This window comes from Pseudarthrobacter sp. NCCP-2145, assembly GCF_023708005.1.
GTDB classification, from domain to species: Bacteria; Actinomycetota; Actinomycetes; order Actinomycetales; family Micrococcaceae; genus Arthrobacter; species Arthrobacter oxydans.
This window is the reverse complement of sequence record NZ_BRCG01000004.1, coordinates 113,179-170,849: the sequence shown is the minus strand read 5'-3', so window position 1 is coordinate 170,849 and position 57,671 is coordinate 113,179. Positions and strand designations below refer to the sequence as shown.

The window sequence follows — 57,671 nt, the reverse complement described above, 5'->3', positions numbered from 1 at the left end:
GTGGTCCTGTTAAGGCCGGCGATGGCCCGCCCGATGGTGGTCTTCCCCGAGCCGGATTCCCCCACCAGGCCAAACACTTCGCCCCTGGACAGCGTGAAGCTGACCCTGTCCACCGCCTTGAAAGCCGGTGTTCCCAGCCTCCCCGGGTATTCGATGGACAGGTTGTTGGCCTCCACCAGGACTTCCTCCTCCTGGTGGGCCCGGCTGGCCAGTCCCGCGGAGGCGGAGTTCCGCCCGAGGTGCGGCACCGCGGCGAGGAGGCTGCGGGTGTAGTCCTGCCGCGGTTCCGCAAACAGGGTACGGGCCGGAGCCTCCTCCACCACGTCGCCCTGGTACATCACCACCACCCGGTCGGCAAGGTCCGCCACCACCCCCATGTTGTGCGTGATGAGCACGATGGACGTGCCGTACTTGTCCCGCAGGTCCCTGAGCAGTTCCAGGATTTCCGCCTGCACCGTGACATCGAGGGCCGTCGTGGGCTCATCGGCGACAATCAGCCCGGGGTTCAGGGCCAGCGCCGCGGCGATCACCACCCGCTGCTTTTGCCCGCCCGAGAACTGGTGGGGGTAATAGTTGACCCGGTGTTCCGGATCGGGGATGCCCACCTTGCGCAGCGCTTCAATGGCCCGGGATTTGGCCTCTTTGGCTGAAACCCGCTTCCCGTCGCTTCCGGTGTGCGCCCGGATGCCTTCGGCAATCTGCCAGCCCACGGTGAACACCGGGTTCAGCGCGGTGGACGGTTCCTGGAACACCATGGCAACGTCCCGGCCCCGGATCTGGCGCAGCCGGGCGGCGCTGACGCTGATCACGTCTGCCCCGTTGATCAGCACCGCCCCGGAGCTGCTGGCCGTTTCCGGGAGCAGGCCCAGGATGGTCTTGGCTGTGACAGTCTTGCCGGATCCGGACTCCCCCACGATCGCCAGTACCTCCCCCTTCCTGACCTCGAGGCTGACGTCCTTGACTGCCTGGACCGGACCGCCGTCCGTGGCGAACGTGACCTGGAGGTGGTCGATGTCGAGAACGGGACGGCCGTCGTCGGGTTCTCCGTTGGGGCTCCGCCCGGACAATGGATCGATATTGACGGTCATGATGCCCTCCCTTCGGTTGCGATGGCGGCGTTGTCCACCGGCGCCGGGGAACTGCCGCCCGTGCTCTTGCGGCCGCGGAGGCGTGGATCGTTCAGGTCGTTGATGCTCTCGCCCACCAGGGTCAGGCCCACCACGGTCAGCACGATGGCCAGGCCGGGGAACAGCCCGGTCCACCAGATGCCGGACGTGGTGTCGGCAAGCGCCTTGTTGAGGTCGAAGCCCCACTCCGCGGCCGAACTGGGCTCGATGCCGAAGCCCAGAAAGCCGAGGCCGGCCAGGGTGAGGATGGCTTCGGAGGCGTTCAGGGTGAAGATCAGCGGCAGGGTCCGGGTGGCGTTGCGGTAGATGTGGCGGGTCATGATGCGGATGTTGGACGCTCCCACCACTTTTGCGGACTCCACGAAGGGCTCAGCCTTCAGCCTGACGGTCTCGGCCCTGATGACCCGGAAATACTGCGGAATGAAGACCAGCGTGATGGCCGTGCCGGCAGCGAAGATGCCGCCGATGAGGCTGGACTGTCCGCCGCTGATGACGATGGCCATGACAATGGCCACCAGCAGTGACGGGAAGGCGTACACGGCGTCGGCAATGACCACCAGGATCCGGTCGAGCCACCCGCCAAGGTAGCCGCTGACCAGGCCAAGGACAACGCCGATGACGATGGACATGGACACGGCGACGACGATGACCAGGATCGCCGTCTGCGCGCCCCAGATGACCCGCGAGAGGACGTCATAGCCGCCCACGGTTGTCCCCAACAGGTGCTTGCCGCCCGGGGCCTGCTGCGTGGGGAAGTTGCCGTCGGCGTCGGAAAGCTGGGAGAAACCGTAGGGTGCCAGCAGTGGTGCGAAAAGTGCCGTCAGGACGAACAGGCAGGTGAGGACCAGCCCCGCGACCAGCATGCCGCGCTGGAGGCCGACGCTTTTGTTGAAGTGTGAGACCACCGGCAGGCGGCGGTACCAGGGAGCCCGTGGACTCTCCATCGGGACGGGAACGGCCGGGATGCTCATGCTCAGTACCTCACGCGGGGATCGATCAGCGCGGCGATGATGTCCACGATGAAGTTGGTCATGGCCACGATGATGGCGAGCAGCACCACGATGCCTTGCACGGCCACGAAGTCACGGGCCGTGAGGTAGTTGGCGAGCTGGAATCCGAGGCCTTTCCATTCGAATGTTTTCTCGGTCAGGACTGCCCCGCCGAGCATCACTGCTATTTGCAGGCCCATCACCGTGATGATGGGTATCAGCGCGGGCTTGTAGGCATGCTTGGTGACCAGGCGGTATTCGCTGACGCCCCTGGACCGGCCGGCCTCAATGTAGTCCCTGCCCAGGGTGCCAATGACGTTGGTCCTGACAAGGCGGAGGAAGATGCCGGCTGTCAGCAGCCCCAACGCCACCGCGGGCAGGACGGCGTGGGCCATGACGTCTCCCAGGGCGGCCATGTTGCCGCTTCGAAGTGCGTCCAGCCAGTAGATTCCGGTGGGCGCCTCCAGTGACGTCAAGGCCAGTTCGCTGGACGTCCTGGCCCGCCCTGCCACCGGCAGCCAGCCGAGCCAGACCGAGAAGGTCAGCTTCAGCAGCATGCCGGCGAAGAACACGGGGGTCGCGTAGCAAAGAATGGCGAAGACCCGCAGGACGGCGTCCGGTGCCTTGTCCCGGCGGTGCGCCGCCACCATGCCCAGCGGAATACCTGCCACGAGGGCGACGAGCAGTGCGTTGATGCTCAGCTCCAGGGTGGCCGAGCCGTAGGTTGTCAGCATTTCGGAGACGGCGCGGTTGTCCGTGAGCGTCCGGCCGAAGTTGCCGGTGGCCAGCTGGCCGAGGTACTCGAAGTACTGGACCAGGATGGGCCGGTCGTAGCCGGCCGCCTGGATCCGCTCCTGGAGCTGGTCCGCCGGCAGGCGCCCTCCCATGGCTGCGGTGATGGGGTCGCCGGTGATCCTCATCAGGAAGAAAACCATGGTTACCAGGATGAAGATGGTGGGAAAGATCAGCAGGAAACGGACCAGGATGTACTGTCCCAGTCCACCGCCGGATGATTTTTTGGCGGGCGGCAGGAGTCCGTCCGCGTCAGTTGGTGGCGCGTCGATCAATGTCGTCATGGGTACCTCAGGTTGTCTTTGCGGTGCCCGCTGCGGGCCGGCACCACATCCCGTCCAGCACGCGGGGCGGGACACGGGCGCCTGGCAACAGGTGCACCGTGTCCCGCCCCTTGTGCGGTCAGAGCCGGATGGTTCGGTGGACCTACTTGGACATCACGCCAAGACGGGTCTTGAACGAGGCATCGAGGGTCTTTTCGACTCCCTGGACATCCGTTCCGGCCACCATGACCTGGGCGCCCTGCAGCAGCGGCAGCGTGGACAGGTCTTTGGCGATGGCTTCCTGGGCCTGGCCCAGGAGTTCGCTCCGCTCAGCCTTGTCCGTGGTGACCAGCTGCTTCTTGACGATCTCCGTCACGGCCGGGTTCTCGTAGTGGTTGCCGAGGAAGTTGCCCGGGATGAAGAACGGTGTCAGGTAGTTGTCCGCATCCGAATAATCCGGGAACCAGCCCAGCTGGTACACGGGGTAGGCGTCCGCCCGGCGTTCCTTGGTGTAGGTGGTCCACTCGGTGGACTTGAGGTCGACGGTGAAGAGCCCTGACTTTTCGAGCTGTTCCTTTACCAGTGCGTATTCGTCGGCCGCGGACGTGCCGTAGCGGTCCGTGTACTGCAGCTTCACGTCAACCACCGAGGTGATGCCGGCATCGGCCAGGACCTGCTTTGCCTTGTCCAGGCTAGGCTTGCCGCTGCCGTCGCCGTAGAGGCTCTTCAGCGGCTCGGTTGCGCCTTCGAATTCCTTGGGCACGTAGGAGTAGACCGGGGTGTAGGTGTCCTTGAAGACCTGCGAAGCAATGACGTCACGGTCAACGAGGTGGGCGATGGCCTGGCGGACGGCAAGGGCCTTGGCAGGATCGGCTTCGGGGGTTTTCGCGCCGAACGGCATGGTGTCGAAGTTGAAGACCATGTAGCGCAGTTCCCCGCCCGGGCCCTTGTGGACCTTCACCTTGTCGTCGCCTTCAAGGTCTGCGACGTCGGTGGCGGTAAGGATGCGCCCGGCGACGTCGATGTTGCCCTGCTGGACATCGAGCTTCAGGTTGTTCGGGTCCGCGTAGTGCTTGAGCGTGGCTCCGTCGTTGGACGCAGCACCCAGCAGCCCCTGGTAGTCAGGGTTGGGTTTGAAGCTGACCAGTTCGTTCTTCTTGTAGCTTTCAATCGTGTACTGGCCGGCGAACGGCTTGGCCGCAATGATGGCGTCGTCGTCCATGATCTTGTCCGCCGGAAAGACTTCCTCGTCCACGATCGGACCGGGGTTGGAGGCAAGCACGCCCGGGAACACCTGGTCGTTTCCGGCTGCAAGGGTGAACACCACGGTGTTGGCGTCCGTCGCCTCGATCTTTTCCATGTTGGCGAGCAGTGACGCCGGCCCGTTGGGGTCGTCGATCGTCTTGACGCGGTTGAAGGAAAACACGACGTCCGAAGAGTCCAGCGTGTTGCCGTTGGCAAACTTCAGGCCGGGCTTGAGCTTCACCGTGTATTCGGTGGGGCTGGTGAAGGAGGCGGACTCCGCGATGTCCGGGGTGGCATCTGCAGTGCCGGGTTTGTAGTTGAGCAGGAACGGGTAGATCTGGTTCATGACCATGAAGGATCCGCCGTCATAGGATCCGGCCGGGTCCAGGGTGACCACTTTGTCCGTGGTGCCGTACGTGATGGCGCCACCCCCGGCATCGCCGGTCGAGGTTCCACCGCCGCCGCCTGAGGGGCCCGTGCAGGCAGTCAGGGCGAGGGCGGAAATGCCTGCCAGCGCGATTGCGCCGTGCAGTGCTTTGTTGCTCTTCGTCATCTAAGAACTTTCTGTTCGATGAGTGCGCGCCCGCCGACCGCTGATGGGTGCATTTGCTCAGGCGGGAAGCGCGCGGTGCTGATGCCTAGATTCAATCAGAGAGTCAACACTCATCCCGGACCATTTTGTGAGTTGAGACACAAAATTTACCTGATTGCCCCTGGCGGCCACGCACAACCAACAACACCGCCCCGGCGGAACCGGGGCGGTGTTGGGGACACGCTGTCCTAGAGCTCGGCGCGCTGAAGCGAACGGGCGGCGTCGATGGTCGCCTGGCCCAGCACCCGGCTGCCCTGGTAGAGGACAATCGTCTGGCCCGGAGCCACTCCCCGCAGCGGGGTGGTGAGCCGCACTACCAGCTGGCCGGCGGCACCCGCGTCGTCACCTGCCGCTTCCATGCGGGCCGTCGCGGGCACGGGGTCGCCGTGGGCACGGACCTGGGCGTGGCAGTCGAACTCCGCGCCCGTCCCCACCTCGGCGATGGGCAGTCCTGCCCAGGAGACCTTGATGCCGCGGATCTCGTCGATGGCCAGCAGGGCCTCCGGGCCCACTACCACCTTGTTTTCCTTAGGGCGGATCTCCAGGACGAACCGGGGCTTGCCGTCGGCGGCGGGAGTGCCCAGTTTCAGGCCGCGGCGCTGGCCCACGGTGAAGGCGTTGGCGCCCGGGTGCTCGCCGACCTTCGTTCCGGTTTCGTCCACGATGTCCCCGGTGGACATGTCGATCTTTTCGGCGAGCCATCCTGCGGTGTCACCGTCGGGGATGAAGCAGATGTCGTGGCTGTCCGGCTTGTTGGCTACGGAGAGTCCCCGGCGTTCAGCCTCCGCACGGACCTCGGCCTTGGACGGTGTGTCGGCCAGCGGGAACATGGAGTGCTTAAGCTGCTCGTGCGTCAGGACGCCCAGGACGTAGCTCTGGTCCTTGGCCCAGTCAGCGGCCCGGTGCAGTTCGCGGTTACCGTCCGCATCCTCGATGACCTTGGCGTAGTGTCCGGTGCACACGGCGTCGAACCCCAGGGCGATGGCTTTTTCCAGGAGCGCGGCGAACTTGATCCGCTCGTTGCACCGCATGCAGGGGTTGGGAGTGCGGCCGGCGGCGTACTCATCGATGAAGTCCTGGACAACGTCTTCCTTGAACCGTTCGGAGAAATCCCAGACGTAGTACGGGATGCCAAGGACGTCGCAGGCCCGCCACGCGTCGCGGGAGTCCTCGATGGTGCAGCAGCCGCGGCTTCCGGTGCGGAGTGTGCCGGGCATGCGCGAGAGCGCCAGGTGAACGCCGACGACGTCATGCCCCGCCTCGACGGCGCGGGCGGCGGCGACGGCGGAGTCGACTCCGCCGCTCATGGCTGCTAGAACTCGCATGGTGGCTTTCCCTCGGGTTTTCCCGGCTCCGGGCCGGTGCTGGCGAACGTGCGCGGCTGGCTGCGCTGGATGGGGACGCTGGGTCCCGGCGCTGATTCTTGGTCTGATTCTTAGGGCAGGCAGGCTCCCGGAAACGATCCTTGCCTATCTATTCTACGGCCTCAGCACAGAGCCCCGTCAGGCAGGGCTCCGTCAGCCGCCGTTGGCGGCCCGGCGCGCAAGCGTTCCTGCGGTCTGGATGCTGGACTCGTGCCCGGCCATCCCCGCCTGCCTGGCCCGGCCATAGGCGTCAGGCAGCGCGGCCAGGAGGGCGTCGACGTCGCCCTCCACCGAGGCATGGCCCAGGGTGAACCGCTGAGCGCCCCGCGCCGTCTCCTCGTCCAGGCCCATGGCCAGCAGGACGTGGGAGGGCCTGGGTACACCCGCCGTGCAGGCCGAACCGGTGGATGACTCTACGCCGGCCAGGTCCAGCAGGAACAGCAGGGAATCGCCCTCGCAGCCGGGAAAAGTGAAATGCGCGTTGCCGGGGAGCCGGCCGTTTCCGGCAGCACCGCGCAGAACGGCTTCCGGAACCCGTTCCAGGACACCGTCAATCAGCCGGTCGCGGAGGCCCGCAATGCGTGTGGACTCGGTGCCCAGGGTGGCGGCGGCCTTCTCAGCGGCAGCGGCGAAGGCCGCGATCGACGCCGTGTCCAGGGTGCCCGAGCGGACGTCCCGTTCCTGGCCTCCGCCGTGCTGGACGGGGGTGAGTTTCACGGCCCGCCCCAGCAGGAGCGCCCCCACCCCGACCGGGCCGCCGATCTTGTGGCCGGAAATGGACATGGCGTCAAGGCCTGAGGCCTTGAAATCAACGGGGAGGGAGCCGAACGCCTGGACCGCGTCCGAGTGGACGGGGACGCCGGCGGCGTGCGCCAGCTCCACGATCCTGCTGATGGGCTGGATGGTGCCCACCTCGTTGTTGGCCCACATCACGGTGACAAGGGCGATGGTGGCCGGGTCACGGGAAAGTTCGGCGTCAAGGACGGCAAGGTCCACCACCCCGTCGCTGTCCACCGGCAGCCAGGCCACCTCGGCGCCTTCGTGCCGTTCCAGCCACTCCACTGTGTCCAGGACCGCGTGGTGTTCGACGGCGGAGCAAAGGATGCGGCGCCGCGCTGGCGCGTCAGCCACGCGGGACCAGTACAGCCCCTTCACGGCCAGGTTGTCAGCCTCCGTACCGCCCGACGTGAAAATGACTTCCGACGGGTGCCCTCCCGCGGCGGCAGCAACAGCTTCACGGGCGTCCTCCACGGCACGGCGGGCCCGCCGGCCGGAACCGTGCAGCGAGGACGGGTTTCCGGTGCGGGCCAGTTCACGGGTCAGCGCTGCCAGCGCTTCCGGCGCAAGGGGGGTGGTTGCTGCATGATCGAGGTAGACGGGCACCGCACAATTCTACCGGCCCGCCCTGCCGGTGGTCCCGCCGTCCGGTGCTAGGCGGACGGCGGGACCACCGGCAGGAAACGGGCGACGTCGGCCCTCGCCCCTGCGAGCGCGGCAGCATCCGGGCACGAGAGGGAGATGTAGACGGAGGACCCGGCCGTGCCGAACAGCCTGGCCAGCACCGCAGTTGCCCTTCCAGCCGGCTGGGCTGCCTGCTCCAGGGCCAGGACCTCGACGGTCCTGGCCGGCCCTTCCGGGCCCGCGCCCCACTGCAGCGTCTCCGTCTTCAGGTAGCCGGGCAGGATGGACGGGTCCAGGTACTCAAAAAGCGCAACGGTGGATTCCCTGTCGTCACCCCGGACCAGGGCAGCCTGGTTGGTGCTCACCCTGGCTGCCACCAGGCAGCCGTTTTCCTTCGCGTACCGGGCTTCGGCGGCCACGCTGCCGGCGGGCTTCCATCCCGGCGCGTCCTTCAGTCCGTCCCCGATGCCTACGGGCATACCTGGGGCCAGGCTGCCGCCGGCGGCAAAGGGAAGGTCCTGCGCGGCCACAGCGGCGGCATCGTGCCCGGGTGTGATGGTAGGGGTGGCCAGCGCCGCCGGCGTGCTGGCGACAGGTTGTGGAGCCGCAGGGTCCCGCACGTCCACGCTGCAGCCGCCAACCAGCAAAGCTCCCATTGCGGCTGCCAGCACCGGCACCACCCGCCGCCTGGCCCTGCCGGCCATTCCCGCCGTCGTCGGCATTTCCACCCCTGCCCCAATACGTTCAGCCGCAGCCGGGACGGCCGCGCATGCACGAGTCTAAAGGCACTTGCCTGCGGCACCCGCACCCGGTCACGGCCACCGGGGAACCCTGGGGTGCCGGAGCGTCGTTGTTCAGGACAGGCCGTTAAACTGTGCGGACCGGGCTACCTGCGAAGACTGGCCATACCAAGAGAAGGATGAGGGCTTGACCGAGAGCAGCAGCTCCTATTACCAGGTACTTCGCGTGGCGGTAACGGCCACGGAGAAGGAGATCAAGGTGGCCTACCGCCGGGCCGCCCGGACGGCCCATCCAGATCACGGCGGTGATGCCGCCGCGTTCCGGCAGGTGACGCGCGCCTACGAAACCCTTATCGACCCCATCCGCCGGAAGGCATACGACCGCTCCTATGCCGCCGGGACGCTGCGCAACGAGGACTCGGACACGGAGGCCCATTTCGACGCGCCGCCGGCGGGCAGCCGCGCGTCGGCCACAGTGCACCGGCAAGGCAACATCCGCAACACCGCCGGCGATCCCCCTGTGTACGTCCCGCCGTATGAGGATGCCCCTGCCGGCGAGGTTCCGCTGGTTCCCCTGGCAGTCGCCAGCCGGCAGGTGCACGGCATGCCTCGCAAACGCGGCATTTTCGGGGCCGAGGCACGCATCCAGCGGGAGATGCGCACGGTCCAGCTCCTGACCCGCCAGGTCCTGCCGGCCATCCCGGCCGCACGCCTGATCAACGGCCTCCAGTCCCCTGCCGACAACAGCCACATCGACCACGCCGTCCTGTCCGGTTACCGGCTGGCGCTGATCGGCTCCATGCTCCTGCCCAAGGGCGCCTATGCCTGGGACGGGCGCACACTGAACCACGGGGGCCGCGCCATTGCTCCGCCGCAGCTCGCGCACGTTGTCAGGGCCATGCAGGACATCTTCCCGGAACTGAACGTCACGGGATGGACCGTGGTGCTCAACCCTGGCGGCAACCTCCACGAGCCGGTGATAGACAACCACCGCCGTACAGCAGGGGCCCTCGAGGCAGTGCAGGTTGTCAACGCGGCAGGGATGGTGCGCGGCCTGAAGGAATTCCTTGCTGCCGGGCCCGCGCCCAACACGGTGAACGTTCCGGTGCTGGCCAGGCTGCTGCGCGGCATGCACTGACAACGGTGGCTAGGATGGAACGGTGTTCCGCATCCTTTTCCATGCCCCCGAAATCCCCGGCAATACCGGCAACGCCATCCGGCTCGCAGCCATCACCGGCGCCGAACTGCACCTCGTGGAACCGCTGGGTTTCGACTTCTCGGATGCGAAGCTCCGCCGTGCCGGCCTGGATTACCACGACCTCGCCGTCGTCACCGTGCACCCCAGGATCGAGGATGCCTGGAAGCACCTGCAACCGGAGCGGGTCTATGCCTTCACGTCTGACGGAACCGCCAGCTACACCGATATCTCCTACCAGCCGGGCGACGTCCTGATGTTCGGCCGCGAATCTGTGGGGCTGCCGCCGGAACTGAAGGCCGATCCGCATGTGACGGCCACGGTGCGGCTGCCCATGCTGCCGGCCCTGCGTTCCCTGAACCTGGCCAACGCCGCGTCCATCGCCGTCTATGAAGCCTGGCGCCAGCAGGGATTTGCCGGCGCCAAAATCTGACGCTGCACAGGCCTGCAACTTCTTTGCGCATCCGGCCAATCCATCCGCGCGGCTGTTCCGAATCACTCCTGACAACATTCCCAGGCGTTCGAGGAGCTGCAGGTGACATTGCTGGAGTCAGGTTCCAGGACCTCCCGCAGCAGCCACGGCGCTACTGCTGAGGATTCGCGGTCCGGAGACTTATGCTTGGTAGTGATGGAAACCCCCAACGCGCCACATTCCGAGGCCCAGGCCGCGGTGACAGACCCTCCGGCCGACCTCAGCCAACGGCTTTCAGTCCTGTTGGACCGCATAGGCCGGGGTGACCAGGCGGCCTTTGCCGAGTTCTACCAGCTGACGTCACGCCGCGTTTTCGGGATGGCCCGCAGGGTCCTGATCGATCCCGAACTTAGCGAGGACACCACACAGGAGGTCTTCCTCCAGGTGTGGCAGAACGCATCGAAGTTCGACCCCAAGGCAGGGAGTCCGCTCTCCTGGCTGATGACCATTTCGCACCGGCGGGCCGTGGACAGGGTCCGTTCCTCGCAGTCCTCCACGGACCGCGAGGCCAAGTACGGCGCCAGCACCCAGGACATCGACCACGACTCCGTGGCCGACCAGGTGGGAAGCAGGCTGGAGGCAGAGGCCGTGGTGCGGTGCCTGGAAACACTGACCGAAACGCAACAGGAGTCTGTGCGCCTGGCGTACTACGGCGGGCTTACCTACCGTGAGGTTGCCGAACGCCTGAACGCCGCAGTGCCCACCATAAAATCCCGAATCCGCGATGGATTGATCCGACTGAAGACCTGTCTGGGGGTGAGTTGAGATGACTGAAACCAACAGCGGCCGCAACGGCCGTTCCGGTTCCTTTGGCGACACCGTTGCCATGGACCTCGCTTCCGGCCGGGCCGTGGACCTGGCCGAACTCTATGCACTGGATGCAGTAACTGAAGAGGAACGCCGGGCGATCGAACAGTACATGTCGGCCGCGCCTGCAGCGGAACGGACCGAGTTCTTCGACCGGGTGCGCCAGGCAAGGGAAACCCTCGTAAGGACCTTCCGTGTCGAGGAGCAGCCTCCGGCTGACCTTTTCGACCGTATCGTTGCCCAACTCCCTGCCCAGGGCAGCGGGCCGAACGCAAATACCCCGGCTCCACCTGCACCCGGACAAAGTGCAGCAGGACAGTTCGCACCGGGGCAGCCCGTAGCGTCGCAGCCGGCCAGTGTGCAGCCCGCCGGCGGAGACGAACTCGCCCGGGCCCGGCAGCGCCGCGAGGAACGGCGCAGGCCTGGCAGCACCCGCCGCTGGCTCGCCGGAGTCGCGGCTGCCGCCGCCATAGCTTTGGGCGGCGTCGGCGTCGGGTCCTACCTGGCAGACCAGAACGATCCCCTCAACCAGGTGGTCCGCGCCGGTGACCTGCGGGAAGCATCGGTGGATGTGGCCGGTGGCGGCACAGCGACCCTCCTGATTTCCTCATCGGAGGACGCCGCCGTCGTCAAGATGAACGGCGTTCCCGCCCCGCCGGCGGGGAAGGTGTACCAAATGTGGCTGATCCCCAAGGATGGCTCCGCGCCCGTGTCCCAAGGCCTGATGGATGAGGAAGCCCTCTCCAAGCCCGCCGTGGTGGAGGGGATCTCCTCTGCCGCAGCGCTCGGGATCACTGTTGAGCCGGCAGGCGGATCCCAGTCCCCCACCCTGCCCACCGTTGCCGCTGCCCCGCTGGGGGCATAAGGCACAAGCCCGGGAAGACGCACAAAGCGCCCCGTTCCATTCCGTCAAGGGAAGGAACGGGGCGCTTTCGCTGTTGTGTCCTCAGAAGCCGGCTATGGTCCCGGGTCCGTTGACAGCCACCACGTGGAAGGCCTCAGCGCTCCTTCCGTCCGCAAGGCCCGCCCGGCCGGCGTTGTCCCGCATGCCCCGCCGGACGGTTGCCTCCATGGCGTCCACGTCGGGGTGCTGGCTGACATGGACATGGATCGCCCCGAGCTTGGACTCCACGTGCTCCGTGACATCCACGAAGTGGTTTTCCCGCTCCTCGGGCCCGGCGTAGAGCCACAGCCAGGGAAGCTTGTAGGCCTCCAGTCCGGCCTCGGCAAGTTCCGGGTAGGCGAACGGGTTTTCCACGGCAGGGTACACGGCGCGGGTTACGGCCTCCCCCACCGCGAGGTGGTCCGGGTGGCTCTTCTGGATGCGCTTCCAGTTCCGTTCCGGGTGCATGGACAGCACGACGTCGGGACGGATTTCCCGGATCAGCCGCACCACGCCCTTCATCACCTCGTGCGACGGTTCAAGGTACCCGTCCCGCTGGTGGAGGTAGTGGATGTCGGTAACCCCCACCAGTTCGGCGGCCCGGCGCTGTTCCGCGTCGCGAAGGGCGATGATGTCGGCCCGGTGCGCGGGGTCAAAGCCACCTGCGTCACCGTCGGTCATGATGCAGTAGCTGACCTTAACGCCCGCGGCCGTCCAGGCAGCGATGGTGCCGGCAGCACCAAAATCGATGTCGTCAGGGTGCGCCGCAAAACAGAGCACCCGCCCAACCCGGTGTTCGTCCGGGTTGAACGGGCTCTGTGCCTGCTGGGGAAAAGCAGTCAAAGAATCAGCCTTTTCGTTTCTTGATCTCTGCAGTGGCCTGCGGGAGGACGTCGAACAGGTCCCCGACGATGCCGAAGTCCGCGATCTCGAACACCGGGGATTCGGCATCCTTGTTCACGGCAACGATGACCTTTGCGGTCTGCATGCCGGCCTTCTGCTGGATGGCGCCGGAGATGCCCGCCGAGATGTACAGCTGCGGGGACACGGTCTTTCCGGTCTGCCCCACCTGCGCGTCGTGGCTGATCCAGCCGGCGTCGGTGGCCGCACGGGAGGCGCCCACCGCCGCTCCAAGGGCATCGGCCAGTTCCTCCACCGGCCCGAAGTCCCCGTCCAGGCCGCGTCCGCCGGCTACGACGATCCGTGCGTCCGTGAGGTCCGGGCGGCCGCTGGCAACCTTCTGTTCCCGGGCGGTGATCCGGGCCGCGGCGCTGACGGCAGGAACCTCAACGGTGACCGTCTCCAGCGCGGCCGGAGCAGCAGCGGGTTCGGGGACTACGTTGTTCGCCTTCACGGTCAGGACGCTCACTGCAGTTCCGGCCTTGCAGGCGGTGTTGTAGGAGCCGGCCAGGACCGACTTGTGCGCGGTGCCGTCCGCGTCCACTGCCACGACGTCCGTGATGACGCCCGCATTGAGGCGGATTCCTGCCCGTGCAGCAATTTCCTTGCCCTCCGGCGAGTTGTCGAGCAGGACGATATCGGCCCCGGCCTGCCCGGCGGCAGCGGCCAGGTAGGCCGCTTTGGGTGCCACCAGGAAATCATCAAGGTCCTCGGCCGAGGGAAGCAGCACCGTGCCGACGCCGTACTCCGCAAAGGCGGCCGCAACGTCGTCGTGCAGCTTTCCATTGAGGGCAACCGCGGTTTCCCCGAGCGCGCGGCCCAGGGTGAGCAGCTCGAGGCTGCTCTTTTTGAGCGACGTGCCGGGGTTGTCAATGTATACAAGTACTTTTGCCATGTCTGTGGTCCCTCTTAGAGCAGCTTCTGGGCGGCCAGGAAGTCAACGAGCTTGATGCCGGCGTCGCCTTCGTCGGTGATGATGGTGCCGGCGGTGCGGGGCGGACGTTCCTCGGCGCTGAGCACGCTGGTCCAGGACCCTGCATGCCCAACCTGCGCCGGGTCCACCCCGATGTCAGCAAGGGAGAGGGTGGTGATGCTCTTGCGCTTGGCAGCGATGATGCCCTTGAAGTTGGGGTAGCGCGGCTCGTTGATCTGGTCCGTCACCGAAACCACTGCCGGCAGCGGGGCCTCCACTGTCTCGGAGGACGTGTCGGCGTCCCGGCGTGCGGTAAGCCGGCCGCCGTCGACCTCCAGCGACGAGGCGAAGGTGACCTGCGGCAGGTCCAGGCGCTCCGCAAGCTGCGCGGGGACCAGCGAGGTTTCCCCGTCGGTTGACGCCATGCCGGTCAGGACCAGGTCCACGGGGGCGTCGTTGCCCAGGTGCCGGATGGCGGCAGCGAGCGCCAGCGACGTGGCCGCGGCATCCGAACCTGCCAGGGCGTCATCGGTGAGGTGCACACCCTCGGTTGCACCGATCTGCAGCGCCTTCTTGATGGCGTTGACGGCACCCGAGGGGCCCATGCTCAGCGCGATGACCTGGTTTCCCGCCTTCGCTCCGCCACGGGCTTCGGCCAGCTGCAGCGCCGCCTCCAGGGCGTATTCGTCAAGCTCGGACAGGATGCTCTCGTCCCGGTCAGTCGTGTAGCCCTCACCGGTGAGGTGGCGGTCAAACTGGGCGTCCGGTACATGCTTGACCAGGACGATGATCTTCAATGTATCTTCCACTGTGTTTACAGCAGCCTTCCATGCTTGTGGACAGCCAGCCGGGTGAGGTCATGGCCGCGGAATGCCCCGGCATTCGGGTAGCTCCTAGCTAACCATATAGGCGTGCCCCGGCGCCCTCTTCCGTTAACGCCTGTGTCAGCGCTCCCCCGCCGCTGTGCGCGGCGGATGCATCGCGACGGCGGCGCCCGCCAAAGGGGGACGCCGCCGTCGTAGGTTCAGCCTGGATGTGTTGCCGGCACCGTGCTAGCTGGCGGCGGCGCCCAGCGTGACGTCGAACGTCTGCTCCTTGCCGTTTCGCAGGACCGTGATCTTGACGCTGGACCCGGCGGGCTGTTCCCGGACAGCCGCGGTCAGCTGCTCCGGTTCCCCGATGGCGAGGTCGTTGAACTTGGTGATCACGTCGCCCACCTTGATCCCTGCCTTGCCGGCCGCAGAGTCCGCCTCCACGGTGGCAACGTCCGCGCCCACCGAGAACCCGGAAGCGGCGCTTGAGGCCGTCTTCTTCTTGACGCTGACACCCAGCTGGCCGTGCGAGGCCTTGCCGGTGTCAATGATTTCCTGAGCCACCCGCTTGGCATGGTTGATGGGGATGCTGAAGCCAACGCCGATGTTGCCGCTGGTCGAGGATGCGCTCGATCCCGCGGACGCGATGGCCACGTTGACGCCAATCACTTCGCCGCTGCTGTTCACCAGTGCACCGCCGGAGTTTCCGGGGTTAATGGCGGCGTCGGTCTGGATGACGTTAATGGAGATCTCGCCCTGGTCGGCCGTCTGCTGGCTCTGTCCGCCGCCCGGAGGCGCGAACTGGAATCCGCCCTCGTCATCGCCCTCGTCATCGCCCTCGGCGTTGTCCCCCTCTTCGGGGGCGGCCGCGGAGGCAACACTGATGGTCCGGTTGAGCGTTGAAACGATGCCGTCGGTCACGGTGCCGGTCAGGCCCAGCGGCGAGCCGATAGCAATGGCGGTGTCCCCCACGTTCAGTTTCCCGGAATCGCCCAGGGTGGCCGGGGTCAGGCCGGAGGCGTTGTCCACCTTGATCACTGCGAGGTCAGACAACGGGTCTGTGCCAACGAGTTTGGCGGTGAGAACCTTCCCATCACTGGTCCGCACTTCCAGGGCAGCGTCGGCCGTCTGGCCGTCCAGGGTGACGACGTGGGTGTTGGTGAGGATATGTCCCTGGTCGTCCAGGACGATCCCGGAGCCCGTGCCGCCGGAGCCGCCGCTTGAGGCACTGATGGTCACCACGCTGGGCGAGGCCTTCAGGGCAGCTGCCGTTATGGCGTTGACGTTGTCCTTGTTGTTGACGATGACCGTCCCGGGCTGGCTGTTGCTGCTCACTGCAGCACCCGATCCGGTGTTGCCGAAAAGTTCCGCGGAACCGACCGTGGCCACTCCCCCTCCCACCAGTCCGGCCGCGAGGATGCTGGCGACGAGGGTGCCCACGCCGAATGTCGCTTTCCGCCGTGGCGCGTCCTTGGGGTTGGGGGTAAAGGCAGTCCCGCTGTGGGCGCTGTTGGCACCAGTCAGGTTGTTGGTGCCGTGGCCCTGGCCCGCGTACTGGTTTTCCTGGCCGGTATAGCCGTAGCCGGGGTGGGGCGCCTGGTGCCCGGGCGCCTGCGCGGCGGACGGGTCCTGCCCCGCCGCGTACTGCCCGCCGTAGGAGGGCTGCCGCTGGGGATAGACGGGACGCTGGGCTCCGGGGAGTTCCTGGGTGGGGTTGGTGCCCTGCTGCTCAATGCGGTCGGTGGGGTACTGGCGGGGGCCGGATACATTCGCTCCGGGAGCACCTGCCGGCTGATCCCCCGCGGCCGGCCCCTCTGCCTGCCCGTTGTTCTGCCCCCAGGGATCCTGCCGGTCCTGGCCGCTGTTCCGCGAAGCCGGACCCGGCGTCTGGTTCTCAGTCATGGGACTTCCTTTCATCCTCGTCTGCATTAACTATGGACTCCCTGGCTGGAACAAGCTCGGATGTTTGCTGAGAGCTTCCTGAGCGCCGGTTCCTGGCGCGGCTGACGTGCGGACCGGCGTTTCGCTGCTGGCATATTCGGGCCGATGGACGGGCTGTGGGGTGCACCATAGAATCAAGATGAATTGCCACAGCGACCTGCGGCTTCACACCAAGCGTGGGGGCGCTGCTGGATTCTGAGACGACTGATTCGTCCCGAATCGGTGTCAGGCGTGCTGAAGGGTTGCACATGCGGTCAAAGTTCAAACGTTTATTCGCCGTGATCGGCCTTACCGCCTTCCTGGCGTTGCCCGCTGGCGCGGCCTGGGCCGAGGATCCGGTTTCTATCCCCTCCGGCCAGAACATCGTGGATAACGCGGATGTGCTCGGAAGCCGCGAGGGGGAAGTCCAAGAGGCAATCCAGAAGTTGCTGAAGGACCACAAATACAACCTCTACGTCGTGACCGTAGACAGGTTCACCAACCCAACTGTGCCAGCAGACTGGGCCGCAGCCGTTGCCACGCAGAAGGGCATGGGGAGGTCCGACGCTATCCTCGCCATAGCAAAAGACGACGGCAAATTCAGCTTTGCCCTGAACTCTGCCAGCCCCATCAAGTCCAAGCAGGGAGCCATAAGCCAGAACGCGGTTACGGCCAACCTTGCCGGTGGAAATCCCGACTTCGCCCAGGCAGCAATTGACACGGCGGCGGCGATCGGGGATGCCGCCAGTGGCGGCGCCGGCAACGTCCCCTCCGGTGAAGGCGCCGGCGCTGCAGTCCTCGTAGGAACGGGCGTAGTGGCCGTTGGCGGTGCGGGCGCCTACCTCTACTTCCGCAACAAGCGCAAGAAGGCAGCCGGGCAGGCAGCGAATGCCAGCTACGGTCCGCAGGGCGCTGAACTCGATCCGCTCGCGTCGCTGAGCATCGAGGAACTTCGCCGCAAGGGCGGCTCCCTCCTGATCGAGGCGGACGACGCCATCAAGTCCAGCGAGCAGGAACTCATGTTCGCCCAGGCACAGTACGGTGACTCCGCCGTCGGCAATTTCACCAAGGCGCTGCATGAAGCCAAGGCCCACTTGAGCGAATCCTTCAAGCTGCAGCAGCAGCTGGACGATCACATCCCCGACACTGAAGAGCAGCAGCGGACGTGGCTCGGCGAGATCATCCGCCGGTCCGAAGCCGCGCTGGCATCCCTCCAGGAGCAGAAGGCCGACTTCGATTCCCTGCGTGAACTCGAGAAGAACGCACCGCAGGCACTGGCAGCAGTCAACGCCGGTGCGCGCGAAGCGGACTCGAAAATCTCCAGTGCCGAAGAGTCCCTCACCTCCCTCCGTGCCAAGTATGCGGAAAGTGCCCTGACCCAGGTTTCCGACAACATCCTGCAGGCCAAGGAACGCCTGGCATTCGTGCAGAACGCTACCGCCACCGCGCAGCAGAAGCTGGCTGAGGGCGAAGGTAGCCTTGCCGCAGTGGCAGTCCGCGCAGCCGAAGAGAGCCTGCACCAGACGAACGTCCTCCTCGACGCCATCGCCAGGGTTTCCTCCAACCTGGATGAAGCCCGGAGCAGCCTCGAGAACGCAGTAGTGGACACCTCCCAGGATCTCGCCCAGGCACGGGCCATGATCCAGTCGGGGGCGCACCCCGAGCTCGCCGGTCCGGTCGCCGGAGTTGAAAATGCCCTGGCGCAGGTCAAGGCGGAGATCCAGGGCGGCAAGATCGACCCCATTGCCACCCTGCAGCGCGTCGAGACTGCCCACCAGTCACTGGACCAGGCCCTCAGCGGCATCAGGGACCAGCAGGAACAGGCCCGCCGGGCACAGGCCTCGCTCCAGCAGACCATCATGTCTGCCCAGGCCCAGATCAGCGCAACTTCGGACTACATCACCGCCCGCCGCGGCGGTGTGGGGACAGAAGCACGCACACGCCTGGCCGAGTCCCAGCGGAACCTGGATTACGCACTGTCTATTGCACGCACCGATCCTGTTACTGCCCTGACCTACGCCCAGCAGGCGCACGCCCTGGCAGCGCAGGCAGCCCAGCTGGCACAGGCTGACGTTGACCACTTCGGTGGCTACGCCAACCAGGGCTACGGCCGCGGCGGCATGTTTGGCGGAGGCGGCGGCGGAGGCCTCGGCGGCGCCATCCTGGGCGGCATCCTGATCAACTCCATCCTCAACGGAGGCGGCGGCGCAGGCTGGGGTGGTGGCCACAGCGACGGCGGCGGCTGGGGCGGCGGAGACTTCGGCGGAGGCGATTTCGGCGGAGGCGACTCCGGAAGTTTCTGATCGCCGTTGGCTCCGACCCGCTTTCCGGGCCCCGCACAAGCCACACCACAACTGTTCACTGATTTCAGTGGTCACCACAGAGCAGGACGAAAGGTAGCAACATGGTTAAGCAGTCCATCTTTGGCCGTATCGCGCAGCTGGCTAAGGCAAACATCAACACCTTGCTGGACAACGCTGAGGATCCCCAGAAGATGCTGGACCAGATGGTCCGGGACTACACGAACAACATCGCGGAGGCCGAGTCCGCCGTGGCGCAGACCATCGGGAACCTGCGGATGCTCGAGGATGACTACCGCGAGGACGTTAAGAACGCACAGGACTGGGGCAACAAAGCCCTCGCGGCGTCGCGGAAGGCGGACGAATACCGGGCCAGCGGCGACACTGTTGATGCCGAGAAGTTCGACAACCTTGCCAAGGTGGCCCTGCAGCGCCAGATGTCCGCCGAGAATGAGGCCAAGGGGGCAGAACCCAGCATCGCCTCCCAGCGTGAAGTGGTGGACAAGCTCAAGACCGGCCTGGACCAGATGAAGGGCAAGCTGAACGAGCTGACCAGCAAGCGGAATGAGCTGGTGGCCAGGTCCAAGACCGCTGCAGCCCAGTCCCAGGTCCACGATGCCATCAAGAGCATCGACTTCATGGATCCCACCAGCGAAGTGGGCCGCTTCGAGGAGAAAATCCGCCGCGAGGAAGCCAAGGTCCGTGGCCAGCAGGAACTCGCAGCCTCAAGCCTGGACGCGCAGTTCAACCAGTTGGAGGACCTCGGTGAGCAGGTTGAGATCGAGGCACGCCTGGCCGCGCTGAAGTCCGGCAACTCGTCGAAGCCGGCCCTCGGCGCCGCAGGCCCGGCAGCAACGGGCTCAACGGTGGACGAAGCAGACTTCGACAAACTCTGACCGGCGGCGGGACGTTCCGCCTGCTCTAGAGACAACCGGTAGGGCCGGGGCCACTGATGGCCCCGGCCCTATCCGTTCCCGCCAGTGTGTAGCGTGGTTGCATGGCTTCCTCCACTGAGACCTCCATCGTCTGGCTCCGCGACGACCTTCGGCTTGATGACAACCCCGCGCTTTCCGAAGCAGCCGCGCTCGGGCTGCCCCTGACGGTCGTCTACGCCCTCGATGAGGAGTCAGAAGGCGTCCGGCCGCTTGGAGGAGCCACGAAGTGGTGGCTGCACCATTCCCTTGCCTCCCTCGCGGGTGCACTGGAAGCCAAAGGCTCCCGGCTGCTCCTCCGCCGCGGGCCGGCCGGACAGGTCGTCAGGGAGCTCGCAGCCGAAACCAACGCCCGCCACCTCTTCTGGAACCGCCGCTACGGCCGGCCGGAGCGCACGGTGGACGCCGCTGTCAAGGCGTGGGCCACTGAGAACGGTATCCACGCCTCGAGCTACCAGGCGAACCTCCTGTTTGAGCCCTGGACTGTCCGGACCGGCGCCGGCGGGCCCTACAAGGTGTTCACGCCGTTCTGGCGGGCCTGCCTTGCCGGCGCTGATATCCGCGATCCCCTCCAGGTTCCGGGAACGCTGCCGGCGCCCCCGAAGTCAACCAGGACCACGCAGGCGGGCGACACCCTTGATGGCTGGGAACTCCTGCCCTCCGCCCCCGACTGGAGCGGCGGACTCGCCGCTGTCTGGGAACCGGGCGAGGACGGCGCCGAGCGCCGGCTCAAAGATTTCCTGGACGGGCCGGCGGACGAATACGGAACCGGCCGGAATATCCCCGGGGTGGAAGGTACCAGCCGGCTTTCACCCCATCTGCGGTTCGGCGAAGTCAGTCCCTTCCGTGTGTGGCGGCAGATCCGCCGCCGGTACCCGGACAAGGTGCCTGCCGACGTCGGCATCTTCCGCTCGGAGCTCGGCTGGCGGGAATTCTGCTGGCATCTTCTATACACCAACCCGGATCTTGCCACCCGCAACTACCGTCCGGACTTCGACCGGTTCGAATGGGAGAAGCCCGGCAAGGATGAGCTGGAAGCCTGGCAGCAGGGCCGGACCGGGTATCCGTTCGTCGATGCAGGTATGCGCCAGCTGTGGCAGACCGGCTGGATGCATAACCGGGTGAGGATGGCCGCGGCGTCTTTCCTGGTCAAGAACCTCCTGACGGACTGGCGCGTCGGGGAAGCCTGGTTCTGGGACACCCTCGTGGACGCGGACGCGGCCAGCAATCCCGCCAACTGGCAGTGGGTTGCCGGCTCAGGAGCGGACGCCTCACCGTACTACCGGATCTTCAACCCCGTCACCCAGAGCAAGAAATTCGACGCCGCGGGCACCTACCTGCGCCACTACCTCCCCGAGCTGGCGGACCTGGACGGAAAGACGATCCACGAGCCCTGGAAGGCCGGCGTGGAACTGGACGGATATCCAGGGCCCCTGGTGGACCTGCCCGAGTCAAGGGAGCGGGCCCTTGAGGCCTACCAGAAGCTCAGGGACAGCTGACCCCGCTCCACGGGCGTGGGCTGCTGCCAGGCGCCCGTCAGCGGCTGACCTTGCCCATCAGGGACGCGATGGGCCGCAGGAACAGCGGGCGCGCCAGGAACCAGGCGGCCACCATGACCACCACCGAGGCGAGGAACACCCAGAAACCCAACCACCCGTCGTCGTCGCGCACGGCGTACATGTGGTTGAGGTTGCGCAGGGCTCCGGTGGCGAGCACCAGGAAGACATGCACGGCGATGAAGGCCACGAAGTAGATCATCACCGGGAAGTGGACGGCGCGCGCCCACTCGATGGGGAACGCCTTGTTGAGGCCGGCAGCCTTCTTGGGCCAGGCACCGGACATCCGCAGGCCCGTGATGAACGCCAGCGGAGCGGCAATGAAGACTGTGGCGAAGTAGGACAGCAACTGCAGCGCGTTGTAGTTGACCCAGCCGTTCTCGGTAGGCCAGTCCAGGGACGCGTACTGCAGTGCCGCGGAGAGCGCGTTGGGGAAGACGTCCCAGCTGGTGGGCACGATCCGCATCCACTGGCCGGTGGCGAAAAGCAGCACCGCAAACACCAGGCCGTTGAGGATCCACAGGACATCCAGCGTCAGGTGGAACCACAGCTCAAGGCTGATTTTGGTGGGCGGGTTCTTCGTCTTGATCAGGCCCTTGTTGTTCCGTGTCCAGTGCCCGCTGGGGCGGGTGGTGGTCCGCACCTGCCACCCGGTACGGATGATCAGCAGCAGGAAGAACGCATTCAGGAAGTGCTGCCAGGCAAGCCAGGCGGGAAAGCCCACGGGGGCATTGTCCGGAAGCTCCGAATGGCCCGGATAGTCAGCCACGAAGGAAGCGACGGCGGGCAGCCCCATCAGCCACCTGGCAACCAGCACCACCAGGACCAGCCCTCCGAGGACGGCAGGCACCCCCCAGTAGAGTCGCGACCGCTGACCCGCCGCGGTACGGGGCTTCTTCGTGGGTGTGGACATCGAACAACATTCCTCTCGAGAATGACTGGCCAAGTGCTCACGGCGTGTGAGGCTCTGCGAAAGAGAATACTAGGAACTGCACGTATCCACGGAAAAAAGAAGACCCCGGCCGGCTGGTAGCCGGTCAGGGTCTTCACATAGTTGCGGGGACAGGATTTGAACCTGTGACCTCTGGGTTATGAGCCCAGCGAGCTACCGAACTGCTCCACCCCGCGTCGCTGAAACAACACTACCCTAGTTTTCCGGCCGCGTTTTCCACTCGGGAATTCTCGCCTGGGTCGGCAGGAAGTCCCCGGCGCTTAAACAAAAACATCCGGACACTGTTTCCAGTGTCCGGATGCTTCCATCAGTTGCGGGGACAGGATTTGAACCTGTGACCTCTGGGTTATGAGCCCAGCGAGCTACCGAACTGCTCCACCCCGCGTCGCAAGAACTACTTTACCGGTACGTGAACACAAGGCCAAATCGTGGACGCGTGATCTCCGTCTCGCCAACGCAAACGGCACCTGCCCCGAAGGAGCAGGTGCCGTTGTCCGCCGTCGTGATCAGCTGGTGGCTGAGGGTGACGGGCTCGCTTCAGGCGCATCGGTGGCTGCCGGCGCGGGCGTGGCCTCGGGTGCGACAACCGGGATCTTCGCTTCCGCAGCCACTGCCTTCTGGAGGGCAGCCGCAATCTTCTTCTGCGCCTCGCCGTAGGCTGCGAAGTCCCCTGCAGCTAGAGCCGACTGGCCCTCCCGGATCGCCGCATTCGCTTCATCCAGTGCGGCCTTCAGCTCAGCCTTGGCGTCAGCTCCCGCAGGGGTTCCCGGCGCAGCCGGATCTACCGGGGTCTGTCCGTTGTTGTCCGAATCGCCCGCGGCAGCCCCGGAGTCTCCTCCGAAGAGCTGCTTCAGTGCCCCGTCCAGGGTGGGGGCGAAGCCCACCTTGTCGCCGAATGCCACCAGGACGCGCTGCAGTGTGGGGTACGACGTTTCGCCGGTCGACTTGAGGTAGACAGGCTGGACGTACAGGATGCCGCCGCCTACCGGAAGCGTCAGCAGGTTGCCGTTGAGCACTTCAGACGCTCCCTGGCGCAGCAGGTTGAGGGCCTGCGAAACCGTGGGATCGGAGTTGAACTTGTTTTGCGCCTGGCCGGGACCCGGCACCTGGATCTCCGGCGGGATCTGCAGCAGCCTCAGCTTGCCGTAGCTCTCCGCCTTCACACCCGCCTCGTTCCCGGCATCCGAGTCAGCGGCAAGGAAGCCATAGAGCACGTTGCGTGCGTTCCCGTTGACAATCTGCGGGATGAACGACGACGTCAGCTGGAAGGCGGGCTTGTCCTGGTCCGGCATCTGGAGGGACATGTAGAACGGCGGCTGCTTAACGCCGCTGTTGGATTCAACGGTGGGATCCGCCGGCACGCTCCAGACATCCTTGGTCTGGTAGAACGTGGACGGATCGGTCACGTGGTACTCCCCCAAGAGCTGGCGCTGGACCTTGAACAGGTCCTCCGGGTACCGGACGTGGCTCATGACATCGCCGGACATCTCCGAGAAAGGCTTGAGAGAGGCGGGGAACACCTTCTGCCAGGACTTCAGCAGCGGGTCCTGGTCGTCCCAGGCGTACAGGGTGACCGAACCGTCGTATGCATCAACGGTGGCCTTCACCGAGTTCCGGATGTAATTGACGGTGCTGTTGGGCAAGGCAACCGCGCGGCCGGACGTGGTCTGGGTGTCCGCCGTGGCATCGGAAAGCCGCTCCTGCTGGGAGTACGGGTAGAACTGGCTGGTGGTGTAGCCATCCACGATCCATTTGACGCGGCCGTCCACCACTGCCGGATAAGCGTTCCCATCGACGGTCAGGTATGGGGCAACCTTTTCCACGCGCTCACGGGGACTGCGGTCATACAGGATCTGCGACTCGGGGTTGACGCCGTCCGAAAGCAGCAGGTCTGAGGACTGGAACTTGATGGAGTAGAGCACGCGGTTGAAGAACGTGCCCACGTTGGGGCCGCCGTTGCCTTCAAAGGTGTACTGGTTGTCCCCCTCGCCTTCCCTGCCCGACGGCCGGTCCTGCTCGCGGGCTGGGGCGCCGTCCGGCGCGCCAACGATCGAGTAGTCGGGAGAGGATTCACCGAAGTAGATTCGGGGCTCATAGGTTGAATCGTCACCCAGGACACCTGTTGACGGAATACCCGACTGCAGGAATTCCGGCTTGCCGTCCACGGTGAACTTGTTGCCCTTTGCAGCCACAACACCGTAGCCATGGGTGTACACAACATGCTGGTTGAGCCAGCCCTGCTGGTTGGTTGCCACGTTGGCGGGGTTGAGTTCGCGGACCGCGATCACGGTGTCCTGGATCTTGCCGTCCACCTCATACCGGTCCACATTGAGGGCTTCCGGGAACTGGTAGTAGGGGCGGTACTGCTCAAGCTGGGAGAACGCATCCGAAATCAGGTTCGGGTCCAGCAACCGGATGTTTGCCGTGGTCTGGGCATCGGGCGCGAGGGCTCCGGTGCTGGCCGTGTTGGTGGCGTTGTAGCGGTCCACCTGGATCTTGTCCAGGCCGTAGGCCTCACGCGTGTTGTTGATATTGCGCTGGATGTATTCCTTTTCCAGCGTCTCCTCCGAGGGACGAACCTGGAACTGCTGGATCACCCACGGGTAGACACCGCCGGCCAGGATGGACGTGATGACCAGCATGGCGGTTCCGATAACCGGCAGCCGCCACTTGCCGATGATGGCAGCGACAACGAACAGGACGGCAACGAGCACCGCCGCCACGGCGAGGATGGCCTTCGTGGGAATGACGGCGTTGACATCCGTGTACAGGGCGCCGGCCCAGCGTCCGCTGTTGCTCTGGACCGCAGTGAAGCGGTCCAGCCAGAAGTTGAGTCCCAGAAGCACCAGGAAGGAAGCGCCGGCGACGGCGATATGGATCTGTGCGGCCCGGCTGGTGAAGACGCCGCGTTCCATCAGGCGGATGCTGCCGTAGAGGTAATGCGTCAGGATGCCCGCGATCCCGGCAATCACCACAACGCTGATCAGGAAGCCGGTCACGAAACCAAAAAACGGGAGCGACATCAGGTAGAAGCTGATGTCCATACCAAATTCGGGGTCTTCTTTGCCGAAGGGCTCCTGGTTGAAGAACAGGAGGACCTTCTGCCACTGGCTCGCGGCGGCGCTGCCGGCGAAGAGCCCGAAGAGGACGGGGAGCCCGATCATGACAACGCGCCGGACGGGTTCCAGCTGCGCCTGGTAGCGGTTCAGGTTGTCCCTGATTTCGGAGTCGGGCGCGTACACCGGGCGGGCGTTGTACGCGATGCGGATCGCGAAGAACACCGCCAGGAACATGATGGCGAAACCGGCGGCAAAGATACCGATCCGGACCAGGTTCTCGGTGACGAAGACCTCGATGAACCCCAACTGCCGGTACCAGAGGACGTCGGTCCAGACGTTGGCAAAGAAGATGAAGCCCACTACCACCAGGGCAACAACGATCAAGGTGGGCGTCAACGCCCCGCGTCGTGAAGGGGGCCTGCCTGTGGACATGGTGCTGGCGGGACGGGACAAACTGGGTACCTCATAGCTGGTCGTCAGATAAATCAGAGCGTGCGTGCGTGCGACGTCCGGCACCGGTCAAACGGCCGGTTTCGTCCGTCATATTTGCCACGAGTGGCGGTAGAGCTTAGTTCCTGTCGAGTCTAGTTGCGCCCAGTCTAGTTGCCCGGGCAGGCCGGAAGGCCGGACGTGTCCTGACCGTTACCTGCACGTTCGACGGCGTCGCGCGCCTCTGCCAGGGTCTCCACCCGGACTACCTGCAGCCCGTCGGGGATGTGCCCTGCTACTTCCTGGCAGTTCGCGGCGGGGGCAAGGAATAACGTTGCTCCCGCGGCCCGGGCCCCCTGCAGTTTCTGTTCGATGCCGCCGATGGGGCCCACGAGGCCGTCCGGGGAGATGGTTCCGGTCCCTGCGATGTGCTTGCCGCCCGTCAGGTCTCCCGGTGTGACGGTGTCGATGATCCCCAGGGAGAACATCAGCCCCGCGCTGGGACCGCCGACTTTCTCCAGCGAGATCTCGACGTCGAAGGGGAAGGTGAACAGGTATTTGAGCATTACTCCGAGGATGAAGCGGCCCTCGCCGTTGTCCTGGGGGGTGATGGTTTCGGTGACGGACTTCCCGTCACGCTCCACTGCCACAGAGACCGGCACGCCGTTTCCCGCGGCCAGTTCCTCCTGGACGACCGCCAGCGAGGTGATGTCCTTGCCGTTAATGGTCTTCAGGATGTCGCCGGGCTGGATCTTTCCGTCCGAGGCCGAATTCTCGGAGAGGCCGGCGGCCTGCAGCTGCTGCCCGAACGGGATATCAAGCTCTTTGAGGGCAGAAGCTACGGCGTTCTCCTGTGACGTGGTCATCGCCACGGAACTCTGTTCCTCTGCCTCTTCCCTGGTGGTGCCCGTGGGATAAAGCAGTTCCACGGGGTGCACGGCTTTGGAAGGGTCAACCCACGCCGAAAACGCATCCAGGATGCTGACCGGGCCGTTGGGGCCGCCGTCCACGTAGACCGTGGTCAGGTCCAGGTTTCCCTTGGCCGGGTAGGTTTCCCGGCCGCTGATGCTGATGACCGGGCTCCCCTGGCTTTCGCCCAGGGTGTTGTACGTCGGGCCGGGCGACTCCACGACGTAGGGAACGGGGAGGGTGCCCACGGCAATTCCCAGGCCCAGCGCCGACATTCCCGCGAGCAGCATCGCCGACACTTTCCTGTCCCGGGGAGCGCGTTCCGGAGCGGGCGCACCGCCCGCCGTGCCGTCGTCGGCCCTTTCCTCATGGGCGGACGTGCCCGGCACGCGTGTTTCGCCTGTTTGCGCAGGCAGGCCGCGGGTGAAGAGCTCAGGAGCGTGGTCGTCTGAGGGGTGGCCGCCACGGGTTGTAGTCACCCAACCAAGACTACGCGGTGCCGGTGGATGCCAGCTCTTTGCCTAGAGCGAACGACGACGCCGTCCGGCAGACAGCCGACCATGGCCGGGGTACCGTGAAGGTTGACAGCCACACCGACGATCGGCGGGATCATGACCTCCAATCCACTCAATCCGTCCAACGGCGACGACACCCCCAAGGATCCGTTGACCGAGATGCTGCAGAACCTGATGGGCGGCAAGGGGATGGAGAATTTCGACCCCGCTGAACTGGCCAAGGCTGCGGGGCTTCCGAACGACCCCAACCTGCTGGCGCAGATGTTCTCCCAGGTGCAGGCAATGATGAGCGCCCCTTCGGAGGGGCCCGTCAACTGGCAGCTTGCCCACGACAACGCCCGCCGTGTTGCCGCGAGCGGCAGCGACCCTTCGGTAACGTCCCAGCAGTCACGCGAGGTTGATGAGGCCCTCCGCCTGGCGGAGCTGTGGCTGGACCCCGTCACGGACCTTCCCGCCACGGGCCTGATCGGCCGGGCCTGGTCCCGGGCGGAATGGGTGGAGGCCACGCTGGGCACCTGGAAGCGGCTGACCGAGCCGGTGGCCAACAGCATCGCAAATGCGCTGTCCTCGGCCATGACGGAGCAGATGCCCGAGGAAATGAAGTCCATGATGGGCGGGGCGTCCTCGATGCTCCAGAACATGGGCGGCGCCATCTTCGGCATGCAGTTGGGCCAGGCCATCGGTGCCCTCTCCGCTGATGTGGTCAGTTCCACCGACATCGGGGTCCCCCTCGCGGACCTGGAGATGGCTCTGCTGCCGGCCAACGTCGCGGCGTTCGGGGAGGGCCTGTCCCTGGCCGAGAACGACATCCGGCTCTTCCTCGCAGTGCGGGAAGCCGCCCACGCACGGCTGTTCGTCCAGGTCCCCTGGCTCCGCGGACACCTGCTGGGTGCCATCGAGGCGTACGCCCGCGGCATCCACATCGACACCTCGCGCATCGAGGAACTTGCACGGGACCTTGACCCCAGCAACCCGGAAGGCATCCAGGAGGCCCTGTCGCAGGGTGTCTTCATGCCGCAGCGGACGCCGGCGCAGGACCAGGCCCTCGAAAAGCTGGAGACCGCCCTGGCGCTGGTGGAGGGCTGGGTGGACGAACTCACTGCCGCGGCCACCGAGAACCTGCTGCCGTCCGCGGGCGCGCTGCGGGAGACCGTGCGGCGCCGGCGGGCAACCGGCGGTCCGGCCGAGCACGCCTTTGCCTCCCTGGTGGGGCTGGAGCTGCGGCCCCGAAGGCTGCGCGACGCCGCCACGTTGTGGGCCACCCTCAAGGAAGAACGCGGCATCGAGGGCCGCGACGCCATCTGGCACCACCCGGACCTGCTGCCGACTGCCGAGGACCTGGACGATCCCAAGGGCTTCAGCGGGCGCCGCAAGCTGGCAGAAGCAAGTGACAGCGAAGTGGACGACGCTTTGCAGAAGCTCCTCAGCGGCGGCTTCGACTCCCCGCCGGAAGCGGAAGAAGGCAGTGGCGCCGGCGGACAGGACGGCACCGCAAAGAAGGACGACGGCGGGCGTCCCGACGACGAGGGCAGTGAGGGCCAGGAGGGCCAGCCGAAAGGCTAGGACCCCGCCCCGGCGGTGTCCGCCGGCAGGACGGATTCAGTCAGCGTCGGGGTCGGCCATGCCGCGTCCGGTGGCAAAGGAAACACCCTCAAGGAACGCCTTGGCCCGCTGCGTCTCCGGGTACGTCTCGAGCAGCTGCCAGAAGGCAGCGTTGTGCGCAGCCACCAGCAAGTGGGCGAGCTCATGGAGCAGGACGTAGTCGATCACCCACTGGGGCATGGGACGCAGTTTGTCCGAGAGCCTGATGGTTCCCTCTGCCGGAGTGGCAGAACCCCAACGCGAGTTCTGGTTGCTGACCCAGCGCACCGACGTCGGTACGGCGCGTCCCCCCAGGTACTTGGCAGACAATTGAGCCGCATGTTCCGCGAGGGCAGCGTCCGTGGCCGGCCGCCTCCTGCCCGCTGCCGCCCGCCGCTCCCCCTGGCGCTGCAGCTTTGCCACCATCTTGTGCACCCATTCGGCTTCCTGGGCAGCAGTGAACCGGGCGGGTATCGCGACCACCGCGGTTCCGTTCTCCCAGAACGCGGCTACGGTGCGGGTGCGCCGGGACGAACGCCGGACCACTACAGGCGCGCCGTCCTCCGTGGTGATGGAAGCAGCAGCCGCCACCTTATGCCCCGCGAAGTGGCCGGCCATTACAGCGACGTGCTTTCCGTCAGGACACGCAGGACGTCTTCCCCATACCGTTCAAGCTTTGCAGGTCCCACCCCTGCCAGCCGGGCGAGCTCTTCGAGCGACGCTGGGCGTGCTTCGGCAATGGCCGTCAGGGTTGCGTCGGTGAACACCACGAATGCGGGCACCTCGGCGGAGAGGGCAACCTCCCGGCGCCAGTTACGGAGGGCGTCGAAGGTTTGTTCCTCGTAGCCCGGCGGACAGGAGTTGCACCGGCCCACTTTGCGTTCCGCCCCGGTGCCGAGCATGCTTCCGCAGACCCTGCACATGGCGGGAGCGGCGGCTTTCCTGCGGGTCACCGTCACCTTCCCCCGGGTGCTTGAACTGGCCACGGAGTCGGGACGCAATCCATCAAGGAACCTTGAGGGTTTGCGGTTGGCGCGGCCGCCCGGGGTCCGGGCGGTGGACCATGACAGGGACAGGTGTTCACGTGCCCGGGTGATTCCCACGTACAGGAGCCGGCGTTCCTCGTCCACCGATTCCGGGGAGTCGGCAAACGAAATGGGCATCAGCCCTTCACTGAGCCCCACCAGGAAGACGGCGTCCCATTCCAGGCCCTTGGCTGCGTGGAGGGAGGCAAGAGTTACACCCTGGACGGTGGGGGCGTGCTGCGCCAGGGAACGTTCCTGGAGTTCGTTGACGAAGTCGGCCAGGCTGAACTGTGTGCCCCGTACCTGGACCAGTTCATCCGCAAGGGCAACCAGCGCGGCCAGAGACTCCCAGCGCTCCCGGAGGGCCCCGCCGCTGTGCGGGGCCGCATCCGTGTAGCCAAGCGAGGAGACGATGTCGCGGACCAGCTGCCCGAGCGGCTGGGGGGAGTCCGTCTCGGCGACGGCCCGGGTGGCCGCGCGCAGCTGCAGGATGGCGTCGCGCACCTCCTTGCGGGCAAAGAACCGTTCACCGCCGCGCAGCTGGTAGCCGATGCCGGCGGCGGCGAGGGCCTGTTCGTATGCCTCGGACTGGCCGTTGGTGCGGAACAGGACAGCAACCTCGCTGGCGGGTGTCCCGGCGTCGAGCAGTGCCTTGATCTTTTGGGCAACCGTGGCGGCCTCCGCCTCGTCATCCGCACATTCCGTAAACTGCGGCGCCGGGCCTGCCGGCCGCTGGGCCACAAGCTGCAGGGGCGAGGCCCAGGCGGCGTCGGCCACGGGACCTCCGCTGCGCCTGCCCGCCAAAAGGTCGTTCGCGAGCTTCACCACCTGAGGCGTGGAGCGGTAGTCCCGGATGAGCTTGACCACGTTGGCCTGCGGATAGCGGGCTTTGAACTCCAGCAGGTGCTTAGGGGAAGCTCCGGTGAACGAATAGATGGTCTGGCTTGCGTCTCCAACAACGCAGAGCTCGTCGCGGCCGCCCAGCCAGAGTTCCAGGAGCCGCTGCTGCAAGGGGGAAACGTCCTGGTACTCGTCCACCACGAAGTGGCGGTACTGCTCACGGACGGTGGCGGCGACCTTCTCGTCCTCCTGGAGGATTCCCACCGTGATCAGCAGGACGTCCTCGAAGTCAATGACGTTGCGGTCGGTCTTGACGTCCTCGTAGGACTGGAAGACGCGGGCTACGGCGGTGAGGTCGAAGCCGCCCGGGGCTCCCCTGTCCTGCGCGTTTTCCAGGTAGTTTGCCGGCGTGAGCATGGAGACCTTGGCCCATTCGATCTCCGAGGCGAGGTCGCGGATGGAAGCCCTGTCGGTGCTGAGCCGGAGCCGCCGGGCGGCCTCGGCCAGCATCTGGGCTTTGTGGTCCAGCAGGTTGGGCAGGGTACCGCCAACAGCCTGCGGCCAGAAAAACTGCAGCTGGCGCAGCGCCGCGGCATGGAAGGTGCGCGCCTGAACGTTTCCCGCTCCAAGGTCACGCAGCCGGCTGCGCATCTCGGCCGCAGCGCGGGCCGTGAAAGTCACGGCCAGCAGCCGCTGCGGCGAGTAGACGCCGGAATGGACGCCGTAGGCGATGCGGTGGGTGATGGCGCGGGTCTTTCCGGTCCCCGCCCCGGCCAGGACGCACAGCGGCCCGCTCAGGGTGCTGGCCACCTCCCGCTGCTCCGCGTCCAGGCCTCCCAGGATGCGGTCCTCAAGGGATGCTGCCCCGTCAAATTGTTCTGTAGTCACTTCTGCTGCTCTTTGTCTCGACTACCGCGTGCTGGAGTCTGGTGGATTCGTGGTGGGTCAGGCCTCGGCCAGGTCCCGGATGCGTCCGCCATACCAGTGCTCTATCAGCGAGCGGGCAATGGAAAGCCGGCTCGAAATGGTGATATCGCCGGCGAGTACAGCCTCCTGGAGTTCCTCCCGGCTGAACCAGCGCGCCCTGGTGACCTCAACGCCGTCGGGCCTTGCCTCGGCGTCTTCGGTGACGGCGGTAAATCCAAGCATAAGGGAGGCCGGGAACGGCCACGACTGCGATCCGAGGTACTGGCATGTGGTCACCCGGACTCCCACCTCCTCATAAATCTCGCGGACCACGGCCTGTTCGAGTGATTCCCCGGGCTCCACGAAGCCGGCCAGCGTGGAATAGTTCCTGGCGTCCAGCGGACCGCCGCCGCCCAGCAGCAGCCGTCCGTCCGGACCCACAACGGTAACGATGATGGCCGGGTCTGTCCGTGGGTAGTGTTCCGAGGAATCCGCAGGACACCGGCGGACCCAGCCGCCGGCCTCGACCTCGGTGGGGGTACCGCAGCGCGGGCAGTGGGTGTGCCCGGCGTGCCAGTTGGTGATGGCACTGGCCTCCACAAAGAGGGCAGTGTGTGTGGCGCTCAGCCCCGCTGCGACCTCGCGGAAGCCGGCCCAGCGGGCATCGGACGGGATCCCGGCTGTACCCGGAGCAACCTGCTCCGGGAGCACATAAAGCAGGAGCCCCGTTCCAGCCGGCAGATCCGAATCCGGAAGCGCGGAGCCCAGGTAGATGACCAGTTCAGGCGCCGACCCGGCTGCCGTGAGCTCCTGGAACAACGGCTGTGCGGCGGCTACGCACAGGCCGCCGCCCTGCACCAGGCCCTGCCGCCCGGACAGCACAACAGCGAGCGTTCCGGGACTGGCCAGTTGTTCGTCCACGATCCCCGGCGCCGTCCGGACGGCCGACCCGCGGTCCACCAGCGCCGGCCTGACGGGGAGGAGGGTGTCCATGAGGTGGTTCGCAGGCAGCGTTGCCGGCTGCCCCTGGTAGACCGGTGTAACAGACTCCGCATGGCTCATAGGTCCACCGTACTGACTGGGGCTGACAAATGACATTTCCAGCCGTCCCACCGCGGCACCACCCCCCCTATTTGCAGGTATCTCAAGACTCGCCGCCGCCGGACCGGCCTCCCGGCCCGCAGGCAATCTACCGTTGAAAGGTGAGAAGAAAAGCGATTGAACTGGCAGCCGTTGCAACCGCGGCAGTCCCCGGGCTGACACCGACGGCAGTTAGCTCTGCTCCGGACGACCCCGCGGACTTCGACTCAGCGCTGCTCCTCGACTCGGAAGGGAAGCGCTGGCGGGTCAGGTCGCCGCGCCACGCCGAGGCCAGCGCCCGCCTGGAAACAGAATTCCTGGTGCTGCGCGCCTTCGCGCCGGCCATCCGCGCCGAACTGCCCTTCCTGATGCCCACGGTTGCCGGCAGCGTGCGCCTGGGAAGCCTGAGCACTTTCGTGTACTCGCATCTGGGCGGCAGCACCCGCAGCGTTGAGGAACTGACGGCCGGGCCGGATGCCCTGGCCCGGGAAATCGGCGTGGCACTGGCGGCCATCCACGATCTGCCCCGCGCGATCGTCAGCAATGCCGACCTGCCCAGCTATACCCCCAACGAATTCCGGCAGCGCAGGCTGAACGAGCTGGACCAGGCCGCCACCACCGGAAAAATTCCTCCGGCCCTGCTGCTGCGCTGGGAGCACGCACTTGAGGACGTGTCCTTGTGGCGCTTCAATCCCTCCGTGGTGCACGGGGACCTGCATGAGGACAACCTTCTCGTGGAGGGCTCCCGGGTCACCGCCGTGACCGGCTGGACAGACCTCCGCATCGGCGACCCCGCCGACGACTTTGCCTGGCTGGTGGCATCCAACGAGCAGGACTTCGTGGACGCCGTCCTGGCCGCTTACACCGCCGGCCGCCGCGACAAGCCCGACAAGCACCTGCTTCGGCGGGCAGCGCTGTCGGCCGAATTCGCCCTGGCCCAGTATCTGGTCAAGGGCATCGCGGCCGGCGACGCCACCATGGTGGCGGAGGCGGAAGAGATGTTGGCCACCCTGGCCAGCGACATTGCAGAGCACGGCGGGCAGCCCATCAGCATTGAGCCCCTTCCGTCCCCGGCGGCTGCCACGGTCCCCGCCGAGGCTGCGCCTGCTTCCGTGGAACCTGCAGCGGGGGCAGGGGCTGGCCCCGGGTTACGGGCGGCCGACGGCGATGTGCCGGCAGCGGTGCCTCCGGTCACCGTCTTTCCGGTACCGGCAGTCCAGCCGGCCGTGCACGTGACCCCTATCCCCGTCGACCCCACACCTGCACCTGCAACTCCCCCGGCCGGCACCGGGGGCGGCGCCCCTGACGCACCAGGTGGTCCGGATGACACGTCGACGGCTGCCCTCACCATTGTTGAGGCCAACAAGCGCTAGCCTCGGGGCGCGAGACAGCTAAAGGACGTCCACGACGCACTTTCAGGCAGAGGTGAAGGCAGCCGCCACCATCTCCTCCAGCTGGTCAGCGGATGCGAGGTCATGCGGCCGCACGATCTTGTTGTCTGCAACGTAGAAGAAGGCCGCCCGGACATCCTCCAGTGGCACGCCTTTCAGCCGCGACCACGCCAGCCGGTAGACGGCAAGCTGCACCGCCCGGGTCCGCAGCTGGGGCCCGGACGGCCGCCGTCCGGTCTTCCAGTCCACCAGGTCCCAGCGGCCGTCCGCGTCCTGGAAGACGGCGTCGATCCGTCCACGGACCACAACGTCACCTACGCGGGTCTCCACCGGGACCTCAACAAAAGCCGGGGAGCGGTGGGCCCACGGGGAGGACCTGAAGGTGGCCACCATGGCGTCGAGGTCGTAGGCCGCATCGATGTGGTCATCGGAACCCGGCGCCTCGCCAAGGTCCAGCATGCCTGCACTCCCGAAGTACTCTTCCACCCACGCGTGGAAGGCTGTTCCCTTCCGTGCCGACATGCCCGGTTCACGCGGCACCGGCCTGCGGAGCCGCCAGAGCACCGCCTCCGGGTCTTCGTTGAGGTCCACAAGTGTGGATGCGGAAATATGGGTGGGAAGGTGCACCTCCTGGGCGGACGACTTCCTTGCCCGGCGTTCCAGCAGCAGTGCTGCTTCCCTCGCCCAGCCGGCAGCCGGACCGCTGAGCTGCGGAGCCGGGACCATCATGAAGTTGTCCTGGCCGGATAGAGCATTCGCGGGCGCTCCGGCATCCGGCAGGGGCAGGGCCCGCTCATGGGGCAGGGCCCTTCCATGGTGCATGGACTCTAGGGCAGCTGCCACCCGGGCGGACGCCCGTTCCATGGCATCCCTGCGGCCCGTGCCAAGGCGGAGGCGCCCACCCGTCCGGGGATCCACCGGCCCCTCCAAGGGATCGTAGGGCCAGCCGGCCACCTCCACATCGAGGGTCAGCGGGCTGGCCTCCGGCAACGAAGCCTCCTCCACAGACCGCGGGTGGATGCCTGCCTGCACCGGGAGACCTTCGCGGGCCGGCGCAGCCAATGGCTCCAGCTCGGCCAGGAACTGTGACATGTCGGCCCGCCCGGACCTCGACCCCACCCAGGCTGCGCTGGACGCCCAGAGGACGTGCTTGGCCCGGGTGTACGCCACGTAGGCCAGGCGGCGTTCCTCCGACTCCCCGTGCGCCTGGACGGCTGCCTTGAAGTCCTTTTCCGCGTCCAGCCATCCTTTTTGGTCCGGCTGGTCCAGGTCCCACTGGGGCAGGTCTGCCCGGTCGCCGCGCAGCGGCCAGGGCAGGGCCGCGGATCCGCTGCTCCAGCGCGAGTCACGGTCGCTGGGAAAGTCCTTGGCATTCAGGCCCGGAACAAAGACAACATCCCATTCCAGCCCTTTGGAGGCATGCACGGTGAGCAGCTGGACCGCCTCACGGTTGACATCGCTTGGCGGTGCTTCCAAGCCGTTTTCTTCAGCTGATGCCGCTTCCAGCCAGGACAGGAAGGCGAGGATGTCCACGCGCTGTGAGGTGCGCAGGAAGCCGGCCGCTGCATCCTGGAAGGCGTCAAGGTTCCGGCGGGCCTGGTGGATGCTGATGCCCGGCCTGGCGGCGACCTCGATGTCAAGGAGCATGGCCCTCTCCACTTCTCCCAGCAGCGTGGTGAGGTCGTCCCCCAGGTAGCCCCGGAGCTGGCGCAGCTCCGCCGAAAGCCGAAGCATCCGTCCGCGTGCGGCCGGGGTGAGGGACCTGCCGTTCGATGAGGTCCACCCCTCGCGCGGCAGCCAGTCCAGGGCTTCAACGAGGCTGGCGGTGTCCGTCAGGTCGCCTTCCAGGACGGCCGGTTCGGCATCCGGGACGGTGTCATCAGCCGCTCCGGCCTGGCCGCGTCTCCGGGCGAGCTGGCTGGACCAGTCCCTCAGCGCCATCAAATCTGCCGGGCCTATCCGCCAGCGGGCCCCCGCGAGCAGGCGCATCAGCGCGTCGGAGCGGCCGGGGTCGGCGAGGACGCGCAGGGTGGCCACTAGATCCACGATTTCCGGGGTATCGAGGAGGCCGCCGAGACCGACAATCTCGTAGGCGATGCCTCGGGCCTCCAGTTGGCGCCGGATGGGTTCCATTTGCGCACGGCGCCGGCACAGCACGGCGATGGCGGGCGGAACCGGGGAACCGTCGGGCTTGAGCTCAAAGTCCGTCACACGGTATTTGAGGATGTCGTCAGCGAGCGCGGCAGCTTCGTCCACGTCGCTGGCAAACCGGCCCAGCACCACGGATCCTGCCGCCGCGTGCGGACTGGGCTGCAGCGGCGGAACTTCGGGGGCCACGGCCCCTCCCCCGCCGGCGGGGCCGCGCTGCGCGGCCGCCCGTCCCAGGGACTCGGACATGACGTTGGCCGCGGCCAGGATCGAGCGGCCGTTCCGCCAGGCCGTCGTCAGGTAGGACGTCGGCGCAGGAGCCCAGGTCCCGGTGTCCTCCGCTGGACGCTCCCCCGCGGCGCCTTCTTCCGACCCCTGGGGGGCCGTCTCCAGCCTCACCGGAAACTCCCGGACAAAATGGAAGAGCTGCCCGGCCGAGGCTCCGCGGAATCCGTAGATCGACTGGTTGGGATCACCCACGGCCGTCACCGCATGTCCGCCGCCGAAGAGCCTTGAAAACAGGACGAGCTGGGCGTGGGACGTATCCTGGAACTCGTCCAGCAGCACCACCTTGTAGCGCTGCCGCTCCATCTGCGCAGCCAGGGGGACTTCGCGTGCCACTCGGGCAGCGAGGGCCACCAGGTCGCCGAAGTCCAGCGCACCGCGGGCCCGTTTGGCCTCTGCATAGCGTCCCACCATGTCGGCCACGGAAGCCCTGGTCCGCAGCATTCCGGCGAGATCGGCCGCTGCCTGCGGGGGATTCTTCTTTTTGTCGGCAAGGTAAGGAAGTGACTCGAAGTCGGACAACCGCGCCATCAGCCAGGCCTCGACGTCCTCGGGTTCTTGGAGGTGCTCGGCGCATTCACCGGCCAGCTGGATGACTGCCTTCACCAGCGTGGACTTTGCTGCCCGGAAATGTCCGTATTCGCCGTCGTAGGCCTCCACGACCTCGCTGGCCAGCTGCCAGGCCTGCGCACCGCCCAGCAGGACCACATCACGCTCCACCCCCAGCCGGAGCCCGTAGTCGGAGACGATGCCGCTGGCGAACGAGTGGTAGGTGGACACCTTCGGTTCCAGGGCGTCGCTGCTGAGCAGCCCCTCGGGGAAAACCGTGTGACCCCTTTCCCGGCCAACCGTGTCCTGGGCCATCTTGTCCTGGGCAACCAGCCGCTGGAGGGCAGCCAGCTTCGCACGGATGCGCGATGCCAGCTCACCGGCAGCCTTCCGGGTAAAGGTCACACCCAGGACTTCTTCCGGCCTGACCCACCCGTTGGCCACGAGCCACACCACGCGGTCCGCCATGGTGGCTGTCTTCCCCGATCCTGCCCCCGCAATAACCAGCCGCGGGGTCAGCGGCGACGAAATGATCGCCGACTGTTCCGGCGTCGGCACGTTTTTTTCACCCAGCAGCGCGGAAAGCTCTTCCGGGCTGAACCGCGGCCGGGGCGGTGTGGCGGCCGGTGCTGCTTCCCGGGCAGCCAAGGCCAGGGCGCCTGAAGGCCCGGCGGCAAGGGACGACCCCTGCTCTTGCACGTCCTGCATCATTCAGTCACTTGCCTTCCACGCACGCACAACGGACAAACTTCGGGGAGCCGGCAGCCGTGGCCGCCGTGGCTGCCTTTGGATGGATCGTGCCGCGCTTCGAAGGCGCTGCCGCCCATCACCGAAGCTGCATCCTTCACCATGTCCAGGGCCCAGTTGTCCTCCTGATCGATCGGGTCCTGCTGCTGGATGGCCGGATTTTTTGCTCCGGTTCCGAGCTGGGCCAGTACCGCCCCGCCGGGTACCGGTCCCGCCTGGCCGCCCGGACCGTCGTCGAACCCGCCGGCAAGCACCGCTGCCTGGTAGGCACCCAGCTGCGGATGCCGCGCCAGCTCCCCCTTGCCGGGCTGACGTTTCCCCGTCTTCAGGTCCACGATCACCAGACGGCCCTCAGCGTCGATCTCCAGCCGGTCCACCTGGCCGCGCAGGACGGCGTCGCGGTCCGGGGCATCATCAACAGGGACCGTTCCAAGCGCCACCTCGAATTCCTGCTCCACGCCTGCGAGGCTCCTCCCCTCGCTCCGCATCAGGAGGACATACTGGGCCAGCTTTCGCACCATGGACTCGGCACGCTGGAAATCAAGCCTGCCCTCCCAATTGTCCTTCATTCCCAGCGCGGGCCAGCGCCGGACGAGTTCCGCGACGTACTCGGAGCCGGAGGCGTCCGGGAGTTCCTGGGCAATCGCGTGGACCAGGGTGCCCAGGCTCCGTGCGAAGTCGGTGGCAGCCTCACCTCCTGCGGCCTGGACGAACCAGTCGAGCGGTGATTTTTGGACTGTCTCAACTTTTGACGGTGACACGAACACCGTGCCGCCGGGTGGAACCACCGCCGCTTCGGAGCTCAGCGGGGGAAGACCCCACCAGCTCTGCGGATGCGCGCCCGGAACGGGCGGCTCCGCCCTGGCCAGGCGTGCAAGCACCCTGGCCGCTTCCTCCGCCTGCGGAGCGTCATGTCCGTCCAGCTGGGCGTGCTGCCGCAGTTCGGCAACAAGCGCGCGGAGCGTCATGGGACGCTCAACGGGAGTGAAGCCGCGGGTTTCCTGGCCGGGAGCCAGGGGCGCCACATAGTCGAGGAACGAGGACGGCTGGTCGTCTTCGGAGGATACGGCGGTGCAGAGCAGCAGTTCGCGGGCACGGGAGACTGCTGTGGAGAAACTCCGGAGCTCGTCATACCGGATATCGCGAAGCCGGCTTAGGGGATCCCGTTGCAGGGCGTAGCCTGGGCCGTGCTCCACGGCATCGCTGTACAGGGTGCTTCCAAGCAGCTCGCCGCGGAGCCGGGTGTTGGGCCAGACGCCCTCCTGGAGGCCGGCAACAATCACCACCGGCCATTCACGTCCGGCTGCGCTGGCAGGCGTCATCAGCTCGACGGCGTCGTCCACCTGTGCGCGTGCGGCAAGGGTGTCCATGGGCAGCTCCTGGTTCAGGAGATATTCAAGGAACTGCTCAGGACCCGCACCGGGCACCTGGTCAACGTAACGCTCCGCGGTGTGGAAAAGCGCCATCATGGCATCCAGGTCGCGGTCCGCGCGTGCTCCGTGCGGTCCGCCGGAAAGGGCCGTCTCCGTCCAGGCGCCGGCGAGCCCGGTGGAGTTCCAGAGGGCCCAGAGGACTGACTCGGCGTTGGCGCCGGGTTCAGCAGCCGCCCTGCTGCCTGCCTGGATCATGCGTGCCGCCCGGCGTGCGGCGCGGCCCTCGATGCCAAGGGTTGACAGCGCATTAGGCTCCAGCAGCGCTTCGACCAGCAGTGCGTCGCTGGTACGGCCTCCGCCGCCCAGGATTTCTTCCCTTCTCAGCGATTGCCGCAACCGGCGGAGCTCGATGGACGTCGCACCGCCGATCCGCGAGGTCAGGAGCGATACTGCGGCTTCGGGGGTGAGCAGTGCCGGGTCCAGCGCGATGGCGAAGGCATCAAGCAGCGGACGGACGGCCACCTCGTCCCGGACAGCGGACTCTGCCACGGGGACACGCACGGCGATCCCCTGTCCGGACAAATACCGCTGGAACTCGCTGACCTGGGCGCCGTTGCGCACAATGACCGCGACGTCGGCCAGGTCACGGCCGTGGTTGATGTGCTGGTCCAGGATCCGCTGGGCCACGTACCGCAGTTCGTGCACGGCGGACGGAACAAGGTGTGCCTCCACTGCCCCTTCCGGGCTGTCGCCGCCGGGCTGGTCGAGGCGCCTGGCAAGCTGGCCGCCCGCCCGCTGGGAGATCCGTCCGGCGACACTTAGCCAGGCTTCGGAAACCCTGGTCCCCTGCCGGTGGGCATACCGCAGCGGACGCTCCACCACAGGCGCCCCCGGCGACAGCAGGTGCGGCAGTTCCGCGACGAGGTCCGGCCTTGCCCCGCGGAAGCCCTGGACGACGGTGTCCGGGCAGAAGGCCACGAAGGAGTCCTTGCCTCCGGCTATGTCGGCCAGCAACTCAAAGACTGCGGGGTTGGCCTCCTGGATGTCGTCCACGAGGATGACCTGCAGGCGCTCCCGTTCCGCGGCCAGGAACGCAGGAAAATCCTGGAACACCTGCCGGGCGGCCGTGATGATCCCGGCGGGGTCGAAAGCCTCCGGCATCCGAAGGTCCAGGACATCCCGGTACTCGGAATACAGCGCGGCAGCGGCAAGCCAGTCAGGCCTGCCGCAGTCACGTCCGAGCCGCACCACGTCCTCCGGAGTGCGCCCTGATTCAATGATCCGGTCAAACAACTGCCGGACTTCCTGCCGGAAGCCGCGCGTTTCCAGCGCCCCCTCCATATCGGCAGGCCAGGGCAGTTCCAGGCCCGGGAGGCGGTGTCCTTCAAGGAGTTCCTTGATGATGAGGTCCTGCTCAGGCCCGGAGAGGAGCCTCGGCGGCCTGGACAAGGAAAGAAGCCCTTCAGCTTTGGCGCGCCTGATGACATCGAAGGCGTAGGACGCCCAGGTACGCGCCGGCGTTGTGCTCAGGCTCCTGTCCAGCCGTGCGGTGAAGCGGTCGCGGAGGGTGTCGGCTGCGAGGCGGCTTGGTGCCAGGATCAGCATGCGCTCTGGATCCACGCCGTCCCGGAACACCCGGCGGACGGCGGCCTCGACGAGGGTGGTGGTCTTACCGGTTCCCGGGGCACCGGGCATCAGTACCGGCCCGGCCCCCTGGGGTACATCAACCGCGGCCTGCTGGTCCGCCGACAGCAGCGGCTCTGCCGCATGGACGTGGCGGGGTGGCAGCAGCTTCAGGCCTGTCGCGGCCGGTCTTCCCTGGCTGCGGTCCGTGCTGCCGGCTCCAGGGCCCGCCGTTGTGTCAGCATCAGGTGCAGGACCTTCCGCGGAATCGTCCCTGTACTCGTCACGTGGGCCAGTGAAGGGCGTTGTTACTGTCACACAGACATTCCATCATCAGCCACCGACAATCCATGCAGCCGCCGCTCCAGCTCCTCGGCCACGGCATCAATCACGTCCAGTTCATCTTCGGCGGGCGCCCACCGGGCGGCCTGAAGATCGACCCGCCAGCGCCCTTCCCGGGTCCGCTGGTATTCCAGGTAGGCACCAAGGAGGGGCGTCCCCTCGGCAAGGTAGTGGCGGAGGGCCTCTGCCTCGTGCCCGGCGGGTGCATGGCCGCTCGCCTTGAGGATCCGCCACCAGGGCACGCCGCTCCCGTGGTGGCTCATGACGGCGCCCACCTGCCTGGGGCCGCCGGACCCCAGCAGCTCGGCAACGTCGCCGTACGCCACGGCGGATGCGGCGGGCACCAGTTCCACGACGGCCAGCACCGCCTCCACGTACTCAATCCGCATTGATCCAATCTAGCGGCAGTGGCGCTCCACGGAATTGTCAGTGGTGCCCTTTAGCGTTGACATATGAGCACCTGGAACACCCTCCCCCGCGCAGCTTTCGACCTGGAAACCACGGGCCGCAACTCGCGGGCTGCACGTATTGTCACGGCCTCCGTAACGGTGGTGGACCATAACGGCGACGTCATCAGGGAACATGAGTGGCTGGCCGATCCCGGGGTGGAGATTCCCACGGAAGCCAGCGACGTACACGGTGTCACCACCGAAAAGGCCCGTCGGGAAGGCAGGCCCGCGCATGAGGTGACGCAGGAACTTGCCGCAGTCCTGCAGGACCTTTTTGACACGAATATCCCCGTCATCGCTTTCAACGCAAGCTACGATTTCACTGTCCTGGCCGCGGAATCGGCGCGCTATGGCGTGCCCCAGCTAAGCCGCTTCCCGGTCCTGGATCCCTACATCATGAACAAGCAGGTGGACCGCTACCGGAAGGGCAAGCGCACCCTGACGGCGCTGTGCGAGGAGTATGGCGTGGTACTGGACAATGCCCACACCTCTGCGGCCGATGCCCTGGCAACGCTGCGGGTCCTGGACGCCATGGCCGGCAAATTCCCGAAGCTGATGATGCCCGCAAGCCAGCTCCACCAGCTGCAGGTGGACTGGGCCACCAGCCAGGCGGCAGACTTCCAGGGCTACCTCCGGAAGACCAAGCCGGCTGCCGTCATCGAGGGCGACTGGCCGGTACTTCCCCCGCAGGACGCGAGCCTCGGCGGTTTCTGACATAGTGCTGCCGCGCGGATGCGAGGCAAGTCACAGTAACAGGGCTTCACATAGGCGGGCAGGCAACCACCTCCGGTATTCGGCGCTACATTGCGCAGACCGCTCGGTCGAAGCGCAGTATTGCCCAAACATCGAATAATATTTGCTCCTGAGCATGCCGCCAGTGCTTTTGTTTGAGAGTTCACCGAAAAACCCCAGGTGAGAGAATAAAGTTTTGCGGTCACCCCTGCCTTGCCGTGCTTGAACAGCGCCGGGCAGGTGCCAGGCGCCACCAGCGCAGCCTCGCGGCCCGGTTGACTAATGACTCAGATGAAAGCGACAACCTGATGAAAATCAAAGCGATGAAGTGGCTCACCACGGCTCCCGTGGCACTCGCCCTGGCTGTCTCCCTCGCCGCCTGCGGCTCAGGGTCCGCCGAGCCGTCGGGGACACCCACGGACGCCCTCGCCGGCAGCGACCAGCAGACGCTGGACAAGTACACCACCGCCGACGTCACCCCGATCGACCAGATCGACACAACCAAGCTGGGCCTGAACACCGAAGGCAAGCTTGAGGTGGGCACGCTGTCCGACGCCCCGCCGAACATCTTCATTGACCCCTCGGGCAAGTTCACGGGCTACGACAACGAACTGCTGCGCGCGATCGCCGGCAAGCTCGGCCTCGAGGTCGAATTCGTCGCCACCGATTTCTCGGCACTCCTGTCCCAGGTCCAGACCAAGCAGTTCGACGTCGGGTCCTCCTCCATCTCCACCACGGACGCCCGCCGCCAGAACGTCGGTTTCACCAACGGCTACGACTTTGGCTTCATGGCCGTGGTTGCCAAGACCGACAGCGACGTCAAGGGCTTCGCCGACCTCACCGGCGACCTCCGCATCGGCGTGGTCCAGGGCACCGTCCAGGACGACTACGTCACCAACACCCTCAAGCTCGAGCCGATCCGCTTCCCGGACTACGCCACCGTGTACGCCAACGTGCGCAACGGCCAGGTGGACGCCTGGGTGGCGCCGTCCCAGCAGGCCACGGGCCAGGTCAAGGAAGGCGACGGCACGGTCATCGCCGAATCCGTCGTCAACACGCAGAACTTCACGGCCTACGCCGTGGCCAAGGACAACCAGCCGCTGATCGACGCGCTGAACTCCGGCCTGGACGCCGTAATCGCCGACGGAACCTGGTCCAAGCTGACCAAGGAGTGGTACCCGGACCGCGAAATGCCGGCCGACTGGAAGCCGGGCAGCAAGGCCGCCACGGTTCCGCAGAGCTGATTGAGCCGGGACGTTTATGGATCTCCTGGACCAACTGGCCGACACTTTCTTCAACTGGGAGGAAATGGCCAAAGTCATTCCCGCCCTGCTCATGGTGGGCCTGCCCAACACGCTGATACTGGCTGTGGCTTCCGGCATCTTCGGTTCCCTGCTGGGTCTCGCGCTGGCCATGATGGGCATTTCCCGCAACGCGGGAGCCCGGTGGGTGGCACGTATCTATACCGACATCTTCCGTGGCCTGCCCGCCATCCTGGTGATCCTGGTCATCGGCATCGGGCTCAGCCCCATCGCCAGGGAAATCACCGGGTCCCGGAACCCGTACCCCCTGGGCATCCTGGCTTTGACCCTGATCGCGGCTGCCTACATCGGTGAAATATTCCGTTCGGGTATCCAGAGCGTTGAGAAGGGCCAGCTGGAGGCATCCCGGGCGCTGGGCTTCAGCTACGGCAGTTCCATGCGCCTGGTGGTGGTGCCGCAGGGAATCCGGCGGGTCCTGCCCGCACTGGTGAACCAGTTCATCTCGCTGCTGAAGGATTCTTCGCTGGTGTTCATGCTTGGCCTCGCTGCTTCGGACCGGGAAATCTTCCGGATCGGAAATGACGCCATGGCCAACACCGGAAACCTGTCACCGCTGGTGGCGGCCGGGGTACTGTACCTGATCCTGACCGTTCCGCTGACGCACTTCGTGAACTTCATCGACAACCGGCTGCGGACCGGCAAGCCGGAAAAGAAGGAACCGGACGAGCTGGCAGCGCCTATCGGCAAGGGGGCACAGGCATGACGGAATTCGCTTCCGGAACCCTGACCGGCAAGAACCTGCACCTTTCCTTCGGCCACAACCATGTTCTCCGCGGCATTGACCTGCATGTGGAGAAGGGCACCACGGCCTCCGTGATCGGCCCGTCGGGATCCGGCAAGTCAACGCTGCTGCGCGTGATGAACCGGCTGATCGAACCCGACCAGGGCGACATCCTCCTGGACGGCCGTTCGGTGCTGAAGGACAACCCTGACGAACTCCGCCAGCGGATCGGCATGGTGTTCCAGCAGTTCAACCTGTTCCCGCACAAAACGGTGGTGGACAATGTGTCCCTGGCGCTGCGGAAGCTGAGGAAGCTGTCCAAGGAGCAGGCCCGCGCCGAAGCCCTGGAACAGCTGGACCTGGTGGGCCTGAAGCACAAGGCCGACTCCCGGCCGGCCAACCTTTCCGGTGGACAGCAGCAGCGTGTGGCCATCGCCCGGGCCCTGGCCATGAAGCCTGAGGTCATGTTCTTCGATGAGGCGACCTCTGCCCTTGACCCGGAACTCGTCAAAGGCGTCCTGGCGCTGATGGCCGACCTGGCCAAGGGTGGCATGACCATGGTGGTGGTGACCCACGAGATGGGATTCTCCCGCAACGTGTCGGACACCGTGACCTTCATGGATGCCGGCGTCGTCGTGGAATCCGGCCCGCCGGAGCAGATCTTCACCGCGCCCCGGACGGACCGGCTGAAGGGCTTCCTCTCGGACGTCCTCTAGGTTCACAGGCAGGCACCGACAGAAAATCCCCGCCTCCTGGACATTGCCCCCTTGCACGCAAGGGGGCAATGTCCAGGAGGCGGGGATTTCTTTGTGTTGAGGAAGGGCGAACGACGGCGGAGCTAGGCTTGCGCCGCGGCGGCAGCTTTCGCTGCAGCCGGCAGTGCGTCGAAGATCCGGTTCATCGCGGTGTCATCGTGTGCGGCGGAGAGGAACCAGGCTTCGAAGACCGACGGCGGCAGGTATACCCCGGCCTCCAGCATCGAGTGGAAGAACGGCGCATAGCGGAAGCTCTCCTGCGCCTGGGCATCGGCGTAGTTGTGGACGCCGTTGGCCGAGGTGCCGAACGCCACCGAGAACAGGTTGCCGGCGAACTGGATGGAGTGGTCCACCCCGGCGGAGTCCAGGGCGCTGGACAGTGCCGAGGAAAGTTCCAGCGAGCGGACATCGATAAAGGAGTAGACGTCCCGGGTGGCGTGGGTCAGGGTGGCCACACCGGCCGCCATCGCCACCGGGTTTCCGGAGAGCGTTCCGGCCTGGTAGACGGGACCCGTGGGGGCCAGGTAGTCCATGACGTCGGCACGCCCGCCGAGGGCCGCCGTCGGCATTCCTCCGCCGATGACCTTGCCGAAGGTGAGCAGGTCCGGGGTCCACGGCTCGGCGGCGTCCGGCGCACCGCCGGTAAGCCCCCAGTAGCCTGAGTAGCCGGTACGGAAACCCGTGAGCACCTCATCCACGATGAGCAGTGCCCCGTGCTCACGGGTGATGCGTGACAGGCCGAGGTTGAAGCCCTCCCCCGGGGTCACCACGCCCATGTTGGCGGGGGCGGCTTCGGTGATCACGGCCGCGATGTTCTGCCCGTGGGCGGCGAATGCTTCCTTGACGGCGGTGAGGTCGTTGTAGGGCAGCACCAGGGTTTCGGCGGCGGTGGCCTCCGTGACACCCGCGGAGCCGGGCAGGGCGAGGGTGGCGACACCGGAACCTGCAGCCGCGAGGAGGCCGTCCAGGTGGCCGTGGTAGCAGCCGGCGAACTTGATGATGAGGTTGCGTCCCGTGAAGCCGCGCGCCAGGCGGACGGCGGTCATGGTGGCCTCGGTGCCGGTGGACACCATCCGGAGGCGTTCGACGGCGGGAACGCGTTCCTTGACGATTTCGGCCAGGTTCGCCTCATCCGGGGTGGAGGCGCCGAAGGAGAGTCCACGGTCCACGGCTGCGTGGACCGCGTCCAGCACGGCGGGGTGGGCGTGGCCCAGCAGCGCCGGACCCCAGGAGCAGACCAGGTCCACATATTCCTTGCCGTCGGCGTCGGTCAGGTACGGACCCTTGGCCGAGACCATGAAGCGCGGCGTTCCGCCCACGGACCCGAAGGCACGGACCGGCGAATTGACCCCGCCCGGCATGAGCTGGCGGGCGCGATCGAAAAGTTCCTCGTTGCGAGGGTTGCTGGAAGTCATGGATCCTATTCTCTCAGGTGGCCGGCGCTGTCTTTTGCCGGGTGCGTCAGGTGCCGAGCAGTTCTGCCACGCGGGGTGCCACCGCCGTGCCCATCAGCTCAATGGAGCGCATCATGGCGGAGTGCGGCAGCGGCCCGTTGCTGTATTTGAGGTCGAACCGGTCGACGCCCAGGTTTTGTTTCAGCAGGACGATCTTCCGGGCCACCGTCTCGGGAGAGCCGACGTAGAGGGCGCCCTCGGGTGCGCACAGGGCGTCGAACTCGCCCCTGCCCGCCGGTCCCCAGCCCCGCTCGGCGCCAAGCTTGTTCCGCAGCTTCAGCCAGTGCGGGAAGAGTTCTTCCCTGGCCTGCTCGTCGGTGTCGGCCACGTGTCCGGGTGAATGGGTGGCCACCTGCTGCATGGGGTGGCCGTACTTGGCCATGGCTTCCCGGTAGAGGTCCACGAGCGGACGGAAGGCGCGCGGTTGCCCGCCGATGATGGCGAAAATGATGGGGTAGCCGTACTGGGCGCAGCGCAGCACGGATTCCGGTGTGCCGCCCACTCCGATCCAGGTGGGCAGCAGGTGGCGCTCCAGCGGCGGGTACACGCTCAGCCCGGACACGGCGGGCCTGGTGCGGCCTTCCCAGTGCACCGGTTCCTGCGCCCGGACCTTGTCGAACAGCTCGAGTTTCTCCTCGAACAGGACCTCGTAGTCGGCCAGGTCCAGTCCGAACAGCGGAAACGATTCGATGAAGGAGCCCCGGCCCAGCATGACTTCGGCACGGCCGTTGGAGATGGCGTCCACGGTGGAGAACCGCTGGAACACCCTGATGGGATCATCGGAACTCAGGACGGTAACCGCCGAGCCCAGGCGGATCCGGGTGGTGCGGGCGGCAGCGGCGGCGAGGAAGACTTCCGGCGCGGACACCGCGTAGTCCTTGCGGTGGTGCTCGCCCACGCCAAAGGCATGGAGTCCGACGGCGTCCGCCAGCTGGGCCTCTTCGAGAAGCTGGCGCAGCACCCGGGCATGCGGCTGCGGGCTTCCGTCCGGGTTCTCACCGACATCGCCGAACGTGTTCAGGCCCAGGAGGATCCGGCCAGGTCCCACCGGGGCGGTGGGGCCCTCGGGAGCCGCTGCGGATCGGGGAGCCGGGGTGTCGGTCATCAGGACTCCTTCAGCCAGCCGGCCAGTTCGGCGGCCCAGTAGGTCAGGACCATGTGGGCGCCGGCGCGCCGGATGCCCAGCACGGACTCGGTGATGGCGGCGCGCCGGTCGATCCAGCCGTTGGCGGCGGCGGCCTCGATCATGGCGTACTCGCCGGAGATCTGGTACGCCGCCACCGGTACCGGGCTAATGGCGGCGACATCGGCCACGATGTCCAGGTAGCTCATGGCCGGTTTGACCATCACGATGTCGGCCCCCTCTGCGAGGTCCAGTTCCACCTCGCGAAGGGCCTCAGTGCGGTTTCCGGCGTCCATCTGGTAGGTCCGCCGGTCGCCTTTCAACTGGGAGTCGACAGCTTCACGGAACGGACCGTAGAAAGCGGAGGCGTACTTGGCGGAGTACGCGATAACGGATGTGCTGGTGTGGCCCGCACCGTCCAGGGCGGAACGGATGGCGGCGATTTGGCCGTCCATCATGCCGGAGGGGCCCAGCATGTGGGCGCCGGCGTCAGCCTGGGCCACGGCCATGCGTGCGTAAATCTCCACGGTGCGGTCATTGTCCACGTAACCGTCGGCGTCGAGCACGCCGCAATGGCCGTGGTCCGTGAATTCGTCCAGGCACACGTCGCTCATGACCACCAGGTCGTCTCCCACCTCGGCGCGCACGTCCCTGATGGCCTTGTTCAGGACGCCATCCGGGTCGAGGGACGCCGTTCCCTCGGCGTCCCGCGTTTCCGGGATGCCGAACAGCATGATGCCGCCCAGCCCGAGCTCCACCGCTTCAGCAGCAGCACGCTTCAGGGTTTCCGTGGTGTGCTGGACAACGCCCGGCATGGAGGTGATGGGGTTGGGTTCCGTGAGGCCTTCACGGATGAAGGCGGGAAGGATGAGTTCCGCCGGTGCCAGGCGGGTTTCGGCGGTCAGCCGGCGCATGGCGGGCGTGGTGCGCAGGCGGCGGGGGCGGTGGCTGGGAAAAGTCATGGTCCTGTCCTTGGCGTTGGTTCGGGCGGTGAGTGGGTGGCCGCTGGCGGGCGTCCCGCGTGTCAGGGTGGTTCTCCGCCTGCATCCTCCGCTGCGATGAGCGCTGCCGCGACGGCGGCTACAAGCCCTGCCGGCGACGGCTCAGCCGCGATGGCAGCCACCGGTATGCCCAAAGCGGCGGCCTGGTCCGCCGTCGAACGCCCAATGGCCACGAACCGGCACCCAAGCAGCGGGGACAGCCCATGGATGCGCCGGGCGGCGCTGGGGGAAGCGGCAATGACGGCGTCGAGGCGGCCATCCGCAAGTTCAGCTGCGGCGCTTTCAGGTGTCAGCAGGGCGTACGACGGCGGCTGCAGGGCCGCTCCCCCGCCTTCCGCCGGGATGGCCAGCCTGCGCTCCGCCGCGGCGGGGTAGTCGACCGTGCGGTATGCGGTCACTGACGTCACGGAACTTCCGGCTGCCGACAAGCCTTCCGCCAGGCGCGGTGACGCGATGTCGGCCTGTGGCAGCAGGACCTTGCCGCCCGCTTCCGGCCACACAGCGAGCAGGCCTGCCGCGGACTGGTCATCCGCTGGTGTCAGTGCCACGGCCAGCCCCCGGTCCTCCAGGAGTTTGCGCGTCGCCGCCCCCACCGCGGCTATGCGGGTGGCAGCCGGGATCCACTGGGCAGGCACCAGTCCACGTTCGGCGGCTTTGGCCGTGAGCACATGGACTGTGGTGGCGCTGCTGACCACCAGCCAGTCGAAAGCCCCGGCGCCCAGGGCATCGCAGGCCACATCGAGGGAGTGCTGGTCAGGTGCACGCTCGAAGTCGATCAAGGGCAGCAGGAGTGCGCTGGCACCTGCATCCTGCAGCGCGTCCACGAGGGCCAGCGACCGCTCCGGGCTGCGCGTGATCAATACCCGCGCCCCGGCCAGTGGCCGCTCCCGCGGCCGATCCTTGTCCCGCATGTTTATCCGCGTCCCGGCCGGGCCTGCCGGACGCACTGGACAGGCAATCGCATGGCCGGAATCAGGAGGCCTGCAGGTCTGCGATGTCCGCGGCACCGGCGGCCAGCAGGACTTCGGCCAGTTCAATGCCCAGCAGCGTGGCACCCACCTCAGTGAGGCCGTCGGTTGCGCGCTTATCCCGGACCGAGGCCGTGCCGTCCACGGCGCACACCACGGCTTCCAGGTAGAGCATGCTGCCCTTGCAGAAGGCGTAGGCGCCAACCGGTGCCGCGCAGCCGGCCTCCAGGCGGGCCAGCAGGGCCCGTTCAGCCGTGACCGCGAGCCGGGTGTCCGGATCGTCAAGTGCACTGAGCGCCTGGGCCAGGACGTCCTTGGAGCCCTCGGCAGAGCCGGGGCGGGGCGGGGCGTCGGCCGTGCGGCACTCGATGGCCAGCGACCCCTGCCCGGCGGCGGGAAGCATAACGTCCGTTTCGAGGAACTCGCTGACGGTATCCAGCCTGCTGATGCGTTCCAGGCCTGCGGCGGCCAGCACCACGGCGTCCAGGTCGCAGGACTTGCCGGGCACCACGTCGGTGACGGCGTTGCCCGGCAGCCCGGGGACGCGGCCCAGGCGGGTGTCCACGTTGCCGCGGATGTCGATGATCTCCAGGTCCGGCCGTGCGGCGCGGAGCTGGGCGGCGCGCCGGGGCGAGCCGGTGCCCACCCGTGCACCCGCGGGGAGGTCAGCCAGTTTCAGCCCGTCCCGGGCGCACAGGACGTCACGGACATCCACCCGCCGCGGCGTTGCCGCGAGGCTGAGCCCAACGGCCGCCCCGGTGGGCAGGTCCTTGAGCGAATGGATGGCCACATCGCATTCGTTGCGCAGCAGCGCATCCCGCAGGGCGGCGACAAAAACGCCGGTGCCGCCCATCTGGGAGAGCGAGCCGGTCAGGACATCGCCGTCGGTCCGGATGTGGACGAGCTCCACAGGAAAGCCTCCGACGGCGGCCAGCTGGTCCGCTGTCTGCTGCGTTTGGGTAAGCGCCAGCTTGCTGGCGCGGGTGCCGATCCGGACCGTCACTGCTGCGGCGCTCCCCCGGCCGCCGCTGGCTGGCTGGCGCCTGCTTCGCCGGGATAGGCGTCGTGCCCGGTGCCCACGGTTGTGTCCGCGCCGGCAATGGTGGGCTTTTCGCCCCGGAAGTTCTGGCAGCACCCTGGCCGGCAGACGTCGTACCAGGGACCGAGGTCCGTCAGTGCCGGGCGGTCAGCGATGTTGTTGGCCGCCGTACGCTCCGAAATCAGGTCCACCATGCCGTTGACGAACTTGCGGTGCGTGCCGGGTGTGGGGACGCGCGTGGCGGTGAGCCCCAGGTTGGCGCAGGTTTCCAGGGCTTCGGTGTCCAGGTCCCAGACAACTTCCATGTGGTCACTGACGAAGCCGAGCGGGACGATGACGATTCCCTTGACATCCTGGCCGGCCAGTTCCTCGATGGCGTCGTTGATGTCCGGTTCCAGCCAGGGCACGTGCGGTGCCCCGGAGCGGGACTGGTACACCAGGGACCACGGTGCCGTCAGGCCTGATTCCTCTTCCACGCGCTGGATGACAGCGGCAGCCGTGGCGAGGTGCTGGGCCACGTAGGCGGACCCTTCCGCGAATTCGCGCGGTTCGCCTTCGGAGCGGCCCGCGGCCTCCGCATCCCGGGTGGGGATGGAGTGGGTGGCGAAGAGGATCTGCACCGGCGCATCGGGAGTGCCTGCGGCCGCGAGCTTTTCCCGGACTTCCGCGAGGCCGGCGGCGGTGCCCTCAACGAACGGCTCCACGAACCCGGGGTGGTCGAAGTACTGGCGCACCTTGTCCACTTCGAGCCGGCCGTCCAGGCCGGTTTCGGTCAGCGCCATGCCGATGTCCTCGCGGTACTGGCGGCAGCTGGAGTAACAGGAGTAGGCGCTCGTGGTGATCATCAGGAGGCGGCGGTGGCCGGCGTCGTACGCGTCCTGCAGGGTCTGCGGAATGTACGGCGCCCAGTTGCGGTTGCCCCAGAGGACCGGCAGTTCGATGCCGCGGGCAGCGAGTTCCGCTTCCAGGGCGGCCTTGAGCTCGCGGTTCTGCTGGTTGATCGGGCTGATGCCCCCGTTGGCGCGGTAGTGGTGCGAGACCTCCTCCAGCCGCTCATCCGGAATGCCGCGCCCGCGGGTGACATTGCGAAGGAACGGAATGACGTCCTCCTGGCCTTCCGGCCCACCGAAGGAGGCGAGGAGGACGGCGTCGTAGTTCTTGGGTGCCATCCGCCCTGCCTCGGTGACAGGGTTGACGACGGCGGCGCCGCCGGCGTTTGTGGGGTCAAGCTGGCTCATGCGAGCACCTCCGCTACTTCTGCCGGGGAAATCCGGCGTCCGGTATAGAACGGGACTTCCTCCCGGACGTGGTTGCGTGCCTCGGTGGCACGCAGGTGGCGCATCAGGTCCACCAGGTCCACCAGTTCGGGGGCCTCAAGGCCCAGGATCCATTCCCAGTCGCCCAGGGCGAACGAAGAAACGGTGTTGGAGATGACCTGCGGGAACTCCCGGCCCAGGAGGCCGTGTTCCCGAAGCATCGCGCCCCGCTCTTCCTCGGGAAGGATGTACCACTCGTAGGAGCGGACGAACGGGTAGACGCACAGCCATTCCGCCGGCGCGACCCCGCGGGAGTATGCGGGCGTGTGGTTCTTGGCGAACTCGGCCTCACGGTGCACGCCCATGGCGGACCAGACAATCTCGGTGCCCGCAAACAGGGTGCTGCGGCGGATGTCGCGGATGGCCTGCTGCAGCGCTTCCGGCCTGGGACCGTGGAGCCACACCATGACATCAGCATCTGCCCGCATGGCGGAGACGTCGTAGCTGCCTCGGTGCGTCACGCCGGCCCGGGCCAGCCGTTCCAGGAGGGCCTCGAAGTCAGCGGCGGCGTCGGCGCTGCGGATCAGGGTTTCGGAGCGCTTGAATACCGTCCAGAGGGTGAAAAACTGCTCGGCTGATTCTTCGGTTTTAGTGACAGATTCGGCAGAAGTGTGGCTCATGGTTACAAGTTTGCCCCTTCATACCCGTCAAGTCGAAACCAACAACTTCTACAAGCCGTAGAAGTGCTCAACGTCACATCCGGGGACTCGCCCGGCAGGCCTGCCCGGCTTCTAGGGCTTCCGCAACCGAAGGTAGACCGCACCCGCAGCCGCGCCCAGGCCCACCAGCCCCAGGCCGAGTCCAACCATCGCTGCCTCCAGTTGCGGCTGCGTGCTGATGTAGGAGCCCACATGCTGCCTGCCGCCAGGCAACGGCGCGCCCGCCTGGGGTATTCGCCCACCCGGTTCCCCGGTGGGGACGGGCTGCGCTGCTTCGCCTGCTCCGGGAGCGCCCGCCGCGCTGGCCCCGGCGTCCGGGCTGGCTGCCTGCGGCGGCGCAGCCGCGTCCCCCTGAGCGCCTGGCTGCTCCGTGCCGGGCAGGCCTGCAGTGGACTTGCCTGCCCCGGCCAGGCTCGAGCCGTGTCCGTCAGCGGCCGGGCTGTCCGCCCGGGCGCCAGCCTCCGACGACGGCACGGGCGTTCCGGAAGGAGTGCCGGCCGCTGTGGATGGGGCTGAGGCGGCAGGCGCCGCGCTCTCGGCCGGAGTCCCCAGCGAGGTCAAGGAGGGCACCGGAACAGTTGGGACGGCAAGCGTTGGTGACGGGGTGACCGGCACGCCTGACGGCAGCGGAAGGGGCGTTGACGCTGCAGGCGAGGGCGAGGCCGTGGCTGAGGGAGCGAGCGAAGCCGTGATAGCCGGAAGAAGGGCTGTGGGAACAGGCAGCGTGGAAGGAGCGGGAGACGGGGCAGCCGGCTGCCTGGCAGGCCTGCCGCCGTCGTCCGTTTGTTCCGTGTGTGGTTCCGCGCCTGGTTCCTTGCCGGCGCTCTTGAATGCGCCCTCGCCACCCCCGCCCTGACCCGGGGCGTCCTCCCTGGCGGGAGCCGAACTGCTGCCGGGCCGAGGCTCCCCCTCCTCGGCCTGGGACGCCGGGACGCCTGCTGCAAGGACCAGTACCGCTCCGACCGCCGCAGCTGCAGTGCTGCGCCGGATTCCCCCATGGATACCGGTCCGGGACGTGAAAATTTCGGACCTGTTGTGAGACATAGTCATCGACCCTAGCCACATCGCAAAGCGAAATAAAAGCCGGACAAAACAGCGGCTTAGCTCTTTGGCAGGGGTCCCTCGGCGGTCACCGGGCCCTGACCAGCAGTGACGGTCAGCAGTCCATGTTCTGGATTTGTTCGATCGTGTCGGAGACCACAGCTGCCAGCCCGTTGCCGGCCACCCAGCCGCCTACGACGGCCAGGTTTCCCACCGCAGCACAGGCTTTCCGGATCTCCGCCACGCGGGCGCGGTGCCCCACGGCGGCGAAGGGCAGGGACCCCCGCCACCGGACCACATCCCAGTCCACGACGTCCTCCGCTGCGATGGCCACGCCCAGCAGGGCCTGTGCATCACGCAGGGACGCGGCAAAGAGCTCATCGTCGGTGTCCGGCCCGCCGGGCTGCCCGCCGGCCCCGTCCACCCGGCCGTATGAGAGCCTGACCACGTGCCGGCCAGGACCGGCCGCTTCAGCCAGCCATTCCCATTTGCCGGTGGCGTGGGTGAGGGCCTTGGCTTCGATGCCGGGGGTCTGGGGCGCCACCAGGATGCCTGTGCCTCGCGGCCGGCGGTCCAGTTCGGGCCTGTTAATGACGAGCGTGACGAGCTTGACGTCCGGCCCGCCAGGGGGCCGGCGCCCCGCCAGCGCGGGGACTGCGGCTTCCAGGAGGTCGACGGCGGCCGGACCGTCCACGCCCACAACCAGCGTGCCGGCGTCGAACGTTGCTCCGTGGGAGCTGACCCGCCACCCTTCAGGCATCCGGACCACCGCTGAGGCAGGCGTCCCGGACAGGAGCGTCACCCCCCGGTCGCGGAGGTCACCCACCAACGCGGTGACCAGCGTGTGCATCCCGCGTTCAAGGCCGGCAACGGCAGAGCCCGCCTTTGCCTGAGCCGGGGGCTCCTGCCTGGGGCCGCTGTTCGCAGGTGACCCTGCGCCGGCGCGACGCTGCGCGGAAACCGCGGCAGCCAGGGAGCCGTGCCGCCTGATTCCGGCGCGAAGCCCCGGTGCCACCATGTCGACGTCGAGCAGTCCGGGATCCGCGGAATGGACGCCTCCTACCACCGGCGCCACCAGGCGTTCCAGGACCCTGCTCCCCATGCGTGCCTTCACCAGGGCGGAGACGCTGATGACGTCGTCCGCCGTCCCCACCGACGCCGGCAGGAACCTGTCCAGCGCGGCCCGGAGGGTTCCCACCGGGCCCAACGACCTCCGGACTTCCGGGTCCCAGGGGTTGGCCGGGATGCCCAGGATGCCCGTCTTGGGAAGTTCGCGCGGGCCGTCCGGGAGCTGGACCCAGGCTCCGCCGGGCCGCGGCGGAACAATGCTGCCGGCAAGGCCGAGCTCAGCAGCAAGCCGCGCAACGGCGTCGGACCGGGTGGCGAAGGATTCCGCGCCGCTGTCCAGGGTCAGGCCGGCTACGGTGTGGCTGCCCACGCAACCGCCCCATTCCGTTCCGGCCTCCAGGACTGTGACCTGATAGCCGGCGGAAGCCAGCTCCCGGGCAGACAGCAGTCCGGACATGCCGCCGCCCAGGACCAGCGCGGTCCGGGCCTGTGCCGGCGTGCTGCCCATGGGACTACTCCGGGGAGATGGAGTGGATGAGTTCAACCACCCGCGTGAGGACGGCGGGATCAGTCTCCGGCGGGACGCCGTGCCCCAGGTTGACCACGTGCCCGGGGGCTGCCGAGCCTGCGGCTATGACGTCGCGGACGTGGGCCTCGAGGATTTCCCAGGGTGCCGGCAGCAGGGCGGGGTCGATGTTTCCCTGCAGGGGCACCGTGCCGCCCAGCCGCCGGTTGGCCTCATCGAGCGGAAGGCGGTAGTCAACGCCCACCACGTCCACCCCTACGTCACGCATGGCGACCAGGAGCTCAGACGTGCCTGTGCCGAAGTGGATGAGCGGAGCGCCGAGGTGCCGTACATGGTCCAGGGCGCGGGCCGAGGCCGGCGCCACGTACCTGGTGTAGTCGGCCAGGCCCAGCGAACCTGCCCAGGAGTCGAACAGCTGGGCTGCGGAGGCGCCAGCCTCAAGCTGTGCCTGCAGGAACATGCCGGAGGCGTCTGCCGCCCAGTTAGCCAAGGCGTTCCAGGTTTCAGGATCGGCATGCATCATGGTGCGCGGGCCCAGGTGGTCACGGGACGGCCTGCCCTCCACCATGTAAGCAGCGAGGGTGAACGGTGCACCTGCGAAGCCGATCAGCGGGGTGCTGCCGAGTTCGGCCACGGTGAGGCGGACCGCTTCACGGATGGGTTCCAGTGACTCCCAGGTGAGCTGCGGCAGCGCTGCCACATCAGCGGCCGTGCGGACCGGAGTGTCCAGGACAGGCCCCACTCCCGGGACGATGTCCACGCCTACCCCGGCCAGTTTCAGGGGAATGACGATGTCGGAGAAGAAGATGCCCGCATCAACGTCGTGGCGGCGGACCGGCTGGAGCGTGATTTCGGAAGCCAGCTCCGGGCGGAGGCAGGAGTCCAGCATGGCGACGCCTTCGCGGACCTTGAGGTACTCAGGCAGGGAGCGTCCGGCCTGCCGCATGAACCAGACCGGGCGCCGGGACGGTTTGCCGCCGCGGTAGGCCGTGATCAGCGGGGAATCTGCGGTGCGGCCGTCCAGCAGCGGGTGGTCTGCGGCGAGTGCGCCGGCAGGGGACATGGCAGGGCTGGAAGTCATGCCTCTGATTGTGCCCAAAATCGGCTACAAAAGATAACGACAAAGTGTCATCCGGAGGCGCGCCGGCCGCGCCGTGGCGGGAATCACAGCCTTCTCGTGCCCTGGCCCGCGCCTGGAGTTGTTCTACCGAGTAACGAAAAAGCTATGATTGTCCTGCTGTGGTTCTTTTTTCATTGGTGGCTACACACGCCGACATCGATCTTGAGACCGTTGCTCAGTTGAGCAGCGGTTCCTCGGGGATCGCCACATCCGCCCTCTCCGGATCGCCGGCAGTGACGGGTGCCATTGTCCTTGCCACCTGCAACCGCTACGAAATCTACGGCGAGGCCCCCCATCCTGATGATGTGGAGGCTGCCCGCGCGGCCTTGGTGGCCAAGATCAGCGAAGTCAGCGGACTGAGCGAACCCCTCGTCTCACGCTCCTTCAGCACCCGCACCGGTCCGGAAGTCAGCCAGCACCTCTTTGCCGTCAGCGCAGGCCTGGACTCCGCCGTGGTCGGAGAACGTGAAATCGCCGGGCAGGTCAGGCGTGCCCTTATCACCGCACAGCATGAAGGCACGGCCAGTTCCGGCCTCGTCCGGCTGTTCCAGGCGGCCTCCAAGACCGCCAAGGATGTGGGCGCGCAGACCGCCCTCGGCTCCCGGGGCCTGTCCATCGTGTCCGTCGCTTTGGATCTGGCAACGGACCTGTCGGAAAATCCGGACTGGTCCAGCAAGAAGGTCGTGGTCTTCGGCACGGGAGCCTACGCCGGCGCCACCATGGCCCTCCTGCGCGAACGCGGCTGCACCGACATCTCGGTTTTCTCCTCTTCCGGCCGCGCCGAAGGTTTCGTGGCGACCAGGGGCGGCATCGCCCTCAACGCCGAATCACTCCGGCCGGCCGTGGCGGCGGCGGACGTGATGATCGGATGCAGCGGTTCCGACACCAGGGTGGAAGCCGATGAACTGGCTGACGTCCGAGCGGATTCGCCGCAGCCGCTGATTGCCATCGACCTTGCACTCACCCACGACTTCGACCCCGGGGTTGGCGAACTGGACGGCGTGGAGCTCCTCACGCTGGAGTCAGTCCGCCTTGCGGCCCCCCAGGAGCAGGCCGAGTCGCTGGCCCAGGCCAGCGGCATCGTCAGCGGCGCCGCCAAGGCGTTCGAACACGAGCGCGAGGTCAGGTCCGTGGACTCGGCCATAGTTGCGCTGCGACGGCACACCATGAGCGTCCTGGACGCGGAAATGGAAAAGGTCAGGGCCCGGCACGGCTGCACGGCCGCCGCAGAGGAAGTGGAATTCGCTCTCCGCCGCATGGTCAAGCAGCTGCTCCATGTACCCACGGTGCGCGCCCGCGAGCTTGCCGCCAACGGCCAGCAGGACGACTACGTGGCAGCCCTGGAAGCCCTCTACGGCATCACCGTGGAGCAGCCGGCCGCCGCGGCCCCGCAGGCCGAATGCCCGGTGGACCACCGCGG

Annotated in this window: 44 protein-coding genes and 2 tRNA genes (2 of these 46 only partly in view); 14 read left to right on the top strand and 32 right to left on the bottom strand. The window is 66.9% G+C overall.

Annotation, left to right across the window (positions count from 1 at the left end; all coding sequences use genetic code 11):
- From NFU08_RS05065 to NFU08_RS05035, 7 genes are all read right to left on the bottom strand, one after another.
- Positions 1-1,088: the 5' portion of an ABC transporter ATP-binding protein gene (locus tag NFU08_RS05065; protein ID WP_251421140.1), read on the bottom strand. The gene continues 637 nt to the left of window position 1, outside the view; 1,088 of the gene's 1,725 nt are visible here — the first part of the coding sequence; its start codon is at positions 1,086-1,088; its stop codon lies beyond the left edge, outside the window.
- On the bottom strand, positions 1,085-2,098 hold the full coding sequence (locus NFU08_RS05060; protein WP_251421138.1) for an ABC transporter permease: 1,014 nt from the start codon (positions 2,096-2,098) through the stop codon (positions 1,085-1,087). The genes NFU08_RS05065 and NFU08_RS05060 overlap by 4 nt, the downstream gene beginning before the upstream one ends.
- Before the next feature lie 2 nt (positions 2,099-2,100).
- Positions 2,101-3,192 carry an ABC transporter permease gene (locus NFU08_RS05055; RefSeq protein WP_251421137.1) on the bottom strand — a complete coding sequence of 364 codons (1,092 nt, stop codon included), beginning with the start codon at positions 3,190-3,192 and terminating at the stop codon, positions 2,101-2,103.
- Positions 3,193-3,334: 142 nt separating this feature from the next.
- Positions 3,335-4,969: an ABC transporter substrate-binding protein gene (locus NFU08_RS05050; RefSeq protein ID WP_251421135.1), complete on the bottom strand. Its 1,635-nt coding sequence runs from the start codon at positions 4,967-4,969 to the stop codon at positions 3,335-3,337.
- A gap of 227 nt (positions 4,970-5,196) precedes the next feature.
- Entirely contained in the window at positions 5,197-6,333 is a 1,137-nt protein-coding gene (gene mnmA / locus NFU08_RS05045; RefSeq protein WP_174180414.1) for a tRNA 2-thiouridine(34) synthase MnmA, read from the bottom strand.
- 192 nt (positions 6,334-6,525) lie between these two features.
- A complete protein-coding gene (locus NFU08_RS05040; protein WP_190609950.1) occupies positions 6,526-7,755 on the bottom strand; it encodes a cysteine desulfurase family protein in 1,230 nt (409 codons plus the stop codon).
- Positions 7,756-7,802: 47 nt separating this feature from the next.
- On the bottom strand, positions 7,803-8,495 hold the full coding sequence (locus NFU08_RS05035; protein WP_174176376.1) for a hypothetical protein: 693 nt from the start codon (positions 8,493-8,495) through the stop codon (positions 7,803-7,805).
- 205 nt (positions 8,496-8,700) lie between these two features.
- Between NFU08_RS05035 and NFU08_RS05030 the strand changes: the two genes are divergently transcribed.
- The 4 genes from NFU08_RS05030 to NFU08_RS05015 all read left to right on the top strand — a co-directional run bounded on the left by NFU08_RS05030 (position 8,701) and on the right by NFU08_RS05015 (position 11,852).
- Positions 8,701-9,651, top strand: a complete 951-nt coding sequence (locus NFU08_RS05030; RefSeq protein WP_174176379.1) for a J domain-containing protein — start codon at positions 8,701-8,703, stop codon at positions 9,649-9,651.
- Between the two features lie 22 nt (positions 9,652-9,673).
- Complete coding sequence (locus NFU08_RS05025) at positions 9,674-10,141, top strand: tRNA (cytidine(34)-2'-O)-methyltransferase (protein WP_251421133.1); 468 nt, start codon at positions 9,674-9,676, stop codon at positions 10,139-10,141.
- A 195-nt stretch (positions 10,142-10,336) separates the two neighbouring features.
- Positions 10,337-10,945, top strand: coding sequence for a sigma-70 family RNA polymerase sigma factor (locus tag NFU08_RS05020; RefSeq protein WP_194734616.1), 609 nt, complete (start codon positions 10,337-10,339; stop codon positions 10,943-10,945).
- Between the two features lies 1 nt (position 10,946).
- Complete coding sequence (locus NFU08_RS05015) at positions 10,947-11,852, top strand: anti-sigma factor domain-containing protein (protein WP_251421131.1); 906 nt, start codon at positions 10,947-10,949, stop codon at positions 11,850-11,852.
- 81 nt (positions 11,853-11,933) lie between these two features.
- On the opposite strand, the gene NFU08_RS05010 is transcribed toward NFU08_RS05015, so the two are convergent.
- The 4 genes from NFU08_RS05010 to NFU08_RS04995 form a co-directional block, all read right to left on the bottom strand.
- On the bottom strand, positions 11,934-12,713 hold the full coding sequence (locus tag NFU08_RS05010; protein WP_174176383.1) for a PIG-L deacetylase family protein: 780 nt from the start codon (positions 12,711-12,713) through the stop codon (positions 11,934-11,936).
- A 4-nt stretch (positions 12,714-12,717) separates the two neighbouring features.
- Positions 12,718-13,665 carry an electron transfer flavoprotein subunit alpha/FixB family protein gene (locus NFU08_RS05005; protein ID WP_174176385.1) on the bottom strand — a complete coding sequence of 316 codons (948 nt, stop codon included), beginning with the start codon at positions 13,663-13,665 and terminating at the stop codon, positions 12,718-12,720.
- A gap of 14 nt (positions 13,666-13,679) precedes the next feature.
- The gene (locus tag NFU08_RS05000) at positions 13,680-14,480 is read right to left on the bottom strand and encodes an electron transfer flavoprotein subunit beta/FixA family protein (RefSeq protein WP_251421237.1); all 801 of its coding nucleotides are present in this window, start codon (positions 14,478-14,480) and stop codon (positions 13,680-13,682) included.
- A gap of 255 nt (positions 14,481-14,735) precedes the next feature.
- Positions 14,736-16,397 (bottom strand): S1C family serine protease, encoded by a 1,662-nt coding sequence (locus NFU08_RS04995; protein WP_251421129.1) that lies wholly within the window; start codon positions 16,395-16,397, stop codon positions 14,736-14,738.
- 287 nt (positions 16,398-16,684) lie between these two features.
- Between NFU08_RS04995 and NFU08_RS04990 the strand changes: the two genes are divergently transcribed.
- The 3 genes from NFU08_RS04990 (at position 16,685) to NFU08_RS04980 (ending at position 21,146) form a co-directional block, all read left to right on the top strand.
- A complete protein-coding gene (locus NFU08_RS04990) occupies positions 16,685-18,718 on the top strand; it encodes a TPM domain-containing protein (RefSeq protein WP_251421127.1) in 2,034 nt (677 codons plus the stop codon).
- Positions 18,719-18,819: 101 nt separating this feature from the next.
- Positions 18,820-19,611 (top strand): PspA/IM30 family protein, encoded by a 792-nt coding sequence (locus tag NFU08_RS04985; protein ID WP_251421125.1) that lies wholly within the window; start codon positions 18,820-18,822, stop codon positions 19,609-19,611.
- Between the two features lie 101 nt (positions 19,612-19,712).
- Positions 19,713-21,146, top strand: a complete 1,434-nt coding sequence (locus tag NFU08_RS04980; protein ID WP_251421123.1) for a deoxyribodipyrimidine photo-lyase — start codon at positions 19,713-19,715, stop codon at positions 21,144-21,146.
- A 37-nt stretch (positions 21,147-21,183) separates the two neighbouring features.
- On the opposite strand, the gene NFU08_RS04975 is transcribed toward NFU08_RS04980, so the two are convergent.
- The 5 genes from NFU08_RS04975 to NFU08_RS04955 all read right to left on the bottom strand — a co-directional run bounded on the left by NFU08_RS04975 (position 21,184) and on the right by NFU08_RS04955 (position 26,842).
- A complete protein-coding gene (locus tag NFU08_RS04975) occupies positions 21,184-22,116 on the bottom strand; it encodes a cytochrome b/b6 domain-containing protein (RefSeq protein ID WP_251421121.1) in 933 nt (310 codons plus the stop codon).
- Positions 22,117-22,257: 141 nt separating this feature from the next.
- Positions 22,258-22,331 (bottom strand) — tRNA-Met (locus tag NFU08_RS04970).
- Positions 22,332-22,466: 135 nt separating this feature from the next.
- A tRNA-Met gene (locus tag NFU08_RS04965) sits at positions 22,467-22,540 on the bottom strand.
- Positions 22,541-22,661: 121 nt separating this feature from the next.
- On the bottom strand, positions 22,662-25,646 hold the full coding sequence (locus tag NFU08_RS04960; RefSeq protein ID WP_251421235.1) for a UPF0182 family protein: 2,985 nt from the start codon (positions 25,644-25,646) through the stop codon (positions 22,662-22,664).
- 167 nt (positions 25,647-25,813) lie between these two features.
- Positions 25,814-26,842 carry a PDZ domain-containing protein gene (locus tag NFU08_RS04955; RefSeq protein ID WP_251421233.1) on the bottom strand — a complete coding sequence of 343 codons (1,029 nt, stop codon included), beginning with the start codon at positions 26,840-26,842 and terminating at the stop codon, positions 25,814-25,816.
- Between the two features lie 321 nt (positions 26,843-27,163).
- Here NFU08_RS04955 and NFU08_RS04950 point away from each other — a divergent pair, with 321 nt between their 5' ends.
- The gene (locus NFU08_RS04950) at positions 27,164-28,630 is read left to right on the top strand and encodes a zinc-dependent metalloprotease (protein WP_251421119.1); all 1,467 of its coding nucleotides are present in this window, start codon (positions 27,164-27,166) and stop codon (positions 28,628-28,630) included.
- Positions 28,631-28,666: 36 nt separating this feature from the next.
- On the opposite strand, the gene NFU08_RS04945 is transcribed toward NFU08_RS04950, so the two are convergent.
- From NFU08_RS04945 to nudC, 3 genes are read right to left on the bottom strand one after another with little or no spacing between them, the layout of a single operon-like run.
- Entirely contained in the window at positions 28,667-29,266 is a 600-nt protein-coding gene (locus NFU08_RS04945; RefSeq protein ID WP_251421117.1) for a M48 family metallopeptidase, read from the bottom strand.
- On the bottom strand, positions 29,266-31,401 hold the full coding sequence (locus NFU08_RS04940; RefSeq protein ID WP_174176400.1) for an ATP-dependent DNA helicase UvrD2: 2,136 nt from the start codon (positions 31,399-31,401) through the stop codon (positions 29,266-29,268). The genes NFU08_RS04945 and NFU08_RS04940 overlap by 1 nt, the downstream gene beginning before the upstream one ends.
- 57 nt (positions 31,402-31,458) lie before the next feature.
- The gene (gene nudC / locus NFU08_RS04935) at positions 31,459-32,481 is read right to left on the bottom strand and encodes an NAD(+) diphosphatase (protein ID WP_174176402.1); all 1,023 of its coding nucleotides are present in this window, start codon (positions 32,479-32,481) and stop codon (positions 31,459-31,461) included.
- Positions 32,482-32,621: 140 nt separating this feature from the next.
- Here nudC and NFU08_RS04930 point away from each other — a divergent pair, with 140 nt between their 5' ends.
- Positions 32,622-33,872: a macrolide 2'-phosphotransferase gene (locus NFU08_RS04930; protein ID WP_251421115.1), complete on the top strand. Its 1,251-nt coding sequence runs from the start codon at positions 32,622-32,624 to the stop codon at positions 33,870-33,872.
- A 42-nt stretch (positions 33,873-33,914) separates the two neighbouring features.
- Here the strand turns inward: NFU08_RS04930 and NFU08_RS04925 are convergent, their stop codons facing one another.
- The 3 genes from NFU08_RS04925 to NFU08_RS04915 all read right to left on the bottom strand — a co-directional run bounded on the left by NFU08_RS04925 (position 33,915) and on the right by NFU08_RS04915 (position 41,346).
- On the bottom strand, positions 33,915-37,520 hold the full coding sequence (locus NFU08_RS04925) for an ATP-dependent DNA helicase (protein ID WP_251421231.1): 3,606 nt from the start codon (positions 37,518-37,520) through the stop codon (positions 33,915-33,917).
- Between the two features lie 59 nt (positions 37,521-37,579).
- On the bottom strand, positions 37,580-40,789 hold the full coding sequence (locus tag NFU08_RS04920; RefSeq protein WP_251421229.1) for an ATP-dependent DNA helicase: 3,210 nt from the start codon (positions 40,787-40,789) through the stop codon (positions 37,580-37,582).
- A gap of 140 nt (positions 40,790-40,929) precedes the next feature.
- Positions 40,930-41,346, bottom strand: coding sequence for an MGMT family protein (locus NFU08_RS04915; protein ID WP_251421113.1), 417 nt, complete (start codon positions 41,344-41,346; stop codon positions 40,930-40,932).
- A 63-nt stretch (positions 41,347-41,409) separates the two neighbouring features.
- On the opposite strand from NFU08_RS04915, the gene NFU08_RS04910 reads away from it, so the two are divergent.
- From NFU08_RS04910 to NFU08_RS04895, 4 genes are all read left to right on the top strand, one after another.
- Positions 41,410-42,120: a 3'-5' exonuclease gene (locus NFU08_RS04910; RefSeq protein ID WP_174176410.1), complete on the top strand. Its 711-nt coding sequence runs from the start codon at positions 41,410-41,412 to the stop codon at positions 42,118-42,120.
- Between the two features lie 326 nt (positions 42,121-42,446).
- Entirely contained in the window at positions 42,447-43,382 is a 936-nt protein-coding gene (locus NFU08_RS04905; protein WP_174176412.1) for an ABC transporter substrate-binding protein, read from the top strand.
- Positions 43,383-43,398: 16 nt separating this feature from the next.
- The gene (locus NFU08_RS04900; protein ID WP_066277429.1) at positions 43,399-44,163 is read left to right on the top strand and encodes an amino acid ABC transporter permease; all 765 of its coding nucleotides are present in this window, start codon (positions 43,399-43,401) and stop codon (positions 44,161-44,163) included.
- Positions 44,160-44,897 (top strand): amino acid ABC transporter ATP-binding protein, encoded by a 738-nt coding sequence (locus NFU08_RS04895; protein ID WP_104185032.1) that lies wholly within the window; start codon positions 44,160-44,162, stop codon positions 44,895-44,897. The genes NFU08_RS04900 and NFU08_RS04895 overlap by 4 nt, the downstream gene beginning before the upstream one ends.
- A 122-nt stretch (positions 44,898-45,019) precedes the next feature.
- Here the strand turns inward: NFU08_RS04895 and hemL are convergent, their stop codons facing one another.
- The 10 genes from hemL to hemE all read right to left on the bottom strand — a co-directional run bounded on the left by hemL (position 45,020) and on the right by hemE (position 56,212).
- Positions 45,020-46,351, bottom strand: coding sequence for a glutamate-1-semialdehyde 2,1-aminomutase (gene hemL, locus NFU08_RS04890; RefSeq protein ID WP_174176414.1), 1,332 nt, complete (start codon positions 46,349-46,351; stop codon positions 45,020-45,022).
- Between the two features lie 46 nt (positions 46,352-46,397).
- On the bottom strand, positions 46,398-47,495 hold the full coding sequence (locus NFU08_RS04885; protein ID WP_251421111.1) for an LLM class flavin-dependent oxidoreductase: 1,098 nt from the start codon (positions 47,493-47,495) through the stop codon (positions 46,398-46,400).
- Positions 47,495-48,475, bottom strand: coding sequence for a porphobilinogen synthase (gene hemB / locus NFU08_RS04880; protein ID WP_251421109.1), 981 nt, complete (start codon positions 48,473-48,475; stop codon positions 47,495-47,497). Before hemB ends, NFU08_RS04885 begins: the two co-directional genes overlap by 1 nt.
- Before the next feature lie 62 nt (positions 48,476-48,537).
- Positions 48,538-49,425, bottom strand: coding sequence for a uroporphyrinogen-III synthase (locus tag NFU08_RS04875; protein WP_174176420.1), 888 nt, complete (start codon positions 49,423-49,425; stop codon positions 48,538-48,540).
- Positions 49,426-49,486: 61 nt separating this feature from the next.
- Entirely contained in the window at positions 49,487-50,485 is a 999-nt protein-coding gene (gene hemC / locus NFU08_RS04870) for a hydroxymethylbilane synthase (protein WP_251421107.1), read from the bottom strand.
- Entirely contained in the window at positions 50,482-51,759 is a 1,278-nt protein-coding gene (locus NFU08_RS04865) for a ferrochelatase (RefSeq protein ID WP_174176424.1), read from the bottom strand. The genes hemC and NFU08_RS04865 overlap by 4 nt, the downstream gene beginning before the upstream one ends.
- A complete protein-coding gene (gene hemQ / locus NFU08_RS04860) occupies positions 51,756-52,457 on the bottom strand; it encodes a hydrogen peroxide-dependent heme synthase (RefSeq protein ID WP_174176426.1) in 702 nt (233 codons plus the stop codon). Before hemQ ends, NFU08_RS04865 begins: the two co-directional genes overlap by 4 nt.
- A 111-nt stretch (positions 52,458-52,568) precedes the next feature.
- On the bottom strand, positions 52,569-53,540 hold the full coding sequence (locus NFU08_RS04855) for a hypothetical protein (RefSeq protein WP_251421105.1): 972 nt from the start codon (positions 53,538-53,540) through the stop codon (positions 52,569-52,571).
- Between the two features lie 112 nt (positions 53,541-53,652).
- Positions 53,653-55,113, bottom strand: a complete 1,461-nt coding sequence (gene hemG / locus NFU08_RS04850; protein WP_251421103.1) for a protoporphyrinogen oxidase — start codon at positions 55,111-55,113, stop codon at positions 53,653-53,655.
- 4 nt (positions 55,114-55,117) lie between these two features.
- Positions 55,118-56,212, bottom strand: coding sequence for a uroporphyrinogen decarboxylase (hemE, locus tag NFU08_RS04845; RefSeq protein ID WP_251421102.1), 1,095 nt, complete (start codon positions 56,210-56,212; stop codon positions 55,118-55,120).
- A gap of 158 nt (positions 56,213-56,370) precedes the next feature.
- On the opposite strand from hemE, the gene NFU08_RS04840 reads away from it, so the two are divergent.
- Positions 56,371-57,671, top strand: the 5' portion of a protein-coding gene (locus NFU08_RS04840; RefSeq protein WP_251421100.1) for a glutamyl-tRNA reductase. Its footprint extends 16 nt past the window's final position; only the first 1,301 of its 1,317 coding nucleotides appear in the window; it begins with the start codon at positions 56,371-56,373; the stop codon falls past the right edge of the window.

What these genes read in the sequence shown, in the direction of transcription:
- NFU08_RS05060 (WP_251421138.1), bottom strand. Translation starts at nt 2,098, where the DNA reads ATGAGCATCCCGGCCGTTCCCGTCCCGATGGAGAGTCCACGGGCTCCC.
- NFU08_RS05055 (WP_251421137.1), bottom strand. Translation starts at nt 3,192, where the DNA reads ATGACGACATTGATCGACGCGCCACCAACTGACGCGGACGGACTCCTG.
- NFU08_RS05050 (WP_251421135.1), bottom strand. Translation starts at nt 4,969, where the DNA reads ATGACGAAGAGCAACAAAGCACTGCACGGCGCAATCGCGCTGGCAGGC.
- mnmA (WP_174180414.1), bottom strand. Translation starts at nt 6,333, where the DNA reads ATGCGAGTTCTAGCAGCCATGAGCGGCGGAGTCGACTCCGCCGTCGCC.
- NFU08_RS05035 (WP_174176376.1), bottom strand. Translation starts at nt 8,495, where the DNA reads ATGCCGACGACGGCGGGAATGGCCGGCAGGGCCAGGCGGCGGGTGGTG.
- NFU08_RS05020 (WP_194734616.1), top strand. Translation starts at nt 10,337, where the DNA reads ATGGAAACCCCCAACGCGCCACATTCCGAGGCCCAGGCCGCGGTGACA.
- NFU08_RS05015 (WP_251421131.1), top strand. Translation starts at nt 10,947, where the DNA reads ATGACTGAAACCAACAGCGGCCGCAACGGCCGTTCCGGTTCCTTTGGC.
- NFU08_RS05005 (WP_174176385.1), bottom strand. Translation starts at nt 13,665, where the DNA reads ATGGCAAAAGTACTTGTATACATTGACAACCCCGGCACGTCGCTCAAA.
- NFU08_RS04995 (WP_251421129.1), bottom strand. Translation starts at nt 16,397, where the DNA reads ATGACTGAGAACCAGACGCCGGGTCCGGCTTCGCGGAACAGCGGCCAG.
- NFU08_RS04990 (WP_251421127.1), top strand. Translation starts at nt 16,685, where the DNA reads ATGCGGTCAAAGTTCAAACGTTTATTCGCCGTGATCGGCCTTACCGCC.
- NFU08_RS04985 (WP_251421125.1), top strand. Translation starts at nt 18,820, where the DNA reads ATGGTTAAGCAGTCCATCTTTGGCCGTATCGCGCAGCTGGCTAAGGCA.
- NFU08_RS04980 (WP_251421123.1), top strand. Translation starts at nt 19,713, where the DNA reads ATGGCTTCCTCCACTGAGACCTCCATCGTCTGGCTCCGCGACGACCTT.
- NFU08_RS04975 (WP_251421121.1), bottom strand. Translation starts at nt 22,116, where the DNA reads ATGTCCACACCCACGAAGAAGCCCCGTACCGCGGCGGGTCAGCGGTCG.
- NFU08_RS04960 (WP_251421235.1), bottom strand. Translation starts at nt 25,646, where the DNA reads ATGTCCACAGGCAGGCCCCCTTCACGACGCGGGGCGTTGACGCCCACC.
- NFU08_RS04955 (WP_251421233.1), bottom strand. Translation starts at nt 26,842, where the DNA reads ATGCTGCTCGCGGGAATGTCGGCGCTGGGCCTGGGAATTGCCGTGGGC.
- NFU08_RS04950 (WP_251421119.1), top strand. Translation starts at nt 27,164, where the DNA reads ATGACCTCCAATCCACTCAATCCGTCCAACGGCGACGACACCCCCAAG.
- NFU08_RS04945 (WP_251421117.1), bottom strand. Translation starts at nt 29,266, where the DNA reads ATGGCCGGCCACTTCGCGGGGCATAAGGTGGCGGCTGCTGCTTCCATC.
- nudC (WP_174176402.1), bottom strand. Translation starts at nt 32,481, where the DNA reads ATGAGCCATGCGGAGTCTGTTACACCGGTCTACCAGGGGCAGCCGGCA.
- NFU08_RS04915 (WP_251421113.1), bottom strand. Translation starts at nt 41,346, where the DNA reads ATGCGGATTGAGTACGTGGAGGCGGTGCTGGCCGTCGTGGAACTGGTG.
- NFU08_RS04910 (WP_174176410.1), top strand. Translation starts at nt 41,410, where the DNA reads ATGAGCACCTGGAACACCCTCCCCCGCGCAGCTTTCGACCTGGAAACC.
- NFU08_RS04905 (WP_174176412.1), top strand. Translation starts at nt 42,447, where the DNA reads ATGAAAATCAAAGCGATGAAGTGGCTCACCACGGCTCCCGTGGCACTC.
- NFU08_RS04900 (WP_066277429.1), top strand. Translation starts at nt 43,399, where the DNA reads ATGGATCTCCTGGACCAACTGGCCGACACTTTCTTCAACTGGGAGGAA.
- NFU08_RS04895 (WP_104185032.1), top strand. Translation starts at nt 44,160, where the DNA reads ATGACGGAATTCGCTTCCGGAACCCTGACCGGCAAGAACCTGCACCTT.
- hemL (WP_174176414.1), bottom strand. Translation starts at nt 46,351, where the DNA reads ATGACTTCCAGCAACCCTCGCAACGAGGAACTTTTCGATCGCGCCCGC.
- NFU08_RS04885 (WP_251421111.1), bottom strand. Translation starts at nt 47,495, where the DNA reads ATGACCGACACCCCGGCTCCCCGATCCGCAGCGGCTCCCGAGGGCCCC.
- hemB (WP_251421109.1), bottom strand. Translation starts at nt 48,475, where the DNA reads ATGACTTTTCCCAGCCACCGCCCCCGCCGCCTGCGCACCACGCCCGCC.
- NFU08_RS04875 (WP_174176420.1), bottom strand. Translation starts at nt 49,425, where the DNA reads ATGCGGGACAAGGATCGGCCGCGGGAGCGGCCACTGGCCGGGGCGCGG.
- NFU08_RS04865 (WP_174176424.1), bottom strand. Translation starts at nt 51,759, where the DNA reads ATGAGCCAGCTTGACCCCACAAACGCCGGCGGCGCCGCCGTCGTCAAC.
- hemQ (WP_174176426.1), bottom strand. Translation starts at nt 52,457, where the DNA reads ATGAGCCACACTTCTGCCGAATCTGTCACTAAAACCGAAGAATCAGCC.
- NFU08_RS04855 (WP_251421105.1), bottom strand. Translation starts at nt 53,540, where the DNA reads ATGTCTCACAACAGGTCCGAAATTTTCACGTCCCGGACCGGTATCCAT.
- hemG (WP_251421103.1), bottom strand. Translation starts at nt 55,113, where the DNA reads ATGGGCAGCACGCCGGCACAGGCCCGGACCGCGCTGGTCCTGGGCGGC.
- hemE (WP_251421102.1), bottom strand. Translation starts at nt 56,212, where the DNA reads ATGACTTCCAGCCCTGCCATGTCCCCTGCCGGCGCACTCGCCGCAGAC.